The following is a 57534-nucleotide window of genomic DNA, read 5'->3' as shown; positions in this document are numbered from 1 at the left end:
CGGAACATCCGACCGGCAGTTGGGCCGTGGTTCGCGACGAACTCATGAACCGGCCATACTTGCGGTTTGACTTGCCCGAGGAAGACACCCGGGCGTTGGTGACGCGTTTGCGTCGCTCGCTCGACGGCTTGCGCAGCCAGTTGAACCTGTACTTTGCGTCGGGCATGGAAATCCAACTCGACCGGTTTTAATTTTTATTCCGAACTCTTAGCCTTGATTCGTTCGTGAGTACGTCCCCCGTTACCCCGCTGCCGGCTTCGGCGCTTCCCGATTCTTCCAAACACGGCTTGGTGGGGCCCGAGCAGTTTGTTTTTTTAGCAGACATGATTCCCCAGCTGGTCTGGATTACGGACCCCGAAGGCTTTCATACCTACTTCAATCAGCGCTGGATAAACTTTACCGGCTACGACCTGGCCGGTAGCGTGGGGCCGGACATGTGGAACAACTTGCTCCACCCGGACGACCGCCAACGGGCCCGCGACATCTGGGGCCACTCGCTGGCCACCGGCGACGACTACAGCATCGAGTACCGCTTCAAAGCCAAAGACGGCTCTTACCGGTGGTTTTTGGGCCAGGCCCTGCCCCGGCGCGGCGACGACGGCAGCATCATTGCCTGGTTCGGTACGTGCACCGACATCCAGGAGCAGCGCCAAATGCGCGAGCAATTGGAAGTGGCTTACTCGGATTTGGAAGCGAAGGTGATGTTTCGCACGCTGGATTTGGAGCGGGAAGTAAGCGACCTCAAGCGAAAGCTGGGAGCCAACTAGTGAGGCTTGCACAGGGTGAGAACAGATAAAAACGGCTCTTCGGAGCCGTTTTTCGTTAGCAGCCACACAACCCTCCCGTTAGCTGACCTGTGCTCATGAATGCCATCATTATCGAAAAACCCGGCGGGGCCGAAGTGCTGCAACTGCGCACCCGACCCAAGTCAGTCCCGGCGCCGCACGAAGTCCTCATCCGCGTGAGTGCCGCCGGCGTCAATCGGCCCGATGTGTTGATGCGACAAGGGAAATACGCGGGCAGCGGCGACGTGAGCGGCCAAGTTCCGGGCCTTGAACTGGCCGGCGTGGTGGAGGCAGCAGGCGCGAGCGTCCGGCGCTGGCAAGTGGGCGATGCCGTGTGCGCCCTGGTGGCGGCCGGTGGCTACGCCGAGTACGCAGTAGCCGATGCCCGGCACTGCCTGCCGGTGCCCGCGGGCCTGACCATGGTACAAGCCGCCGCATTGCCCGAAACCGTGTTCACCGTGTGGCACAACGTGTTTCAGCGGGGCGCGCTGCAGCCCGGCGAAACGCTGCTGGTACACGGCGGCAGCAGCGGCATTGGCACCACCGCCATTCAACTGGCCAAGGGCCTTGGCAGCCGGGTGGCCATTACGGCAGGAAGCCCGGCCAAGTGCGAGGCCTGTCGGGAGCTGGGAGCCGATTGGGCCATTGATTACCGAGCCGAAGATTTCGAAGAAGTGCTGAAACTGGAAGGCGTGGACGTGATTCTGGACATGATAGGAGGGGCGTACACCGCCAAAAACCTGCGCTTGCTGAAAGATGACGGGCGCTTGGTTTTCATCAACGCCATGCAAGGAGGCCAGGGCGAATTCAACGCGCTGGAGGTGATGCGCCGCCGCTTGCACATCACGGGCAGCACCCTGCGGCCGCGTTCGGCTGACTTTAAGGCGGCGCTGGCCGCTGAAGTCGAAAAACACGTGTGGCCGTTGCTGGCCGCTGGCTCGTTTCGGCCGGTTATTCATCAAACCCTTCTGCTGGCTGAAGCTAGCGCGGCGCACACGCTTATGGAAAGCAGTGCGCACATCGGCAAAATTGTACTGGAAGTCCAGCAGTAATTTATGTGAACGCAAAAAGGCCCGTTCTGTCCTCAGAACGGGCCTTTTTGCTTAAGTAGTCGTGAAGGAATAAGCACAGGGTGGGCCGAGTCGCCGGTCCGACCGCCCTAGGCGGTCCGACCGGTCGTCGTTGCTCTGGTGTGGCCCCCTCCTCAACCGGTCGGACCGCCTAAGGCGGTCGGACCGGTAAATACGCTTACTTCTGCGTGACTGCTTAGTGGAGAGGTGGGCGTTACGCCCGCTTCCACTTGATGGTGCAGCCAATGGCTTTGGTGGAAGTGGTGCTCGGCGACTTGCCGGCCAGAATTTCCGTCATGGCGTTTTCCACGTATTTGGTTTTCACCAGCTTCGGGTCTTCGGAGTTGTCGTCGATGGCGCCGATGTAGGAAACCACGAAGTCGCTGCCCTTGCGGGTGAGCACGTAGAGGTGAGGCGTGCGGGTGGCGCCGTACATCTTGGCCACCTGCTACGACTCGTCCTGCAGGTAGGGGAAGGCGTATTTCTTGGTTTGCATGGCGGCGTAGGAGTCGCCAGGGGCCACGGCCGGGTCGTTGGGGTTGATGGCCACTACGGGGTAGCCTTTCGCCGCATACTTGCTGTTCAGCTCGATGATGCGGCTTTCGTAGGCCTTGGCGTAGGGGCAGGTGTTGCAGGTGAACACCACGATGTAGCCCTTGGCCGCTTTATTGTCGGCCAGCGACACCATTTTGCCATCAATGTTTTTGAGCTTGAAGTCGGCGGCTTTGTCGCCAACCTGGTACCCTTCGCTGCTGGGGCGCAGCACGAAGCTGCTCAGCAACAAGGCAAAGCAGAGGGTGAGAAAAGGCAGGAGCTTTTTCATGGCAAGTGTGATGATGGGTTAGGAATTGAAAAAAGGTGACAGGTGAAAACTCCGGGCCGTGAGGTGCCCTTTAAGTTACAAAAATTTCTGAAGTGCAGCGGTCAGTTCTGCAGGTGAAAGCTCCTTCTCAAACGTCGCGCGCTTTTTGGTATTGTTGTTCACTATCAGGGTGAACGGGATGGAGCCCGACCATTTGGGGTCAACCTTGTCGATGAAGGAATTCGGGTCGGATTCGTTCAACAAAACCACTTCGGATTTCAGCCCGCGTTGCTTCACGAAGGGCTTCACTTTCTTGTCGAGCTGAGAGGCATAGTCCATGCTCACCAGCAAGACCTTCACCTTCTTGTTGGCATTGGCGGTGCGCAGCTTCTCAAAGCTGGGCAGCTCTTTGATGCAGGGGCCACACCAAGTAGCCCAGAAGTTCACCACGTAGGTGGTGTCGTTGGGCGTAGCAAGCCGCTTTTGCAACTCCGGAAACTTGATAACGGCCACGTTTTGGGCAAAGCTGGGAGCGGCAAACAGCAGGCCAGCGCCTAGCAGTAAGGCTTTTAATTGAGGCATAAGAGCGGTAAATCGAACACAAGTTAACCCGGCAGCAGCCCGCAACTGTGTGCATCGCCTGCTGCTGAGTTTCGACAAAGACAGCGAATGCCCGTCAGAAGTTGCGGAAGCGAAAACGGGAGCGCACCCCGCCCCGCTTTACCTTTGTGGCACGGCGCAACTTTCGCCTTCCGACCATAGTTTTTGGGATATGAACAAAACGTATTGCCCCAGCCTGACCGAATACAAGCGCCGCGTGGCCCGCGTGGTGAACATTGGCGACATTCCGCTGGGCGGCAATCACCCCATTCGGGTGCAGAGCATGACCACCGTGGACACCATGGACACGCTGGGCTCGGTGGAGCAGACGCTGCGCATGGTGGAGGCCGGCTGCGAGTACGTGCGCATCACGGCACCCAGCATGAAGGAGGCCCAAAACCTGTTGGAAATCAAAAAGGAGTTGCGCAAGCGCGGCTGCAACGTGCCGCTCATTGCCGACATCCACTTCACGCCGAACGCCGCCGAGCTGGCCGCCCGCATCGTAGAAAAAGTGCGCGTGAACCCCGGCAACTACGCCGACAAGAAGAAGTTCGAAGAAATTGACTACACCGACGCCACCTATGCGGCCGAGGTGGAGCGCATCCGGGAGCGGTTTCGGCCGCTGGTGAAAATCTGCAAGCAGTACGGCACGGCCATGCGCATCGGCACCAACCACGGCTCGCTGAGTGACCGCATTCTGAGCCGCTACGGCGACACGCCGCTCGGCATGGTAGAGTCGGCGCTGGAGTTCCTGCGCCTGTGCGAGGAAGAAAACTACTACGACGTGGTATTGAGCATGAAAGCCAGCAACACCCAGGTGATGGTGCAAGCCTACCGCTTGCTGGTGCAGAAGCTGGACGAAGAAGGCCTGCAGCCCTACCCGCTGCACCTAGGCGTGACCGAAGCCGGCGAGGCCGAGGACGGCCGCATCAAGTCGGCCGTGGGCATTGGCACGCTGCTCGAAGACGGGCTGGGCGACACCGTGCGCGTGTCGCTCACCGAAGCCCCCGAAGCCGAGGCGCCGGTCGCCCAAATGCTCATTGACCGGTACGCCAACCGCGCCGCCCAGGCCCAGCCCATCGCGCCGCTGGTGGGGGAGGAGCCCATCAATCCGTTCCAGTACTTCCGCCGCGTGACGCGCGAAGTGGAGAACATTGGCGGCGCCAACGTGCCCCGCGTGGTGGCCGACATGTCGCGCCTGCAAAACCTGGAGTATGCCGACCTGCGCGCCGCTGGCCAGCTGTATTCGCCGTTTCTCGACAAGTTTCAGATGTCGGATTTGGGCGCCGACTACATCTATACGGGCCAGGTGCCCTCGCCCTTCATGCTGCCCAATGGCCTGAAGGAAATCGTGGACTATAGCGCCTGGCGCGACGGCGGCCACCGCCCCGAACACTACCCCGTGTTCACGCAGGCCGAGTACGCCGTGGCCTCGGCCAAGCACCCGGCGCTGAATTTCGTGTTTCACAACCTGGCCTCGCTCACGGCGCCGGCCCTCGACCAGCTGCGCGAGGACGGCACCGCAGTGGTGCTGCTCTACTCCGACAATGCCCACGCCATGCCGGAAATCCGGCGCGCTTTTTTCGAGCTGATGAACGCGGGCGTGACGTGCCCGGTCATCGTCAACCGGCAGTTTCCGGCCCTGAAAGACGAGCAGACGCAGCTTTACGCCGCCACCGACGTGGGCGGCCTGCTGCTCGACGGCCTCGGCGATGGCATCGTGTTGAGCACCGAACTACTGCCGGAGCGCCCCAAGCCAGAATGGCTGACCACTATCGACGGCCTCAACCAGCTCTCATTCGGCATTCTGCAGGCGGCCCGCACCCGCATGAGCAAAACCGAATACATCAGCTGCCCCAGCTGCGGCCGGACGCTGTTCGACTTGCAGGAAACCACGGCCATGATTCGCAAGCGCACCGACCACCTCAAGGGCATCAAAATCGGCATCATGGGCTGCATCGTGAACGGCCCCGGCGAAATGGCCGACGCCGACTACGGCTACGTGGGCGTGGGCAAAGGCAAAATCTCGCTCTACCGCGGCCAGGAAGTCATCAAGAAATCGGTGCCCGAAGAAGCAGCCGTGGACGAGCTAATTGAGTTGATGCGCGAGGATGGCCGGTGGATTGAAAAGGAAGTGGTTGAGGAGCCGGTGGGGGCATAGTCTCGTTCTAGTCAAAGCAGGTGCTGCCGTTTATGTCAAATCACAAGCGTCCGCTGTCCCTCCCCGAACTAGCCCTGTTGCTGTTTATGCTGCGTGGAGCGCCCAACATGGAACACCTGCTTGCAGGGTTGCCAACAATGGAAGTGGAGGAAATAGACGATGGCGGAATGGGCAGCTTGCTTTTCGTTAGCAGCAAACCAAATAGAATGTTCGGTGAAGATTTGGTCGAAATATAGTTTTGTGACGAAGACAATGTCACAGTATTTGCCACCATCAACCTTGACGAAGATGGGGAGTTGTTTGAGCTAGACCTGTGGAAAGTGGACTTCTCGCCGTTAAAAAAGTTGCCTATTTTCTAGAGTTTCACTTGCACTGATTTTTCGCCCCCCGTGTCGATAGCATGTGTGATTATTTAACTCCAAGCAAAATTAGCGCCCCAAGAAGAAGGTCCGGAACAATTCCAACTCTTCCAGTTCTCGTTGCACATAAGCCATAAAAAAGGACTCACCTACTTGACGCTTTAATACGGAAATCCCAACATCAATTAGGCGCAGGCCCTGCTGGGTAAGGAGGATGTTATCGTAGCGGTCGCCAGGCCGGTTGGAAGGGCGAAGCAGGTTGCGGTGCACAAACCCGGCTGCATGTAATGCCCGCAATTCATCCGTAAAAACGTCAAACCAAATCTCCCGCATTTCCACTTCATAGGCGCGAAAATCAAGTGGATAAATACGCTCCATTACGAGCATATCGGCATTTAGTGACTCGTTAGTTTCCAGCCGAACAAATCGGGCAACTAGCCCATTTACTTCGTTCGCAAAGCCCATTTTCTCCGCTTCGGAGCCGATGTCGGAGCGGGTATCCTCGCCAAATAACTTGCCCACCTCCGTCTCGGAAAGAGCAACGGCTGCGTTATTAGCACCGCGCGAAAGCTGACGTGGGTAACGCTTGGGCTCCATTAATAGACCGGCTGGGTTGGTCAAAAATACGTTCAGCTACTTGCACTTCTCTTTGCGCCGGGTATCGATGATGTGCGCTATTTTCCAGCCGTCGGCCAGCTTCACCAGTTGAAACGAATTGTAGCCGCAGTGACTATAGGTGTCGCCGAAGTAAAACTCGTAAGGCGTCCAGACGCTGGCGAGGTTGGCGTCGATAAGGATTTTGTCGAAGGTGATGCGCTCGTCCCACACTTTGTCGTGGGGCGTACCCACGGCTTTCAGGAAGTCTGCGGGATTTTCGGGACTCAGCTTGACGACCCCGGCGCGGTTGCCAATGGTATGAAATACGGCCCCGGGCGCAATGGTGCGATGCACGGCGGTGCTGTCGCCTTTGCGCATGCCGTCGAAAAACGCCGTGATGGTTTTTTTAACCTCGGCGGTTTCGGCGGAGGTGGTTTGGGCGTGCAGGGCGGTAGCGGGCAGCAGAAGCAGCAGGAGGGGCGTAAGCAGTTTCTTCATGAGGAAAGAATGATAGCCGCTAAAGGTAGCAACCCAGGCAAAACGTTGCGGCCGCAGGCGGAGAACGTGCGCTCCTTAGCTTTGCCAGCGTATGCAAACCGCCACACGCTCCGCAGCCCGTGCCGACCAGTTTCAAACCGACGGGTTTGCGATTGTGCCGAGGCTTTACCAGGATTCGGAAGTAGCCGCCATGCTGCAGTGCCTGGAAGCAGCAACCACGAATGGGGCTAACTTTCGGCGCAGCCAGGACCTGTTTGCCATCCGGGATTTGCTGGGGGAGGTGCCCGCTTTGTGGCCGCTGCTCCATACGCCTGCGTTGCGCTCGCTGCTGGGCGGGCTCTTTCCCGGCGGTTGCCACGTAGTCAAGGCCATTTATTTCGACAAGCCGGCGGGGTCGAACTGGTTGGTGCCCTGGCACCAAGACCTGATGATAAACGTGGACCGCAAAGCAACTGGCTTGCCCGGTTTCGGCCCGTGGACCCGCAAGCCCGAAGGCGTTTCGGTGCAGCCGCCGGTGGGTGTGCTGGAGAACATCTGCACCGTGCGCATTCACCTCGACGACTGCGACGCTAATAACGGCGAGTTGCGCGTGGTGCCCGCTTCACACCGAGGCGGGGTGGTGCTGGCCGCGGGCCAGCCTGAGCTTACGCCCGCCGCCGTGGGGTGCCCGGTGCCGGCCGGCGGGGCCATGCTCATGCGGCCGTTGCTGCTGCACGCGTCGAGCCGCAGCACCAGCGACCGGCCGCGGCGGGTGGTGCACCTTGAGTTTTCTTCCTTCGAATTGCCGGTTGAGCTGCAATGGCGTGAGCGGCATTTCTTTGTCAATTAACCCCGGAGCTTGGGGTAAGACACGGACTTTTTCTGACTGAAAACAGGCGAAAATCTCTGATTTTGACAATCTTTCTGCCCTGGGCTTTGTTACCATAACGAACCAAAACACCCCCTGCCATGAACGGTAAGAACCTCTTTAACTTCGGTCCGGTCCTCGGTTACTACTTCCGCGGCAAAGACCCCAGCCGGAAGACCAACTTCAACATGAAGACCATGCACTTCATCAATAAGCTCAGCTTGGCGATGTTCCTGGTGTGCTTGGTGGTGATGTTGTTTCGCTACGTGCTCTAAGCCTTCGCTTGCCTGATGAACATTGAAGACTTCCGCGATTACTGCCTGCTCAAAGCGGGCGTGACCGAGGAAACTCCGTTTGGTCCGGAAACGCTGGTGTTCAAGGTCGGCGGCAAAGTATTTGCCCTCACCGACATTGACACTTTCGGCAGCATCAACCTGAAGTGCGACCCCGAACGCGCCGTGGAGCTGCGCGAGGCCCACGACTACGTGCTGCCCGGCTACCACATGAATAAAAAACACTGGAACACGGTGCTCATCGGCACCGGTGCCCCGGAAGGTCAGCTACGCGAGTTGATTGACCATTCCTACGACCTGGTGCGCCACTCGCTGCCCAAATCCGTGAAAGCGCAACTCGTGCTGTAGAGACGTATTCTTGCGTCTCGGCGTCTGCACTACTCAAACATCGTTTAGCACCAAGGCGCAAGTAGGCGTCCCTACAAAAAAGCCCCGTTGGGAATCCAGCGGGGCTTTTTTATTTAGGCAACTCTTACTGCCCTACCAGGAACACGGCGTTGCCGAAGAGCAATTTACCGCCCTGCCAGAAGGCCCGGAACAAGGGGTTGTCGCCCAGGAATACCACTTGGCCGCGCCCCAATTCCTGCGTGCCCACCACGAAGGTGTCGGTGAGTTCCCGGCGCGCTTTGGCGCCGATGAAACCGGCCGAGTAGCTGTCCTTTTTGATGACGCCCACGTTCCAACCGCCCTTGCCCATGAAACGGTAGTTCAGTGGGTTGCGAACGAGGGCAAAGTAGGTGTTGCCGTAGCCAAAGGCCAGCGGGTGGGTGTTGTCGAGCTGCACGCGGTACACGCTGCCCTGCACCACTTCTTCGGCTTCTTCGCGCTCGGAGTCGCCGTAGCGGCGCAAGAGCTTGTAGGGGTTGGCGCGCTCGTCTTTGCGAATGGCCACGGAGTCGACGGCTTTGGTTTTGAGCAGGAAGTCTTTCTTGTTGGCGAGGAACTTGGCCGCGCCTTCCAGGGCGATGAGCTTGCCGCCGTCGCGCACCCAGGCTTTGAGGCCTTCTAAGTTGCGGTCGGAGTAAATGTCGGCGTAGCTGCCGTTGGGCAGAATCAGGACGTCGTATTTCTGAAGCGACACGCGGCTGACGTAGTCGCTGCCCAGCACCGTGATGGGGTAGCCCAGCTGCTGTTCAAAGAAGTGCCACACCTCGCCAAAGGCGGTGGCGTCCACGCCGGGGCCGGCCACTACCGCCACGTTGGGCTGCTTCACGAAGTGCACGGTGCTGGAGCCCAGGTCGCGCCCAGAGGTTGAAAAGCCGGACTTGACCGCCGTTACCACGGTGCCAGCCGAGTCGGCCTGGGCCCGCACCAACTGGTCGAACCGGGCGCCCATGCCCTCGTTGCCCGTGCGGGTGATGACCAGGGTGCCGGGGGCGTATTTCTGGCCCTCCGCCTCAAACTCTTTCTCGGCGTAGCGAACCTTCACCTTTTGCTGCAGCAAGCGGCTCAGGAAGCGCATGTCCTGCAGGCTGTTCCAGCGAGCGAGGTAGGCGTAGGGGCGCTCGGCGGGCGCGGCGGCACTGCCGCGCACTATGGCCGGGCTAGGTTTCGGGCCCGAAGCGCTGAGGCGGCCGGGCAGGGCGTAGGCCCTCACGCCGAAAGCATAGGGCAGGGCCCAGGAAGTAATGTCGTAGGTGAGCGAGTCTTCCAGCTGCGGGCGGGGCTCAAACAGCACCTTCACCAGCGTGGACTTGGGCTGGTACATGCTCACGACCAGGTCGCGCGGCTCTACTTGCACCGTTTCGGTCTTGCCGGAGGTGTAGTTGAAGCCCTTGGTCTTGGTCTTCTTGTCGGCGTAGCCGTAGCTGATTTGGTTGCGGTCGAGGTACTGCGTAAAAGCGCGCAATTGGCCGGGGTCGTTGCCGGAGGCCGTGAGCACGTAGGTTTTGTATTCGCCCTGGGGCTTGGTCCGGGCGGTGGTAAAGTAGGATTGGAATTCGCGCAGCAGGTCATCGTGCCGCTCGGCGGTGGCCTGAATGGTGGCGCGGCTGGCCGCGTGGTGGTGGGCAATGCGCTGGCTCAGGGTAAGAGTGTCGCCGTCGTTGCGGGCAAAGGCTACCCCGGCGGGGCCGCCGCCGCCCTGCTCGTAAGTCATGCCGATGGCGCCGTTGAAGGTGGGCCAGGTGTCGCCGTAGGTCGGGGCATACAGGTCGTAGACTTCGCGGGTGAAGTAGAGCCAGTTGTTCTTATCGAAGGCCACCTTGTTGTAGTCGCCCAAGATGTTCTGGAACTTGCGCTGCCAGGGCGTAATGTCGGCGTGAAAGGGCTTGGCCGCCGGCGAGAAATAGTAGGTGTTGTTGGGGCCCATCTCGTGGAAGTCGGCGTGCACGGCGGGCAGCCACTGGTTGTAGAGGGCAATGCGCTGCTTGGATTCCTGCTGGGTTTGCCAGGCCCAGTCGCGGTTCAGGTCGAAGTAGTAGTGGTTGTAGCGGCCGCCGGGCCAGGGCTCGTGGTGCTCCCAGGAGTCCGGCTCGGCGTTGGTCGACTGGCTGCGCACGCGGTTGTACCAGTTGGCGTATCGGTCGCGGCCGTCGGGGTTCACGCAGGGGTCCACGATGACGACGGTGTTTTTGAGCCAGTCCTGCATCTGCTGGTCTTGGGGGTTGGCCAGGTCGTAGAGCACCTGCATCACCGCTTCCGACGACACGGCTTCGTTGCCGTGCACGTTGTAGCTCAGCCAGCACACGGCCGGCTGCTGGCGCTGGCCGGTGCCACTTTCCAGGCCCGCCAGCTTGAGGTTGTTGTGCCGCACGTCTTCGAGACGCGCGAAGTTTTGGGCGCTGGCAATTTGCACCACCTCCAGCGGGCGCCGCTCGTAGGTGCTACCGTAGCGCATCAGCTTCATGCGGCCCGACGAGTGTTCCACAATGTGGTCCACGTAGCGCAGGATTTCGGCGTGGGTCGTGAATTGTGTGCCCAGATTGTAGCCGAGGAACTGAGCAGGAGTTTGCAGGGGGCTGGCGGTGGGAGCGTTTTGAGCTTGGCTGACGAGCGGCAACAGCACCGCGAGCAAGCTAAGTACCCAACTTCTTGTAAAAACTTGCTTGGTACTTAAAAAAGAAGGTGTCATCAAATTGAAATGGATTTATCCTGGCAGGAAATGCCTCTCACACAAAGATGCATCCGTTAGCACTGCTCTGGGACCCAGAAAACGAAAAAGCCCGCTGCAGAAGCAGCGGGCTTTTTAAATTACATGGCCTCGCCAAGGCTACACCACCACGTTCACCATGCGGCCGGGTACCACAATCACCTTCTTGGCCGACTTGCCTTCGCCGAAGCGCGCTAGGAAATCCGACGCCAATACCGCAGTTTCAATCTCCGTGCCGGTGGCCGCGGCGGCAAACTGCATTTGCTCGCGCACCTTGCCATTGATGGCGATGGGGTACACCACGTTGGCCTCCACCAAATATTCCTCGCGGAACTCCGGGTAGCGGGCGCTGCTGATGCTGCCGGCCTCGTGGCCTAGTTCCAACCACAGCTCCTCGGCCAAGTGAGGCGCGTAGGGGGAAAGCAGAATAACCAACGGCTCCAAAATGGCGCGCTTGTGGCAGTTGAGGGCCGTCAGCTCGTTCACGGTTATCATGAACATGCTGACCGAGGTGTTGAAGCTGAATTTCTCAATGTCTTCCTGCACCTTCTGAATAGCCCGGTGCAGGGCTTTCAGCTCGGCCGGCGTGGCGGGCTCGTCGGTCACGGCCAGCGCACCATCTTCGGGATGGAAAAGGCGCCAGAATTTCTTAATAAAGCCACCCACGCCACTAATGCCATTGGTGTTCCAGGGCTTGTACTGCTCCAGCGGGCCGAGGAACATTTCGTAGAGACGCAGGGCATCAGCGCCGTATTTGCCAATCAGCACGTCGGGATTAACGACGTTGTATTTGGACTTCGACATTTTCTCGATTTCGACACCGCAGATATAATTGCCTTCCTTATTAAGGATAAGAATTGCGTCGCTTAAGTCGTCCCGCCATTTACGAAACGCTATTTGGTCTAGAATGTCATTTTCAACAATATTGACATCTACATGCCAAGGATGAAATGGGTCGAATTTAACAGCCGATATTGCTATACCAATTTCTGGGTTTGCTAAATTGATTTCATCAACGGCTTTGTTAAACTGGCTGAAAACAAAATCTTCAATAACAGTTTTTTCTTGTTTAGAAGCAGACTTATATTGTAGTACCAAGTCATGGGAGATAAACACTTGTGGGAAAGTGAAATCTACGCCATGAGTTTTGTGCCAAGTGAAGTCAAGGCGGTACACGAAATTCGACCGCCCCAAAATCATCCCCTGGTTAATCAGTTTCTGGAACGGCTCAGTGGCGCTGACGAAGCCCAAGTCTTTCAGGAACAGATACCAGAAGCGGGCGTAGAGCAAGTGGCCAGTGGCGTGCTCGGCGCCGCCCATGTAGAGGTCCACCGTGCCCCAGTATTTTTCGGCCTCCTCCGATACGAAGCGGGCTTCGTTGGTGGGGTCCATGTAGCGCAGGTAGTACCACGACGAGCCCGCCCAGCCGGGCATGGTGCTCAACTCATAAGGGTACTGGCCGCGGTAGAGCCAGTTTTGGGCGCGGCCGAGGGGCGGCTCACCGGTTTCGGTGGGCTTGTACTCATCAATTTCGGGCAGCACCAGCGGCAAGTCGCTTTCGGCGATGCCGTAGGCCGTTCCATCCTTGTAGTAAATCGGAATGGGCTCGCCCCAGTAGCGCTGACGGCCAAAAATGGCGTCGCGCAGGCGGTAGGTAACTTTAGCTTCGCCAGTACCCGTTGCATCAAGGGTTCCTAATAGTTGTTCGGTGGCCTCTTTGTAGGTCAAACCGTTGATGTCACCTGAGTTGACATAGTGTCCCTCTTTCGTAGGGTCGGCTTGCTTGTCAAGGTCTTTCTGCGCGTCGGAAATTTGCACAATGGGCAACCCAAAGTGCGTAGCAAAAAGCCAGTCTCGCTGGTCACCACTTGGTACGGCCATCACGGCACCGGTACCGTAGCCAGCCAGCACATAGTCAGCCGTCCAAACCGGAATGTCTTTTTCCGTGAACGGGTTGCGGGCGTAAAAGCCGGTGAAAGCACCCGTTATGGTTTTGGCATCGGCCTGTCGGTCGCGTTCCGAACGGTTTTTGGCTTGCTCAACGTAGCTCTGAAGGTTGCGCCAAGTGGTTTCTCCCTCCGGATTGGCTGTGTTGATTTCGTAGGCACGCTGGCCCAACTGCAGGGTAAGCGGGTGCTCGGGGGCCAATACCAGAAAAGTCGCACCGTAAATGGTGTCGACGCGGGTAGTAAAAACCTCGATGTGTTCGGGCTGCTGGTGCCGAACCACGAAAGACGCGCTTTCCTCATCCAAGAAAACTGGAAACCGCACGCTAGCTCCAACGGAACGGCCAATCCAGTTACGCTGCATTTCCTTCACCGCGTCGGGCCAGTCCAGGTTGTCCAGGCCCTGCAACAGGCGGTCGGCGTAGGCCGTGATGCGTAGGTTCCACTGGGGCATGAGGCGGCGCTCGACGGGGAAGCCGCCGCGCTCCGAAAGGCCGTCCTTTACTTCGTCGTTCGAGAGCACCGTGCCTAGGCCAGCGCACCAGTTCACGTACGTGTCTTGCTGGTAGGCCAAGCGGTAGGGGTGGACCGCCGCCAGTTTTTGCTGCTCGGTAAATAGCTGCCATTGGCCGGCGGTAAACACCTGGCGCTCGTCGGCGTCGCCGGCGGCGTTGATGCCTTCGCTGCCGCGCTCGGCAAAATGGGCCGTAAGGGCGGTCAGCGGCTCGGCGCGGTTGGTGTCGAGGTTGTACCAGGAGTTAAACAGCTTGAGGAAAATCCACTGCGTCCACTTGTAGTAGCTGGCGTCGGAAGTACGGATTTCCCGCTCCCAGTCGTAGCTGAACCCCAAGCTGCTGAGCTGCTTGATGTAGGTGTCGATGTTTTTCTCCGTGGTCAGGGCCGGGTGCTGGCCCGTCTGGATGGCGTACTGCTCGGCGGGCAGGCCGAAGGAGTCGAAACCCATGGGATGCAGCACGTTAAACCCTTGCAGGCGCTTGTAGCGCGACACGATATCGGAGGCGATGTAGCCCAGCGGATGCCCCACGTGCAAGCCCGCCCCGGAGGGGTAGGGGAACATGTCAAGCACGTAGTACTTAGGCTTTTCGGAGTTGTTCTGGGCTCGGAAGGTGCTGTGCTCTTTCCAGTGGGCCTGCCACTTCTTTTCGATTTCTTCGGGGCGGTATGCGGGCATCTTGCGCGGAGTTTATTCCAGACAAAGGTAAGGGCCGGCATTTTGGCTGTTTTCCCAAATTGCATGGGCCCGATTCGCAAGTAGCTTTGCTCCACTGTGCGGTTGTCTCCCGCCACCACGGCGTTCATTTCGGCTTCGGCAGAAACGAACGAAGCCCGTGGTTGGCAGACCACGGGCTTCAAGTGGGTGATTTGTTCATCCTCAAACCTTGAAAACCATGAGGAACAAACCAAACAGCGGCGATGATTACGTGGTAATCGTCGTCAGGCTCCCGGTGAGGCTGCTTGCGCAGCTTGGCCGGTGGCTGGTGTTGGCCGCCGCCACATACGTGGTGCTGCAACACTAACCGTAGCCAGCAGGAGGGACGCAAGTCCTTCCTGCCTTGGGCTGTAACTGTGCTCAGCCGCCGGAAGTTGCGCAAAGATGCGAAGTTTTCGAGAAAGTAGGGTGCCGTAGCGCGAACTTTGTAGTTCGCGTCCCCGCGCCGTTCGGTTGTCGTTCGGGCATCCGCCGGGGACGCGAACTACAACCGCAGGTCAGCGCAGCTAAAGTTCGCGCTACTGTCGTGCGGCTTTCCGTATTGTTGCTATGGCCCGCATTCCCAAAGAGTTAGTTGACCACATCATCCAGACCGCCGACATCGTAGAAGTCGTCGGCGACTTTGTGCAACTCAAGCGCAAGGGGCAAAATCTGTGGGCGCCCTGCCCGTTTCACAACGAAAAGTCCCCGTCGTTTTCGGTAAACCCGGCCAAGTCGCTCTACAAGTGCTTCGGCTGTGGCAAGGCCGGCGGCGTGGTGCAGTTCGTGATGGACGTGGAGGGCACCAGCTACGTCGAGGCCTTGAAATACCTGGCCAAGAAGTACGCCATCGAGATTCAGGAGGAGGAAAAGACGCCCCAGCAGCAGCTGGAGCAGAACGAGCGGGACTCGCAGTTCATCGTTTCCGACTTCGCCAAAAGCCACTACCACCGCCTGCTGCTAAACTCGGAAGAGGGCATGAGCATCGGCTACGGCTACCTCAAGGAGCGCGGCCTGAACCTGAGCACCATCCAAACCTTCGAGCTGGGTTACTCGCTCGACAGCTGGGACGACCTGATGAAGACCGCCGAAACGGCCGGCTACCAAAAGAAGTACCTGGAAAAAACCGGCCTCATCGTCACCAAAACCGACGACCAAGGGCACGACACGGGCCGGCGCTACGACCGGTTCCGGGGCCGGGTGATGTTCCCGATTCACAACATCAGCGGCCGGGTGGTGGGCTTCGGGGCGCGCACCCTGAAGCGCGACGACAAGATGGCGAAGTACCTCAACTCGCCCGAGTCGGACATTTATCACAAGTCCGACGTGCTGTACGGGCTGTTTCAGGCCCGCCAGGCCATCCGCACGCAGGAGGTTTGCTACCTGGTGGAAGGCTACCTCGACGTGCTGAGCCTGTACCAGGGCGGCATCAAAAATGTGGTGGCCTCGTCGGGCACCTCGCTCACGGAGGGCCAAATCCGCCTCATCAAACGGTATTCTGACAACGTGACGGTGCTGTACGACGGCGACGCGGCCGGCATCAAGGCCTCGCTGCGCGGCACGGATTTGCTGCTCGAAGGCGGCCTGAACGTGCGCGTGGTGCTGTTTCCGGACGGCGACGACCCGGACTCCTACATCCGCAAAGTGGGCGACCAACGCTTCACCGAGTACATCGAAACCAAAAGCCAGGACTTCATCTCCTTCAAAACCACGCTGGTGGCCCGCGAGGCCAGCAACGACCCCGTGAAAAAGGCCGAGGCCATTCGCGACGTGCTACACAGCATCGCCAAAGTGCCCGACGCCATCAAGCGCCAGGTGTTTTTGCAGCAAACTTCGGGCACGTTTGGCATCGACGAGCAGGTGCTCATCACCGAATACAACAAGTTGGTGAAGTCGCCGGCCAAGGCGGCCGGCGGGGGCAACGCGGGCAACTACGGCAGCGGTGCTGGCAGCGCCAACACGGGCTTTCCGCCCAGCAACCGCAGCACTCCTCCCGCAGTCGCGCGCCCATTGTCCGACGAGGAAGAGGCCGAAATGCTGATGTACGGCGGCGCTGAAGCGGCTGCCGAAATCCAAGCGGGCAATGCGTTTTCGGGTGCTGTCGCCAAATCGAATGCCGAAGAGGAAGAAGAGACGCCCGACATGCTCAAGGTGTGCGAGCGGGAAGTGCTGCGCCTGCTGGTGCTCTACGCCGGCCGGGAGGTAGACCCTGAAATCAGCGTGGCCGCTTACCTGATTGGCCAGCTGGGCGAAAACCCGCTTCAAACGCCGCTTTACGCCGAAATGTGGGAAATCTGCCGCCAGGAGCTGCTGGCTGGTCGCTTCCCGGAAGCGCGGCTACTGGCCCAAAACGAGCGCGCCGACATTCGCAACCTGATTACGGACCTGGCCACCGAGCGCTACGAAATCAGCCCGAACTGGCGCACCAAGGAAATCTACGTTTTCAACGAAGTCGACCTGCCCAAGCTGGCCTGCGACAACGCCGTGCTGCGCCTCAACAAAGTGCACGTGCAGCGCGAGCTCGACCAGTGCCTTGAGCGCCTGCGCCACCCGCTGGAAGACGCCGAAATGTTTGAAATCCTGGGCGACATCAAACGCCTCAAAGAGCTGGACAACGAGCTGGGCGCGCTGCTTGGCACGGTGGTGGGGCGCAGCGCCTGATTGCATTTGATATGGAAGCTGTTTGGTATGTCTCTTGCCGGTCCGACGCCCTAAGCATCCGACGGGTTGTTGGTCACCGGCCGTCGGCGTATCGTGTGGGCGACAACCGGTCGGACGCCTAGGGCGTCGGACCGGGCGGTGCCGATTTGCTAAATACTACGGCAATGCTGAAGAAATTTGAGGCCGGGATACAGCAGAATGATAAATGTTAACTGTTAAATGACCTCATGCTCAAACACGCCAACTTCAACCGAATAATCCTGGCGGTTTTTCTGATTGTTCTAAGCTTGGTCATTGGCATGGTGGGCTTTACGACCATCGAAGGCTACGACCCCGGCGACGCGTTTTACATGACGGTCATCACCGTGTCCTCGGTGGGCTTTGGGGCCTTGCACCCGCTGTCGGAAGTCGGCCGCACATTCGTGTCTTATTTCATTCTTTTCAACCTGGTGGTGGTGGCCTACCTCGTGTCGATACTGTCCACCTTTATCTTTGACGGGGAGCTGCGTAAACTTTTCAAAATGTATCGGGTCGACCAAGAAATAAAGCGGTTTAGCGGACACGTTATTTTGTGCGGCTTTGGCCGCAACGGCCGCAAAGCCCACCACGACCTGGTGCAGAACGGGGCCCGCGTGGTGGTCATCGAGCAAGACGAGCAGCTGGTGAAGAACCTCAACGAAGGGCGTGCCGGTGAGGACGAGGGCGAAAACCCCCGCAATGGCCGCATCATCACCATCATCGGCGACGCGACCAACGACTCGGTGCTGCAGCAGGCTGGCGTCGCGCGCGCCTCGGCGCTCATCACGGCGCTTCCCAAAGACGCGGACAACGTTTTCGTGGCCCTGTCGGCCCGCGCCCTCAACCCCCACCTGAACATCATTGCGCGGGCGTCTTATAAAACGTCGGAAAGCAAGCTGATTTCGGCCGGGGCCAACTCGGTGGTCATGCCCGACGAAATTGGGGGCTCGCACATGGCCAACTTGGTGGTGCGCCCCGAGGTAATCCGCTTTCTGGACCTCATATCGGGCCTGAGTGCCGACAAGCTGCGGCTGGAGGAACTGTCGTACGGCCAAATGCGCCACGACCGGCAGAGGCAAAGCATCCGCGAACTGGACATTCGGTCTCGCACCGGGGCCACCATCATTGGCCTGCGCCAGCACGACGGCACGTTGCTGGTGAGCCCGTCGGCCGACTACGTGCCCGCCACGGGCGACGTGCTGCTCGTGTTGGGCAGCGAAGCCCAGATTGAAAGCTTCGAAGTGCAATACCGACAGCTGTAATACATTTAATCAGTAACAGTTATCAGTGAACACGCCTACGGCTTTCATGTAGCGCCACTTGCGCCAGCTGAAAGACTGTTAACTGTTAATTGATGAGTGTTAAATGACTCATGCACATCCTCCAACTCTGTCCGCGCGTCCCCTTTCCGCCCCACGACGGCGGGGCCATCGCCATGTACGACGTCGCGGCGGGACTCGTCCGGGCCGGCCACCGCGTGACGCTGCTGGCCATCAACACGCCCAAGCACCGCCAGCCCGCCGACGCCCTGGCCCATTTAGGCCCCAATCTGCAATTGGTGTTGGTGGAGGTGGACACCAACATCTCCGCGCCCAAAGCCCTGAAAAACTTCCTCTTCAGCCGCCAGCCCTACAACGTGGAGCGCTTCATTAGCCCGGTGGTGGAGGCAAAGCTGCTGGAAATTCTGCGAACCGAGCAAGTCGACATCGTGCAGATGGAAGGCACCTTCGTGGCCTGGTACGCCGAGGTGCTGGGCCGGCAGCATCGCTCCGATTTTCGGGTGCCGCCGCTGGTGCTGCGCGCCCACAACGTGGAGTACAGCATTTGGAAGATGTTAGCAGGGCGTGAAACCAACCTGTTGAAGAGACTTTTTCTTAAAACGATGGCCGAGCGGCTCGAAAATTTCGAGCGGCGCTACCTGCGCCAGTTCGACGCCGTGGCCGCCATCACCGAAGCCGACGCCGACCGCCTGCGCGCCCTGCACTGCCCCGAACCGGTGGTGTTCGTTCCGGCCGGGGTGGAGCTGGGCCGCGTGCAGCCGGACCCCGCCATCCAGGCCAAGCCGCGCACCCTGTTCATGATTGGCTCGCTCGACTGGCTGCCCAACCAGGAAGGAGTGGAGTGGCTGTTGGCCGAAGTATGGCCCGCTTTTCACGCCGAATTTCCGGAAGTGGAGTTGCACATTGCCGGCCGCAACGCGCCCGCCCACTTGCTGAACCTAAAAGCCGACAATGTATTCATGCACGGCTTCGTGGAGTCGGCCCCGGCCTTCATGCAGCACTACGAGCTGATGCTGGTGCCCCTGCTCAGCGGCGGCGGCATGCGGGTCAAAATCATCGAGGGCATGGCGTTGGGCAAAGCCATTCTCAGCACCCGTCTCGGGGCCGAAGGCATTGCCGCGCGTGACGGCCACGACATTCTGGTGCGCGATTCCGCAGCTGAGTGGGTGGCGCTGCTGCGAAGCTGGGCGCGCGGCGAGATTGCCGTGGCCGAAATAGGGGCGCAAGCGGCCCAGACCGCCATCGACGTGTACGATAACCACCGGGTGGTGCAGCGATTTGTGGGCTTGTATGAGCAGCTTCTCCTGCCGGCCCCGGCCGGAACCCCAGCCCACTCGCCGCCTGCATGAAGCTACTCGTGCTCCTTTCGCGTTTCCCGTACCCGCTCGACAAAGGCGACAAGCTGCGCGCGTACCACCAGCTGCGGTACTTGGCCGAGCGCCACGAAATCTGCCTGTTTGCGCTTTCCGACGAAGAAGTCTCGGCCGAAGGAACGGCGTTGGTAGCGCCCCTGTGCCGGGGCGGGCTCGTGGTGCACCGGCTGCACCGGCCCGGCATTGCGGTCAACATGGCCCGGGCGCTGGCCACGGGCCGTCCGTTGCAGGTGGGGTATTTTCACGATGTCCGGGCCCAGCAGCAGGTCGAGACGCTGCTGCGCAATTTCCAGCCCGACCACGTGTACTGCCAGCTCATCCGCATGGCCGAATACCTCCGGCCCCACGTGGGCCAATTGCCCATGACGCTGGACTACATGGACGTTTTCTCGGCTGGCATGGTGCGCCGGGCCACGCAGGCGCCCTTTTGGCAGCGGCCCGTGCTGGCGCTGGAAGCCCAGCGCTTGCTCAGCTACGAAGCCGAAGCCTTCGGCTGGTTCCGGCACCGCACCATCATCAGCGACCAGGACCGGCAGCTCATTCAGCACCCTCAGCGCGACCAGATTCACATTGTCCTCAACGGCATCGATACGGACTTTTTCCGGCCGCAGCCCACCGCGGTCAAGGAGTTTGATGTGTTGTTCTGCGGCAACATGAGCTACCATCCCAACGTGGACGCGGCGGCTTTTTTGGCCGAGGAGATTATGCCCCTGGTGCGCGAGCACCACCCCGCAGCCCGGCTGCTGGTGGCGGGTACCACGCCTTCGGCCCGGGTGCTGGCCTTGGCGTCGGCCCACGTGGTGGTAAGCGGCTGGGTGCCCGACATTCGTTCGGCGTATGCGGGTGCCCGGGTGTTTGTGGCGCCCATGCGCGTGGGCACGGGCCTGCAAAACAAGCTGCTCGAAGCCATGGCCATGCACTTGCCCTGCGTGACCACGCCGCTGGCCAACAACGCCCTGGGCGGCACGCACGGCGCCGAGTTGCTGGTAGCTGAAACGGCTGCGGCCCTGGCCGCAGCCATCACCGGGCTGCTGCATGATGCCGCACAAGCCCAAGCGTTAGCCGCCCGGGGGCATGAGTTTGTGAAAACTCGTTACAACTGGGCCGGCGCTACGGCCCGGCTGGAGGCGCTCTTCGGCTAGGGCCCGCACGGGGAGCTAACTTTGCGTCGGCCGTAGTTGTTATGGCTCGAAATACCCATCCCATGCTCGATACTATCGAATCCGCCATTGCCGATATCCGCGCTGGCAAGGTGGTCATCGTCGTCGACGACGAAGACCGTGAAAACGAAGGCGACTTCATTTGCGCCGCGCAGTGCGCCACGCCCGAAATCATCAACTTTATGGCCACCCACGGCCGCGGCCTGGTATGTGCGTCCTTGCCCGAGCAGCGTTGCGAAGAGCTGGGCCTCGACCTGATGGTGGGCCACAACACGGCCCTGCACGCCACGCCGTTTACCGTGTCGGTCGACTTGCTCAAGAACGGCGTGACCACCGGCATCTCGGCCTCCGACCGCAGCAAGACCATTCTGGCCCTCATCGACCCCGCCACCAAGCCCGAAGAACTGGGCAAGCCGGGGCACATCTTCCCCCTCAAAGCGCGCAAGGAAGGTGTGCTGCGGCGGGCCGGCCACACCGAAGCGGCCGTGGACCTGGCCCGGCTGGCCGGTTTCGAGCCGGCAGGGGTGCTGGTGGAAATCCTGAAGGAAGACGGCGAAATGGCCCGGCTGCCCGACCTGGAAATCGTGGCCCGCAAGTGGGGTTTGAAGCTCATCTCGGTGCAGGACCTCATCAAGTACCGCCTCGACCACGAAAGCCTCATTCACCGCGAAATCTCGGTGCGAATGCCCACCGAAGACGGCGACTTTGACTTGTACGCCTACACGCAGCGCTCCAACGGCGCCAAGCATTTGGCTTTGGTAAAGGGTGACATCAGCGGACCCGAGCCGGTGCTGGTGCGGGTGCACAGCTCCTGCGTGACCGGCGACATCTTCGGCTCGTGCCGCTGCGACTGCGGCCCCCAGTTGCGCCAGGCCATGCGGCAAATTGAGCGCGAAGGCCGCGGCGTGGTCGTGTACATGAACCAGGAGGGCCGCGGCATTGGCTTGCTCAATAAGCTCAAAGCCTACAAACTCCAGGAGCAGGGCCGCGACACCGTGCAAGCCAATGAAGAGCTGGGCTTCAAGAGCGACGAGCGCGACTACGGCGTAGGCGCCTCCATCCTGCGCGACCTGGGCATCACGGAAATGCGCCTGCTCACCAACAACCCTCGTAAGCGCACCGGCCTCGTGGCCTACGGCCTGACCATCGTGGACACCTTGCCCATTGAAATCACCTCCAACCCCCACAACGAAGTGTATTTGGCCACCAAGCGCGACAAGCTGGGCCACGAAATCATGCGCAAAGTGCCCAGCGACGCTCCAGAAGCGGCGTAAGCGTAAATAGTCATTGCGAGCGCAACGAAGTAATTCGTCCCGTTCTCAGCGACTAGTCCCAAGATGTAAAAAGCCCCGACTCAGAGTAGAGTCGGGGCTTTTTTGTGTTAAGTCATTATGTATAAGAGAGCTTTTCGCTGTGCGCGCAATAACAGCTGTTGGCCCAAATTTCTATGCCCGGGCCAATTGCTGGCCCTTCTGCAACGCGCTGCTCCTGGTTTCACGTTTTTGAAGCAGGCATTGAATAACGTGTCTTGTAATTCTTAGTCAAGTGAATCAAAGGCGTCGGGTCAATGCAGTATTCGAGGCATTGGGCGGGTCTAGTTGCGAAGTTCACGTAATCATCGCCAAAGGGTATTCCGTGAACTTTGTAAGGTGAACCGGTTTTTAAGCTTCGTATAAACCTTGCCCCAAGCTTACGGGGCATGCAAGCCCCATAAGTGGCGCTTACAGAAAAAAAGGAAAGCCTGATGTTCGCATTAGCTACTTCTCGGCAATTACCGGATGCTTTTTCGCGAAGGCCCGCAGCAGTGCTGGGAAATACGCCTCGAAATTGTTGTAGCCCGCCGCTTGCGTGTATTGGTGCTCGATTAGCGCGGCCAGCTCTCCCGAATAAATGTAGAAATCGTCGGGTGCCACTGCCTCCGCCCGCGTGAGGGTGCCGGCGCGGAGTTTCAAGACGTTCGTCACCGCTTGCGTGACGTTTTCGTTCAAGAAATTGCTCCAACTGCCGCGCGCCGCTGACCATTGCTTGGCCCGCGGGTCTTGCCGCGCGAGGTACGCCAAGCGGTTGATTTCCGGCTGGTGGCGCGCAAAGACGGGTGCCAAGTAGGTGTGGCCGAGTTCGTGCCACACCAGTTGCGCGGTTTGCGCGGTGGGGCGAAAACGAGGGGCTGTGGCGGGGTCATCTTGGCCCAACACCACTTGGCGGTAGCTAACCATCACGGTGTGTTGATTGGGCAGCGTTGTGTTGATGCCCCGCAGGTCGGACATTGCGTACGACCCGCAATTGAGCACCCCCAGCGTCAAGGCTACGGGCCGTTGGCGGGGAAGGCGGTAAAACCGGTCGAGGGTTTCCAACAGGCGTTGCTGCCGCAGGCCCGCCTCGAACTCCCGTACCCACGCCGCGTGCTGTGGCGCGTGGGCCTGGAAGAAGGCCACGAAGTGCGCGTCGCGGGCAAATTGTAAGCACTGGCGGAAATACGCTTGCACTTCCGCCAGGGGCATTTCCTGCTCGTACCCGTCCATGTGCTCGGGGCGCATGGTAGCGAGTTTCAGGTCGGGGAAACCGTAAAAGGCCCAACTCAGGCGTACCGGGTAGTCGCAACTGATGGCGCGCGACAAGCGCTGGGCGGCAAGCACGGCCGGGTGGCGCCGGTGCGGAGCGAAGAAACGAACGACTTCCGCGTTGTAAGTGGACTCAGCCACTTGCGCAGTGTCGGACAGCAGGTGAATGATTTGCAGCAATTCCGTGCCGGGATGCACCAGGACGCGCACCGCAGCCGTCGATTGCGCCCGGCTCGGCAGCCAGGCAAGGAAACAGAGGAGGAAGGGGGCGGCAAACCGACAGAAACGCATGAGTAGAGAGGAACGAGGTAGCAGCGAGGGAAACCGAGCGAGACGCTTTTATTTAAACGTTGGTTTAAGCACGTTCTGATGTGTTCTTGACCTTGCTGTACAACCGTCAATACACGCAACGCCACTTACCTGCCGGCTAGCTGCTGCCTAAGCATCGTGAGCAGCGACTGGGCGGCATACTCCACGTTTAGCGCCCGGCCGCGGTCCAGCACGTATTCGCGGCTGATGGTCTGGGTGGCGTCGGCGTAAGCCAAGCAGACGGTGCCCACTTTCTTGGCTTCGGTGGCGCCGCCGGGCCCGGCAATGCCGCTGGTGGCGATGGCAATGTCCACGCCCAGGCGTTGGCGGGCACCTTCGGCCATTTCACGCACGGTGGCCTCGCTCACGGCACCGTATTGGGCCAGGGTTTCAGCTTTTACGCTTAACTCGGCCTGCTTGATGTCGTTGTGATAAGCCACGATGCTGCCCCGGAAGTAGGCCGAGCTGCCCGGCACGCTGGTAAGGCGATGCGCCACCAGGCCGCCCGTGCAGCTTTCCGCGGTGCCAATGGTCTGGTTTTTGGCGGCCAGCAACTTGCCAATGGCAGCTTCTAGGGTGGTTTCTTCTTCCGCGAAAATGTATTCGCCGATGCGCTCCCGCAGGGCGGGCAGCAGGGCCAGCATGCGGCCGCGCAAATCGGGTTGGCCGTCGTCGGTGCCGGTGAGGCGCAGGCGAACGGCGCCGAAACTGGGCAAGTAAGCCAGCTTGACGTTGGCGGGCAAGGCATCTTCCCAATCGGCAATTTTTTCGGCCAGGAATGACTCGCCCAAGCCGGCCGTCATCACCACCACGTGTTCGATGGGCGAGAGGTGAAACTGGGTTTGCAGGCGGGGCAGCACGTGGTCGGTCATGAGCCGCTTCATTTCGAAGGGCACGCCGGGCATGCTCACGAACACCGTGCCCTGGTCGAGAAACCACATGCCCGGGGCCGTGCCCACGGCGTTGTGTAGCACTTCGCAATTGGCCGGCACCAGCGCTTGATGGCGGTTCACGTCGAGCATGGGCCGCTGGAAACGCTTGAAGATTTCTTCGACGTGGCGCAGCGTGGGTTCGTGCATCACCAGCTCGCTGCCGAAGTAGCGCGCCAGCACGTGTTTGGTCAGGTCGTCCTTGGTGGGGCCCAGCCCCCCGGTTATGAGCACCACCTGGGCGCGTTGCCGGGCTTGGTCCAGCGCCGCCACAATTTCGTCGGCGCGGTCCGACACCGACGAAATCTGGCGCACCCGCAGGCCGATTTTGCCAAGCTCCTGGCCCATGAAAGCTGAATTGGTGTCGATGACTTGCCCGTACAGCAGTTCGTCACCGATGGTCATGATTTCGACATCGGGCGGGGCAAGGGTGGCGGGGGTGGAAGCTGAAGCAGACGAAAGCGGGGCCGTGGCGGGCATAACGGAAAGGAAAAAATAGGTTTGGCCGCAAAATTGTCTTCAATTTGCGGAAGCGACGGTCCAAGGACAGCCACAGGGGCCATCCGGTTTTCCCGTTGTTTCATTTTCCACATGCTTATACGCATTGCCAGCTCTTTGCTGGTAGTTGGTCTTCTAGCCACGGCGGCACCCACCGCCCACGCCCAAACTACCGCCGCCCAAAAAGCCGCTGCCGCCAAGAAAGCGGCCGCTACCAAAGCCGCTGCCACCAAGGCCGCCGCGGCTAAAGCGGCCGCCGCCAAAACCGCTGCTGCCAACGCTGCTGCAGCCAAAGCAGCGGCCGACAAAGCCGCAGCGGCCACGCCCCCGCCCGCGCCGTTGACGGAAGCCCAAGCCAGCGCTGGCATCAAAGAAGCCCTCAATAAGGGCATTGTGAAGGCGGTAGAATTCGCCTCGGAGCCCGACGGCTTCAATACCAACGACGACATTCGCATTCCTTTTCCGGAGGATGCCATCCTGATGAAAACTACGCTGAGTAAGCTGCCGGGCATGAACACGCTCATCGGCACCTTCGAAACCCAGCTCAATCGCGCCGCCGAAGCCGCCGCGCCCAAAGCCAAAGACATTTTCCTGAACGCCTTGGCCAACATCAGCATCACCGACGCGCTGACGCTGGTAACCAGCGGCTCGACCGACGCAGCCACGCAGTTCCTGCGCAAGTCCACCGAAGCGCAACTCATCGCCGCGTTCCGCCCCGACATCAGCGCGGCCATCGACCAAGTGGGTGCCGGCAAAGCCTACGCTAAGATGACCAGCCAGTACAACCGCATTCCGCTGATGACGCCGGTGCAAACGGACCTGACCGCCTACACCACCCAGAAAGCCGTGGACGGCCTGTTTACCCTGCTGGCCAACGAGGAAAGTAAAATCCGGAAGAACCCCGCCGCGCGTACCACCGACATCCTGAAGCAGGTGTTTGGGCGTAAATAATTCGCTAGGCTAACCCCACAAAAAAGCCTCGCCGGAGTATTTTGGCGAGGCTTTTTTGTGGGGTTACTTGTTAGTTATTGGTTGTTAGTTGTCAGGGTTGATACAAGGGTCAAGGTTGCTAGACGAACAACGGACAACTAACAACCAATCTTCTTGGAGCAGTTCCTTAATAGTCGTCGCTAATAGTCGTCGCTGTCGAAGCTGCTGCCGCGGCGGCTGCCCCGGCCGCTGCTGTAGCCTTCGTCTTCCTCGTCGTCATCGTCGAGGCCCAGGTCATCTTCGTCATCGTCCAGGCTGGTGAAGCCGCCGCGGTCGGCGTTTTCGGCGCGCTCGGCTTCCACAAACTCTTCTTCTGTCATGTTGGCCAGGTCGAGGGCTTCGTCGTGCGACGAGCCCGTGTCCGTCCACATTAGGTAGTCAGCGTATTTGGCCGATAGGCGGTCCTCCGAGTTGCCCAGGGCAGCAGCGCCGCCCTGGGCAGCATAAGAGTCCAGGGTGTCATCGTCGTCTAAAAGGTCGTCGTCGAGCAAGTCGTCGTCCAGGTCGTTGGGGTCTTTCATGGCCGGGGCGGGGGTAAAGGTGAAGTGAAAAAAGCAGCTTTAGCTGGCCGCGAAGATACGCGGGTCACGCATTTTCGGTTGAGTTGAGGGCAGCGTTTGTGAAAGAAAAATGTAAGCTCAAGCGTCGCAATGCGGTTTTTGTGAATCCAAACGAGCCGGCTACAGCTTCGCTGGCCGGTAGCGAATCACAACGTTTTGTTGGGTGCTTCGCTTGTAAAGGCGCACTTGTTTTTGCTGCGCGCCCAGCAGGTATTGGTCCAGTGGAATTGCCTTTTCCCCGTGCCGCTGGTACTCGCGCTGGTCGTAGAGCTGGGCCAGGTACGGCTTTCCCCGTTGCGCCTGGGGAACAGCTGCAATCACCGGCACGCGCCCGTCGTAAGTGCCCAGCCAAGCCGGCCGGCCCTGCTGCATGGCCGTGGGCGGGTGCACCAGTTGCAGGTCTACGTAGCCCCGGTTGCTGCCCCAGGTCATTGGCTGGCGGCCATCGGAAGTGAGGGCAAGTGGCGCGGCACCGGGAACCCCCGCCGGACGGGCCAGCTCAAGGGTCTGGTCGACGGTGAACGGGTTCAGGCCGCCCAGTTCCCGCAGGTAGGTGGCCAGCCGCTTCACCCCGTCGCGCTCTTTCTCGAGCAGGTGGTCGTAGCCCACCAAGGCCACGATTTTAGCCGACGGGTTCTGCTTAAACGCAGCTAAAACGTTCACGGCCTGTACGGAGTCACGGTAATTTATCCGTTTCACCATGTCGGCAAATTCCTTTTCTTGGGCCGCTCGGATTTCGTGGCCGAATATGTGGTAGCCAGTGGCGCTAGCCAGGCGCAGCAACTGGCCCATATGTAGGCTCGCGCGTGTAAAAGCCCGACGCCGAGAGCGGGTAGCCGCGCGAGTAGATAGCCGTGTCGGTCGGTGCCAGGGCCTCTACCGCGAATTGCCGGTAGCCAAGCGGGGCAAGCCGTTGAAGCAAGCCGGCGCAGTAGGCGCGGTGCGCGGGGTGGTCGTGGGCTTCGTTGATGATAACGACGGACGTTGCCCGCGCGCCGGCCAAGAGCAGCGAGTCGGCGTTGGCCAACACATAAGCCGTGGTCGGGGGCGGAACGGGAGCATACGGGGCTCCTTGGCCGATGAACGAGTAATACGTTGAGAGCACCTGCTCGTAGGCGTCTGGGTCGAATGCGGCTTTATTGGCTAACAGGGCCTGCACCGGCGCCACGTAGTTTATGCGGCCCGCAGCGTCGGTAAAGTGTTGGTCCGTCAGCCGAAACGGACTCTGCCTCGGCGCCTGCGCGGTTCCACAGTAAGGCAGAGCCGCCAACACACCGGCCACAAGGCAACGCAATCGAGAAGAAGCAGGAAAAGGCATGAGCGCGACGTTAGCGTAATCAACGGCGCAAATAAAGCACGCCTAGCGCGACTGACCCGCCTGATAATCAGTTACGACCAGCTGCTCGTCGCAGAAGGCGTACTCCGCCGGCACGTTGGAGCTGAGCAGCAGGGTGCGGCCGGCGCGCGTGGCGGCTACGTGCTCCTGGTACCAGGCCACGCCGGTGGCGTCCAAATTGGTGGTGGGCTCGTCGAGCAGCAGCAAGGGGGCGTCGGCGTACAGGGCCAGGGCCAGTTTCAGGCGTTGTTTCATGCCCGAAGAAAACTCGCGCACCAGTTGGTGACGCGCTCGTTCCAGGTACATCACCTCAATTAGCTGGTCGAGGGAAGTGCCCGGCCGCAGCGGCTTGAACTGCGTGTGAAACCGCAGCATTTCCAGCAGGGTCAACTCTTCCAGCAGTTCCAGGTAGGGGGCCGCATACGCCAAATGCTGGGGAATAGCTTCCACCGACACTGCCCGGCCGGCCAGGGTATAAGTCAGGGTGCCTTCAGTGGGCAGCAGCTGGCCCGAGATGGTGTTCAGCAGGGTACTTTTGCCGGCGCCGTTGGGGCCCAGGATGGCCGTGGCGCTGCCGGGCCGGAAACCGTGGGTCAGGCCCCGGAAAATCCAGTCGCGTTGGAAGCGCTTGCCCAGGCCGGTGGCGTCAATCTGCAAGGTGCTTGCGGGTTACTCGGCTTCGGCTTCTTCGGCGCTGCGGTCGCGCTTGGGGCCCTTGATGATGCCGCGCGTGGCGGCGCGCACAAACTCCACGGCCTGGTCGCGCTCCACCGAGGGCACAATCTCGGCTTCGATGCGCGCGAGGGCGTCCTGGGTGTTCATGCCGCCCAAAAACAACAGGCGGTAGAGGTTGTGCAGGTTGGTCACCTGCTCTTCGCTGAAGCCGCGGCGCCGCAGGCCCACGGAGTTCACGCCGGCGTAGCTCAGCGGCTCGCGGGCGGCTTTCACGAACGGCGGCACGTCTTTGCGCACCAGCGAGCCGCCGCCCAAAAAGGCGTGCGCCCCGATGCTCACAAACTGATGGATGGCCGAAGTGCCCCCCAAAATGGCCCAGTCGCCCACCGTCACGTGGCCGGCAATCTGCACCGAGTTCGAAATCACGCAGTGGTGGCCAATGACGCAATCGTGGGCCACGTGCACGTAGGCTTGCAGCAGGCAGTGGCTGCCCACTACGGTGCGGCCCCGGTCCACGGTGCCGCGGTTCACGGTTACGCATTCGCGCAGCACCGTGTAGTCGCCGATTTCGGCCGTGGTGTGCTCGCCGGCAAACTTGAGGTCCTGCGGCACGGCGCTCACCACCGCGCCCGGAAACACCTGGCAATGCTGCCCGATGCGGGCCCCGTTCATGATGGTCACGTTGGGCCCAATCCAGCTGCCTTCCCCAATTTCCACATCGGCCGCGATGGTCGTAAACGGTTCAACGGTTACGCCCGGCGCAAGGCGAGCAGCAGGGTGAATATGAGCAAGGGGAGAAAGCATTCTTCTTTCAGAAAATTATGAATTATGAACTATAAATTATGAATTGAAAAGAGGCCTTGTTTGAATTGTTGAGGCCATTTATAATTCATAATTCATAATTTATAATTGGTCTTTAGGTGTCTTTGCGAACAATGGCGGCGCTCATTTCGGCGTCCATCACCACTTTGCCATTCACAAAGGCCTGGCCGCGCATTTTGGCGATGCCGCGCTTGATGGGGGCCAGCAGCTGGCAGTGGAACAAGATGGTGTCGCCGGGCAGCACCTTCTTGCGAAAACGACAATTTTCAATGCCCAGGAAGTACTGCCAGTAGTTTTCCGGGTCGGGCACGGTGTTCATCACCAGAATGCCGCCGGTTTGGGCCATGGCCTCTACCTGCAGCACGCCGGGCATCACCGGGTTGCCGGGAAAGTGGCCCTGGAAGAACGGCTCGTTCATGGTCACGTTCTTCACCGAGGTCACCATTTGGTCGTCGAGGTGAATGATTTTGTCAATCAGCAGGAAGGGGTAGCGGTGGGGCAGCACCTGCATGATGCGGTTGATGTCCATCACCGGCTCGCGGGTGGTGTCGTACACCGGCACGGGGTTGCTGCGCGCTTCGAGCATTTTCTTTTTGATGCGCTTGGCGAAGGCCACGTTGGCGGCGTGGCCGGGGCGGGCGGCCAGAATCTGGCCTTTCAGCGGGCGGCCCACCAGGGCCAGGTCGCCCACGAGGTCGAGCAGCTTGTGGCGGGCGGGCTCGTTTTTGTGGCGCAGGTCCACGTTGTTGAGGATGCCCTCTTTCTTGACAGACACGCGGGGCTTGCCCAGCATTTTGGCCAGGTCGTTGAGTTCGTCATCCGTCACCACGCGGTCAACCACTACGATGGCATTGCTCAGGTCGCCGCCGCGAATCAGGTTGTTTTTGTAGAGCATTTCCAGCTCGTGCAAAAAGCAAAAGGTGCGCGACGAGGCTATTTCCGCCCCAAATTGGCCAATGTCGGCCAGGGTGGCGTGCTGCGAGCCCAGCACCGGCGAGTTGTAGTCCACCATCACCGTGAGGCGGTAGTCGGTGAGGGGCAGGGCGGCAATTTCCACGCCGCGGGCGTTGTCGACGTAGCGGATGCTCTCCGGAATCTCGTAGTAGTTGCGCAGGGCGTTTTGCTCGGCCAAGCCCACGGTTTCCAGGGCCTTAATGAACTCGGCCGACGAGCCATCCATGATGGGCGGCTCCGGGCCGGAGAGCTGAATCAGCACGTTGTCGAGCTGCATGCCCACCAGAGCGGCCAGGGTGTGCTCCACGGTGTTCACGCGGGCCCCGTTTTGCTCGATGGTGGTGCCGCGGCTTAGGTCCACCACGTTGTCCACGTCGGCATCCACGATGGGCTGCCCGGGCAAATCCACCCGCTGGAACTTGTAGCCGTGGCCCACCGGGGCGGGGCAAAACGTCATGGTGGCTTCCACGCCGGTGTGCAGTCCGATGCCGCGCACCGTCACGGGTGCCTGTATGGTGTGTTGCTTGTCGTTCATCTTGTTGGTTGTCAGTTGCTAGTTGTCAGTTATCAGGACGAAAAGCTACCATGAGCTAACAACTGACAACTAGCAACTGACAACTAAGAGGCTGCAAAGCTAGGGCTTTTCCGTCGTGCTTTTCGCCTTCTCTAGCTGCTCGACGCGCTGCTCGAGTTCGGGAAGACGGCGAAATACGATTTGAGCGCGCTGGTTTTGCTTGAAGTCGAAGGCCGTGGAACCCTGTAGAATCAAGCCTTCTTGCTTCACGTTCTTGCCCACGCCCGACTGCGCCGTGACGGTCGTCCGGTTGGCCAGCGTGACGTGACCCGCCATGCCCACCTGGCCCGCCAGCACGCAGTGGTCGCCAATTTTGGCCGAGCCCGCAATGCCGGTTTGCGAGGCAATGACCGTGTGCTTGCCGATTTCCACGTTGTGGGCGAGCTGCACGAGGTTGTCAATCTTGCTACCGGTGCGGATGATGGTGGAACCCAGCGTGGCGCAGTCTACGGTGGCGTTGGCCCCGATGCTCACGTAGTCTTCCAGCACCACGTTCCCGATTTGCGGAATGGCTTTGTAGGTGCCGTCGGGCTGCGGAGCGAAGCCGAAGCCGTCGGACCCCACCACGGCGCCCGCTTTCACCACGCAAAACTGGCCAATCACGGTGTCGGGATAAATTTTGGCGCCGGCGTGGATGATGCTGCCCGCCCCGATGGTCACCCGGTCGCCGATGTAGGCGTACGGGAAAATCAGCACGTTTTCGCCCAGCTTGCAGTTCTCGCCGATGTAGGAAAAAGCCCCGCGGTAATGACCAGGCCCGATTTCGGAAGTTTCGCCCATGAACGACGGCTGCTCCACGCCGCGCTTGCCGGTGCGGGTGGCCTGGGCATAAAACTCGAGCAGCTGGCTGAACGCGGAGTAGGGATTCTCGACCCGGATGAGGGCCGGTTTGATGGCTTGGCGCAGCTCTTGGGAGCGGCCCACGATGACGGCCGACGCGCCGGTTTCGTACAAAAACGTTTCGTATTTATTGTTGGCCAGGAACGTAAGAGAGCCGGCCTGGGCTTCTTCAATTTTAGCCAAGCTGGAGATGCGCTGGTTCGCGTCGCCTTCCACGGTGCCGCCGAGAACCTCGGCAATTTGCTGAACGGTAAATTCCATAATGGGCAAAATTAGTTGTCAGTTGTTGGTTGTCAGTTGTCAGATAGCCGAGCAAAGGCACAAGCACATCCCTGACAACTGACAACCAACAACTGACAACTAAACTATTTCCTTGGGGTAGCAGATGTAAAATTTTTCGACCCGCTTGCTCAGGGCTCGGATGTTGGGCAGGTCGGAAGCTTCCATTACGTTCACCACGTCGCCTTTTTTGGTGAGAATTTCGATGGGCTCCTGGCTTTCGGCGTTGTAGGCGCTGTTGCTCAGGCGGCCCGAAATCATTAGCAAGGCAGCTTCTTCGGGCGGCAGGCCAAATTTCTCTTCAATCAACTCGCGGATGCCCAGGCGAAATTCTTCGTCGAAGGCCTCGGGGGCCAGCACGATTTTCAGCAGGTTGCGGTGCAGAATGCTCTTGGCGAGGTAGCTCAGCACCTTATCCGGGTGCCCAGCCCAGGCCTTGATGGCCGACCAAATGTCATAGTCGTCGAGTTCCACGAAGTGGTTGAGGATTTTCTCGTCCTTCTCAAACTCCTCCAGGCTCACGGCGCGGCCCAGGAAATAGCTCAGGCAGGTATTGGCCGGCACTTCCACGCCGCGCCGGGCCAGGTCGCGGGCGCGCTGCACCACCCGAATGACCATTTGCTCGGCGCTGGTCACGGTTTTGTGGAGGTACACCTGCCAGTACATCAGGCGGCGGCTCACGAGGAAGTTTTCGACCGAGTACACGGCTTTTTCTTCCAGCACCAGCCGCTCGTCGTGCACGCGCAGCATTTTGATGAGGCGGTCGGCGCCGGGGCGGCCTTCTTCCACGCCGGTGTAGAAGGAGTCGCGGTTGAGGTAGTCGAGGCGGTCCATGTCGAGCTGGCTGCTCACCAGCTGATGGAAAAACGGCCGGCCGTAGCTGCCGTCGAACATGGCAATGGCCAGGCTCAGCTTTCCGTGGAACTCCGCGTTCAGCCGCTGCATGAGGAACAGGGAGAGCTGCTCGTGGGGCACGTCCTGGAAAATGGCGGTTTCCAGGGCGTGGGAGAGGGGGCCGTGGCCCACGTCGTGCAGCAGAATGGCGGCCAGCGCGGCTTCGCCTTCGGCGGCCGAAATCTTCACGCCCTTGTCTTTGAGGGTGCGCAGGGCCAGGCTCATGAGGTGCATGGCGCCCAGCGCGTGGTGAAAGCGCGTGTGCAGCGCCCCCGGGTACACAAACCCCGTCAGGCCCAGCTGCTGGATGCGCCGCAGCCGCTGAAAGTAGCGGTGCTCGATGAGGTCAAACAGAAACTCGGTGGGGATGGTGACGAACCCGTAGACGGGGTCGTTGAAAATTTTCTTTTTATTCAAGGGACTTGGGGTCTTGGGGACTTAGGGTCTTGGTTGGTGCGGTGCTAACTTTTTGATGATACGCGGAAAGCATTCGCCGCAGTCGTTGAATATCGCCTAGTAACTGTTCGGCCGAAGCCGGTTCCAGAAAGTTCAAACCTTGCGCGACCAGCGTTTCGGATTCCAACTCGCTGGCTGAGCCCATGGCAATGACGATGAACCGCAATAGTCCTGGGCGAGAGTTTCGGCCGCAGCCCTCGGCAATGTTGTGCGGAACAGAGTTGGCGGCCCGTCGCATTTGGCTGGTTAGGCCAAATAATTCGTCGCGCGGAAAACTTCGGGTCAGCTGATAGACTTGAAGGGTAAGCGCGTAGCCTTCCTGCCAGATTCTTAGCTTCCGAAAATCAAACATGGCAGCGAAGGAGCACGGTAGGAACGGACGTCGGTAAAAACTAAAGGCAACATTTGTTGCTGCGACCCGTCAATGACTGAGCGCGAAGCTACGGCCTCTAATTAGGTTGAGCTCAACAATTCACTAAGGACTTTGGCCGTTATCCATAAACCAAGCCCCAAAGTCCCCAAGACCCTAAGCACCCACTATGCAACAAACCACGATTCTTTGGGCCGACGACGAAATCGACCTGCTCAAGCCGCACTTACTGTTTCTGAAGGAAAAAGGCTACGACGTAACGCCCGTAAACAGCGGCGCCGATGCCATCGAGGAAATTCAGGAAAAGAGCTACGACCTGGTGTTTCTCGACGAAAACATGCCCGGCCTCACCGGCCTGGAAACCCTTAGCGAAATCAAAGCCATTCGGCCCACTGTGCCCGTGGTAATGATTACGAAGAGCGAGGAGGAGCACATCATGGAGTCGGCCATCGGGGCCAAAATCGCCGACTACCTCATTAAGCCCGTCAACCCCAGCCAGATTCTGCTATCGGTAAAAAAGGTGCTGGACAACAAGCGCCTCATTAGCGAAGCCACCAACTCGGGCTACCAACGCGACTTCCGCCAGCTGGGCATGCAGCTTTCCGACCGCCTTTCGCCCGCTGAGTGGGCCGAGGTGTACAAGAAGCTGGTGTATTGGGAGCTGGAAATCAACGAGACCGAGGGCAAAAGCATGGCCGAAGTCTTCAACATGCAGAAGGACGAGGCGAATACCTACTTCGGCCGTTTCATCACGGAGAGCTACGAGGACTGGGTGAACGGCGACGATAAGGACGCGCCGCTTATGTCCCACCAGCTGTTCAAGGAGCGGGTGTTCCCCACGCTGAAGGCCACCGGCGACACGCCCGTGTACTTTGTGCTGATTGATAACCTGCGCTACGACCAGTGGAAGGTGCTGGAGCCCATCATCACCGAAATGTTCACCGTGGACAGCGAGGAGATGTATTACGCTATTCTGCCGACCACCACGGCTTACGCCCGCAACTCCATTTTCTCGGGCATGATGCCCGGCGACATTCAGAAGAAATACCCCAACCTGTGGGTGACCGACGACGACGACGAGGGTAAAAACCTGCACGAGGCCGAGTTCATGGAAATCAATTTCCAGAAGAACAACCAGAAGGTAAAGCACAGCTACCACAAGGTAACCAACCTGCAAGCCGGCAAGGACCTGTTGGGCAAGATGAGCAACCTGCACAACAACTACAAGTGCAACGTCATCGTGTACAACTTCGTGGACATGCTCTCGCACGCCCGCACCGACATGGCCATGATTCGCGAGCTGGCGGCCGATGAGTCGGCTTACCGCAGCATCACCCGCTCGTGGTTCCTGCACTCGCCGCTGTATGAGATGATGCAGCAGATTGCCGAGAAAAAAGGCAAGCTCATCATCACCACCGACCACGGCACCATCCGCTGCAAGCGCCCCTACAAGATTGTGGGCGACCGCAACACCAACACCAACCTGCGCTACAAGCACGGCAAAAACCTTGGCTTCGACGACTCGCGCGACGTGTACGTGGTGCGCAAACCGGAAAGCATTTTCCTGCCCCGCGAAAACGTGAGCACGGCGTATGTCTTCACCATCGGCGACTACTTCTTTGCCTACCCGAACAACTACAATTACTACGTGAACTACTACAAGGACACGTTCCAGCACGGCGGCATCTCGCTGGAGGAATGTATCATTCCGTATGTGACGCTTACGGCGAAGGGGTAATATTTGCTGATAACAAAAAGGCCCGCTCAATTGAGCGGGCCTTTTTGTTATCAGCTGAGGTTAATTACTTCTTTGTGATGATTACAACTCCATTTGTTGCTCCAGTTCCAAGCTTACGAAACTCCGAGCCGTACAGTCGCTTTAACATTCCTTGCTTTTCAAGCTCTTCGAACAAAAATAGCATTTCTCTAAAAGGGCTCACGAAATGGACTGCCAAATGCTGATATTTTTTAGTGGTTGCAAGAAATTTATAGAAAAAATAAGGGTCAAGATTTTCAAGAAAATTATCGTTCCCAAGCGAAACTTCAAGTTCTTGATTTGTGACTATGTTGACAAATAAACAATGTTCGCCATGTACGTCAAAATACCAGTTACCTGATAAAGCTGCTTCTCGGTTTAGAATTTCGCTGTTTTGAATGCAATCGTAATTTCCTGCTTCAATTTCTGCAAGTTCTGGCTGGCTAGTCTCTAATAATACTTTGTTGATGAGATGCCGCGCAAGAACTGCGCGCTCATCCATAGCAGTCAGAATGTCTGATATTACGCTTTGTGCAAACGACATGAAGCTTCATTATAAATAAAGAATAAAACAGGGCTTGACCAGTTGTTATTAGGTATGGATAGGCTTACTTCACCTTATCCAGCGCAGCTTTCAACCGCGGCAGCGCCGCTTGGATTGACTCCACCGTCTCGGCGCCTACTGAAGCGCGGAACCACGGCTCCGTAGCAGGCGTGCCGAAGGCGCTGAAAGGTACCAGGGCCAGCTTTGCCTCCGAAATGAGGTAGGAGGTGAGCTCGGCGGTGGTTTTTAGTAGGGTGCCGTCGGGGGTGCTGCGACCCAGCACGTCGATTTTGATGGTGAGGTAAATAGCGCCGGCCGGAGCTACGGCGTCCACGGGGTAGCCTTGGCTTTGCAGCTCTTTCAGGCCGTTGAAAAGGCCACCCAACGAACTATCAAGTCGCGTTTTCATGCTGGCCAGGAACTCGTCCACGGCCGCGGTTTCGGGCAGGAAATGGGCCGTGGCTACTTGCTCGGCCTTGGGGGCCCAGGCGCCCACGTGGCCCAGAATGGACTTCATCTTGTCGATGATGGCGGTGGGGCCGAAGCTGTAGCCCACGCGCACGCCGGTGGCGGCGAAGCATTTCGAAATGCCGTCGATGTAGATGACGTAGTCGCGCAGCTCGGGGCGCAGGGTCACCGGGTCGTGGTGCTCGGTGTTGCCGAAGGTGAGCAGCCAGTAAATCTGGTCGTAGAGCACGTACAGCGGCTTTTCGTCGGGGCCGCGGCGCTTGTTTTCGGCCAGCACCAGGTCGCAGATTTCCTCCAGGCCGGCTTTGGTAAACACCGTGCCGGTAGGGTTCAGCGGGGAGCACAGCGCCAGCAGGGTGGCGCCGGCCACGTGCGGCGCCAAATCAGCCGCCGTGGGCATGAAGTTATTTTCGGCGCTGGTGGGCACGGCCACGGGCGTGGCGCTGGTGAGGTGGCAGTAGTGGTTGTTATTCCACGATGGCAACGGAAAAATCACCCGGTCGCCCGGGTCAACAAGGGCACGGTAGGTGGCGTAGATGAGCGGACGCGAGCCGCCGGCAATGAGAATGTCGTTGGGGCCGTATTCCAGGCCTTGGCGAGTTTTCAGGAAGTTGTAAACGGCATCGCGCAACTCGCCCATGCCGGCTGCGGGCGGGTAGTTGGTCTGCCCAGCCTGGTAGGCCTGCGTGATGCCGGCGTTCAGCTCGGCGGGAATCGGGAAAATTTTGGGGTCGAAATCGCCAATGGTCAGGTTGCAGATGCTGGCGCCCTGGCGCACTTGCTCGCTTACTTGGTTGCCAATTCGAATGATTTCGGAGCCGCTCAGGCCGGCCGCCATCTGAGATACTTGCATGGGAAGAAACGGTGGTTGAATTGCCGTCACGGCCCGCGAAGTTATCCCAACGCTGCCAAACAACCCCCAGAATTATCCCGCGCGGCGCTTCTCGTCTTCCGCACCCCCGGAACGGCGGCGCGTGGGCGCCACTTTCTGGTTGCCGAAGCGGTAGGTGAAAGCCAGCGTGGCCACCCGCGAATCAAACCGCTGGTAGAACCGCTCCTGGTAGTTGTTGTAGGTCGACGTGGCGCGGGTTTTCTGGGTGTAGAGGATGTCGGTGAAGTTCAGTTTGAAATTGCCCTTCTTGTCCCACACGCTCTTGGAAATGCCGGCCGTGAGCTGGCCCTGGGGGCGCAGGTCGAAGAACCCATAAATCTGACGCGACTGGTAAGTGCCGGTCAAATCGGCCCCCCAGCCGTGGCCCAGGGTGAAGGTGCTGTTGGACGTGAGGTTGAAGGCGGGCGCGCCTTTGTCGAGGGCAGTGCCGGCCAGGTCGCCGATGAAGCGGGCGTAGTACGCCACGGCGTTGTTGTTGGTGCTCCACCACTTGGCGGGTTCCAGCTGGGCGCTCAGCGTGAGGGTGTAGGTGTCCTGGCGGGTCAGGTTCACGTCGCGGGCCACCACAAAATTGCCGGGGCCGGGGACGGGCTGCACCGCATTGATGATGGGGTTGTCGGTTATCGACCAGGCCAGCTCCGTGGTGTATTTCTGCTTGAACGTGTGGCTCAGCTCCAGGTTGTAGCTGGTTTGGGGAAGCAAGCTGGGGTTGCCGGAGCCGTAGGTGGTGGCGTCGATGTAGACGCGGAAGGGGTTGAGCTGGTTGTAGGTGGGCCGGTCGATGCGCCGGCTCAGCGACAGCGACACCTCGTGCTTGTCGGTGAGGGTGCGCTTGTAGGCGGCGCTGGGAAATAGCTGGAAGTAGTGGCGCGGCGGGAAGGGCTCGCCGCCCACTTCCTGGCGGCCGGTGGCGTTGGTTTGCTCCCCGCGCAGGCCCGCCGTAAACGAGCCCTTGGGCAGCGTTTGCGAGTAGGTGACGTAGCCGGCATTCACGTTTTCATTGTACTTGAAGCGGTTGCTTTGGTTCGCGTCGACGGTGGTCTGGTCGTTCTCGGTGAGCAAGAACAGGACGTTGTTATCGGAGCTCACCACGCTGGTCTTCAGGCCGGCTTCGAGTTTGGCGAGCTTGGAAAGAGGATGCACGTAGTCCGCCTTCAGCGACTGAATGGTGAGCTCGCCCCGCTGGTCGCCGTCGCGAATGTTTGTGCTCTGCGCCGGGAAATCAAACGTGGTGGTGAGGGTTTGCAGGCGGGTGCTGCTGTAGCGGGCGAAGTCGGCGTCGGCGGTCAGCTCGCGGGCGCCCAGCGAGTCCTCGAAGGTGTGCTTGAAGTTGAGGTTGGCGGCGAAGTTGGGGAAGCGCACGGCGCGCTTGTTGATGGCCCGGTAGCTGCGCAGGAGGGAGTTGTTGGCGTCGGCCTGGGAGGCCACGTTGGTGCCGTCTTGCGGCACGCGCACGCCCTGGCCGTTTACCGACGCCCCCAGCGTGCTGCGTTCCGTCAGGCTGTAATCGAGCCCTGCTTTATACGTGTGCGCAAAGCTGCGCGACTTAATAAAGTTGTCCTGGTCGCTGCGGCCCACCACGCGCCCGCCTTCCAAAAAGTCGCGGTGAATGGTCAGGGCCTGGAAATTTTCGCGGTCGGCGTAGCCATAGTTGCCGAACACGTTGGTTTTGCCCCGCCGATTGTTCAGCGTCAGGTTGGTGTTGTACTTGTTGTAGCGGCCCCGCCCGAAGCTGGCAAGCAGGCTGCCATTGGTGCCCTGGCGCTGGTCTTTCTTGAGGTTGATGGCGATGATGCCCGCGCCGCCCTGCGCGTCGTACTTGGCCGGCGGGTTGGTGATGAGTTCGATGCTCTTGAGCAGGTCGGCCGGCAGGTTGCGCAGGTAATCAGATAGTTCGGTGCCCGTCATGGCCACGCGCTTGCCGTCGATGACGACCAGCACCCCCGAGCGGCCCTTCAAGCTTAAGGCATCGCCCGAGCCCACGGTCACGCCGGGGGAGCGGGTCAGCACGTCCAGCGTGGTGGAGCCCGCCGAGAGGGGGCTGTCTTCCACGTTCACCACCGTGCGGTCGGCCTGGCGCTCAAACAGCGGCTTGCGCGCCGTCACGGTCACTTCTTTGAGCGCCGTGGCCTGGCTGGCCCGCAAGCAATGGCCGGCAACGCCAGCCCTTCGGCCAGCAGCTCAAACGGCGCACTCCAGTAGCGCTCGAAACCCACCTGGGCCGCCGAAACCCGGTAGCGGGCGCCCGCCGGGGCGTCCAGCTGGAAGTGCCCTTGCGCGTCGCTGAATTCCGACTTCACCACCGCCGAATCGGCGGCGCGATGCAAGGTGATGGTGGCAAACTCCACGGCCGCGCCGGCGGCCGTGGCCACTGTGCCGGTTACGCTGCTGCGCGATTGCGCTAGCGCCGGGCCAGCGCTGGCCAGCAGCAAAACGAGTAGGAATAAAGGAAAAGTAAAACAACGCAGAGAAAAGGTGCAGAGCATAAGTCAATGGGCTAATATGGCCCAAGGACTATGCTGTTTTTCTACGGTTGCACCCCAGCAGCTGACTTTTACTGCCCATTAGCGCGCCGCAGCTCGTCCTCGGCGCCAGCACTGCGTTTGCGGGCGGCAGCCACCTTGCTGTTGCCAAAGCGGTAGGTGAAGGCCACCGTGGCCACCCGCGTGTCCTGCCGGCGGTAGAAGGTTTCGGCGAAATTGTTGAAGGTGGTGGTGGAGGTAACGGGCGTGGTGTAGAAGATGTCCGACACGTTGAGCCGCAAGGTGCCCTGCTTGTTCCACAGGCTTTTTTGCAGGCCCACCGACACTTGCCCGCGCTGGCTGTTCGTTTCGAAAAAGTACCTCTCTCGCGATTCGTACACGCCATTCAGGTCGGCTCCCCAGCCGTGGGGCAGGGTGAAGCTGTTGTTCGCGGACAGGTTGAACGCCGCTTGGTCGCGGTCGAGCACCGTGCTAGCCAATTCCCCTTTAAAGCGAGAATAATAGAACACGCCGTTGGCGTAAAGCGTCCACCACTTGGCGAGTTCAAGGGGGGCAGTCAGGGTAAGGGAGTAGTTATGCTGGGTGCTGAGGTTCACGTCGCGGTTGACCACGAGCCGGCCGCCGTCAGGCGAAAGCTGCACCACCGTCACAATGGGCTTGTCGGTTTGAGCGTAGGCCAGCGACGTGCTGAATTTCTGGCGGAAGGTATGCGTCAGGTCAACATTGTAGCTGGTCTGCGCCACCAAGTCAGGGTTACCCGAGCGGTACGAAGTGGCGTCGAAGTAATTGCGTATGGGGTTTACCTGCACGTAGCTCGGCCGGTCTATTCGCCGCGCCACCGACAGGCCCAGCGTGTGCTGCGCACTCAGCGTGCGTTGCAGAATGAGGCTGGGAAACAACTGGGTGTAGTTGCGCTTGCGGGCATTTTCACCCAACGGCTGCGCCGAGGTATTCGTCTGCTCGGCCCGCAGGCCGGCCCGATAGGTAGTTTTAGGACTCGCGCCGCGCAGGCTGACGTAAGCGGCGTTTACGTTTTCGTTGTACTGAAAATTGGTGGAAATATTGGGCAAGGTGGTGGTAATGCCGTTCGCCGTGTTCACAAACAGCACGTTGTTGTCCGACGACACTCGGGTCATCTTAACGCCGGTCTCCAGGCGCGCCCGGTGGGGCAGAGGCTGGCTGAAATCCACCTTCACGGCTTGAATGGTCAGGTCGCTGCTCTGGTCGCCGCTAAACAAATTGGTGGGGGCGGAAGGCTCTGCGAAAAAGGTGTAGAGGTCCAGCAAGCGGGTGGTTTTGTAGCGCGCATAGTCGGCATCGGCCGTGAGGGTGCGGGCCGTGGCCGAATCAGCAAAAGCGTGGCGCAGGTTCACGTTGGCGCTCCCACTGGGCTGCGGCACGTCCTGGGTAATAACCGAGTTGAAGCGGGTGGTGAGCTCTCTGTTTGGCCCAAATAAGCGGGTCGTATTATCGGTATCGATGTAGGTCTGGCTGGTCAAGCCACTCACCGATACGCCCACCAAGGTGCGCTGCGAGAGCGTCACATCGAGCCCCAGCTTGCCAGTGTGCGACCGCAGGTCCGACACCCGGTCGGTGAAGAGCTCGCTACTGCCCGCGGGCAAGAGCGGCGAGGCCGCGTACTGCCGCTCAAAATCCAAGCGAAGGAAGTTCAATCGGTTGGTGTAAGCGTAGGTGCCGTACAAGTTGGTGCGTTTGTGGCGGTGGTTCAGCGAAGCGCCGGTCGTAAACTTGCCGTACTCCCCCCGGCCATAGCTGGCGTTGACACTGCCGTTAGTGCCTTGGCGCTCGTCTTTTTTGAGGTTGATGGCGATAACGCCCGCGCCGCCCTGGGCATCAAACTGCGCCGGCGGGTTGGTGATGAGCTCGATGCTTTGCAGCTGCTCGGCGGGCAGGGAGCGGAGGTAGTCGGCCAAGTCGGTGCCCGTGAGCGGGGTGCGTTTGCCGTCGATGACCACCAGCACCGCCGTCCGGCCTTTCAAGGCGATGTTATTGTTGGCATACACTATCACGCCCGGCGAGCGGGCCAGCACGTCCAGGGCCGTGGCACCGGCCGACAGCGAATTGTAGGCAACGTTCACCACCGTGCGGTCGGCTTGTCGTTCGAACAGGGGCTTGCGCGAAGTGACCGTCACTTCATTGAGAGCCGTGGCGCGGCTGGCCGCGAGCCTGATGGCCGGCAACGCCACATCCGAAGCCACCAGCTCAAATGGCGCGCTCCAGTAGTGCTCGAAGCCCACTTGCATCACCGAAACCACGTAGCGGGCCGGCGCGCCTTCCAGCCGAAAAGCCCCAGCCGCGTCGCTGAACTCCGACTTCACCACCACCGAGTCGGCGGCCCGGTGCAGCGTGACGGTGGCAAGCTCCACGGCGGTGCCGGTGGGGCTGCTCACGTTGCCGGTTGCCGCCGGGCGGCCTTGGCCCCAAACCAGCAGCGGGGAGGTTACCAAGCACAACAAGCGTAACGACGCAAAAAGCCAAGACACGATTCCTGACGTAACCGGGGTAGAGATGAGCATGTAGTAGAAGCAGGGTAGAAAGAAGGCGGCTCCTAAAAACTAAGCCGGCCGCGCAGACTACTGTGGCGCTAAAAAAAGGCCATTACCTCTCTTTAACTGACCACTTTAGACTTCGCGGCACCTGTAAAGGTGAGGGATTACCACCTATAATCCAAGAAAAGCCGTCTGCGTGTGCCCGCGCAGGGGTAATTTTGCCAGATGCAGCCACTCACCATCACTGTTTCTTCCCTCGAAGACTTGCCCGCGGCCGCCGCGCAAGTGCAGGCCGCCATTGCCGAAGCGGAGTGCTCGGTAGTGGCCTTTGAGGGCGAGATGGGCGCCGGCAAAACCACCCTGATTCGGACCCTTGCCGCGGGCCTGGGCGTGACCGACGACGTGAGCAGCCCGACTTTCGCGCTCGTGAACGAGTACCGCGACGGTCGCGACCGGCCCGTGTATCACTTTGATTTTTACCGCGTTGATTCCGTGGACGAAGCCGAGCGTATCGGAGCCTCGGAGTACCTCGATTCTGGGTATCTTTGTTTGGTGGAATGGCCCGCCCGCGTGGCTGCTTTATTGCCGGAGCCCCGGCTTGAAGTTCGCATCGAAGTGTTGGGTCTCGAAGTACGACAGATTCAATTAAAAATTATAAATTAAGAATTAAAAATTGTATTCCACGGATTGAGAAGTAGTGCCTTGTGCTCCTCTTGAATTCTCGATTTATAGTTTTTAATTACCATCCAATGGCCGAACAGCTACCCTCCGGTTTTGAGTCTCTGGCCACGAGCCGCGCCTACTTCACGCAGGAATCGATGCTGGCCGTGGAAACGCGCAAGCGCAAACTCTTCATCGGCCTGCCCCGCGAAACCTCATTGCAGGAAAACCGCATTGGCCTCACGCCGGAGGCCGTGCAGCACCTCGTCAACGAAGGCCACGAAGTGGTGATTGAGGCCGGCGCCGGCGAGCCCAGCAAATACGCCGACCACGCCTACTCCGAAGCCGGGGCCCAGATTGCCTATTCGGCGGAGGAAGTGTTCAAAGCCGACGTACTGCTGAAAGTGGCGCCGCCTACGCTGGACGAAATTGAGTTGCTGCACCCCAACCAGACCCTGATTTCGGCCCTGCAAATGGGCTCGATGACCCAGGACTATATCTCGGCGCTGGCCCGTAAGAAAATCAACGCCATCGGCTTCGAGCTGATGAAGGACCCCAGCGGCGCCCGCCCCGTGGTGCGCGCCATGAGCGAAATCGCGGGCTCCACCGTCATGTTGATTGCGGCCGAATACCTGGCCCGCTCCAACGAAGGCAAGGGCATCATTCTCGGGGGCATCACGGGCGTGCCGCCCTCGCAGGTCGTTATTCTGGGGGCCGGCACCGTGGCCGAATACACCGCCCGCGCCGCCACCGGCCTGGGCGCCGAGGTGAAGGTGTTCGACAACCACCTCTACAAGCTGCGCCGCCTGAAGCACAACCTGGGCATGCAGCTCTACACCAGCACCCTGGACACCTTCGCCCTCAGCCAGCAAATTCGGCGTGCCGACGTGGTTATCGGCGCCCTGTCAGTCGAAGACGGCCGCATTCCCTTCATGGTGCCCGAAGAAATGGTGGCGAGCATGTCGCCCGGCTCGGTTATCATCGACGTGAGCATCGACCAGGGCGGCTGCTTTGAAACCAGCGAAATGACCAGCCACAGCAAGCCCATCTTCCGCAAATACGACGTGGTGCACTACTGCGTGCCCAACATCGCCTCGCGCGTGCCCCGCACCGCCACCAACGCGCTGAGTAACATTTTCACGCCCATCCTCCAAGAAATCAGCCAGCACGGCGGCATCAACGAAGTGCTGTTCACGAACGAGCATTTCCGCAGCGGCGTCTACATCTACCGCGGCTCGCTGACCAATGCGATGATTGCCAAGAAATTCAACCTGCGGTATAAGGAGCTGGGGTTGCTGATTGCCGTTCGGAATTAAGAAGTAAGCACCTGACAGAATATTTCACCAAGCTTTATAAACGCAAAACGCGGCTTCTCAATCGAGAAGCCGCGTTTTGCGTTTTGGCGGTGGTACTTCTACCGCGCCTTGCGTCGGTCCCGCAGCTTTTTCAAGCCGAAGGCCACGCCGCTGGCCAGCAGGAGGGAAGCACCCCCGTCGATGGGCACGGCCGTGGGGTCAACAGGCGGGTTGGTGGGGGTGGGGCCGCCGGTGCCGGGCTGTGCGAGGGCCGTGGCGGTGGTTATGAGCAGGAACACGGCGGTTCCAAAGAAAGCGCTTAGGAAAGTATGTTTTTTCATCTGAATGAGGCTTAAGGAAAGTTTGACGGGCAAGGAGCGGTTGTAACCCCGGCCGAAACGCTTCGGCCGGGGTTGGTAACCTGGTTGCGTTACTCCACCACTACGCGCTTCACGACCTGAGACTTGCCCGAGCCCAAGCGCAGAGAGTAGATGCCCAGAGCCAAGTTCGATACGTCGAACTGAGCCGTGGCACCGGCGGCGGTGATGGCCAGCGTGCGCTGCGACACCACTTGGCCGAGCTGGTTGTACAGCGTGGCCGTTACCGAGCGGCCCATTTCGGCGGGCAGCAGCAGCGTGAAGCTGCCGTGGGCGGGATTCGGGAACAGCTGCACCTGCTTGGCCAGGGCGGCGTTGTTAGTGGCCAGCGGCCCAGCGGCCGGACCGAAGAACAGGCTGAAGCGACCCGTCATGGCCGTTGTAGCGGCCGTGAAGGTGTACATCGGCTGCTGCGCCAGGTTGATGCGCGCGCCGGTCTCGGTGTCGAGCAGCAACACCTGGGTGTTGGCGTCGAAGTTGACGAGGCTAGCGGCGTTCAACGTGTAGGAGCCCGTGGCTGGCACGTGCAGGTTGAGCGGCACGGTGGTGGACGTCGAGGCGGCCAGCGGCGTCAGGCCATTCACCGACAGCTCGTCGCCGGCAATGATGCTGCCCAGGCTGAGGCCCGAGGAACTCGGCAGCTTGTAGGCGTCGAAGCGCGCGTCGAAGGCGGCGGTGGCGCCTTGCTCGAAGTACACAAACGTCTCATCCGACAGCTTGCCGGTGTTGCCCTTCAGCTGCAGGTTCACCAGCGGCCGGGTTTCAGCCGTGCCCCGGTTGAAGCTGGGCGTGGTCGAGAACGTGGTGACGCGGGCGGCGTTGTTGAGCGCCAGGCTGCCGGTGGTCTGGCCGGCGCTAACGCGGGCAAAGAAGCCTTGCATCGACGCCACCAGCGGGTTGCCCACGCCGTTGACGTAGCTGCGGTACTGGCCCACGTACTGCCCGGTGCTCTGGTACACGTACACGGCGTCGTCGAGGTTGGTGCGCGTCACGCCAGCCGTCTGGCTGAAGTCAAGCGGCGAAGGGTAGGGGTTGCCCAGCAACTGCCAGCCGCTCTGGGGCTGCGCGCCGCGGGTGAGGCCGGAACGCGTCACCGTGCCGTTGTTCAGGGTGCCCATCACGTCCACGAGAGTGGCGGCGGGGAGGTTCACGGTGTAGCCGGTCAGCAGGCCCATGGGGTCCGAAGCCGAGGGCACAAAGAAGCCCTGGTCAAACGCCGCGTTCGAATTAGCTCCGAGCACCACACGGGTTTGGTCGTAGCCAAACACGTTCGGGAAGGGCGTGGTCGAGTTCGGGTCGGCCGCGGTGTTGTAGGTCTGGTTGTAAATCGCCGTGAAGCCCGTGGCTGTCGTCAGGTCGGAAAGCGGCGTGCTGGCCACCGGCGAGCTGTAGTGGCGGTAGCCCAGGCCCGAATTGAAAGCCGGGTCGATGGCGCGCTGCACGGTGGCTGGGCCTACTACGGCGCCGCCGGTATTCACCACGAGGGCGGTGCCGGCCGTGGGGGTCGAGAGCAGCGTCAGCATCTGGCCGGCGCTGGTGGTCAGGTTGCCGCTGGTGAGGGTCACGGTCTGGGCCACCCGTAGGCCGCCGTTGTTCACGGTGAGGCCGGCGGCGTTGTTCACCGTCAGGCTACGCACCTGGCTGGGCAGGGCCGCGCCGGTGGTTTGGGCTTCCAGGCCGTTGTACACGTAGTTGGCGTCGGCGGCATAGGTGCGGGCACCGGTGAGCTGGATGGCGCCGGTAGCGCCCGAAGCCGTAATGCCGTCGGGGTTGCAGATGCGCAGCGTCGAGCCGGGCTGCATCACGAAGCTACCAGGACCCGTGATGGGCAGGCAGCTGGTGGCCAACACGCCCTGGGTGCTCAGCGTGCCGCCCGTTTGCAGGGTCAGCGTGCCGTTCACCTGAATGGGGCCGTTGAACGAAGCCACCCCTGTGCTGGTGATGGTGATGTTGTTGTAGGTACCAGCATCCACGCCCATGGGCGTGCTCACGGTCAGGTCGGGGTTCACGATGACGTTGGTCGGGCCGCTGGCCGAACCAGTGCCGCTCCAAGGCGTCTGAATGTAGGGGAAGGCCGAACGGAACGTGGTGTCGTTGGCTTCTACGCCCGTGGTGAAGGTGACTTCAGCCAGCAGTTTCGGCGTGAGCGGGTTGGTGCTGCCGGCGGCAAAGTCGTCGAAGTACAGGCCCACGGCGGCCAGCACCAGGCCACCCACGGCTTTCAGCTCAATCTGGTCCACGGCGTCTTCCAGGCGGCGCCCGTTGGGGAAGCCGTCCATGTTCGGAATGTTCTCCAGAGCTGCGCTGCCATTAAAGCGCGGGTCGGTGATGCCGAGCACCGCCGCGGCCAGCAAGCCCTGGTTGCTGAAATCGGGGGAGTTGCGGGGCGTGGCGGGCACGGCCATGTTCAGGCGCAGCATGTCGCCACCGGGGTTGGTGCGGCCGCTGGCCGTCAAGGGCAGGAAGTTGTTGATGAACGGCTTGCCCGCCGACAGCGGATTCACGGCCGCGTTGCCAGCAGATAGCGGCGTTTTGCCAACTACCAGTTGGTAAGGCGGCAGGTTGGGCACGCCGGTGTGGAAAATGGGCTTGATGTCAGCCGAACGGGGCTTATCAGCCACCAGCAGGTAAGGGCCAAACAAGGCGGGGTCGAAGGCAGTACCGGTTACCAAGGGGCTGCCCACCAGAATCTGGAGGCCGTCGGCTTGGTTGCGGAAGTCGAAGCCCCCGGCCGGAATGCCCGGCTGGCCGTCCAGCGACTTGGTTTGCATGCGCAGGGCACCCAGGGCCGGCACGGCCTCTCCGAAGAAAGTCTGCCCAGCGGTTTTGGGAGCGGCCGGGGCTACCGGCGCATTATCCGCCGTGTACAGGCCCAGTTCGGGGTTCGAGAGGTAGTCGTCGGTGATGGCCGCCTCAGCGTAGGGCGTGGTCGCGTTCCAGGCGTCTTTGCTGCCGATGGGGTTAATCACCTCGTTGGTGAGGGGCATGCCCAGGCGCGATACCTGCACGTAGGTACCGCTGGCACCTTCGCCGGTGGCGGCATCAAACGTGCGCAGCTGCGGACGGCTGGCCGAAGCCCACACGCCAATCACGTAGTTGGGGTCCAGAATGTTGGCCGCCGCCGAAACCGGCTGGCCGCTCTTCTGCAGCGTGGAGATAGGAATGCTCAGTGCAATGGCGTGGCAGTTCTTGCGCGCCAAGCCGTCGGTGGCGTTGGCGGGACGCAGGCCGGCCAGGTCAAAAATGGCGCCGAGGTCGGCGAAGAACGGGTCGTCGGTCGGGCCGCAGAGAATGCGCTCGCCGCCCCCGCCCGAGGCGTTGGTAATGGCGTTCTGGCGCAGGGTTTCATACGGCGCGGGCTGGTTCAGGCCGGCCCCGCCGTTGATGGAGCGCGGCCCGATGTTGTTCGGCGGCACAATGCCCCCGGTCACGATGGGCGAGAAAGCACCACCGTTCACGCTTTTCTCGCAGGTGTAGGTGGTTTTCAGGTTCTGCTGGCCCAGCCGGATGTTGAAAAACGTGGTGGGGTCCTGGTTGGTGCGCGCGAAGGTGAAGCGGTAGGTGATGTTGTCGCCGGGCGTCGAGCCGTCGTTTTTCACGTGCACTTCGTAGCGGACGCCCTCGCCAAAAGTGGCGTAGTTGGGGCCGCCGTGGGGCAGCTCAAACGGAATGTAGTTGGCGATGACGACCACCCGCTCGGCGTCGTTGGGGTCGCGGAAGGCGTAGAGGTCGGTGTTGTCGGCCACGGGGTCGTCGGCGATGAGGGGGGCCTCGCGGTGGCTACTGGCTTCCAGCGGCGTGTGGCGGGTGCTGCTCCACAGCGAAAGCCCGAGGGCTACCGCTGCGGCGGCGGGCAGCATGACGTATTTAGTAGTCAGTTTAGAATTCATTTTCTTCGGACGAATCAATGTTGGGAAATGAGTTAGCGACGGTTGGCAAAGCCATCCCAGGGCGCGGCCACGTAGGGGAACGTGGCGCTAAAGGGCGCATCGTTGCCTTCCACCCCGGCCGAGAAATTCAGCACGCCCTTGAGCTTGGGCGTCACGGGTGAGGGGCTTGTGGGCGTATAGTCGTCGTACCACAGGCCAATGGCGGCCAGGGCGGCGCCGCTTACGGCCTGTAACTCAATTTTCACTACTTCGTCTTCGAGGCGGCGGCCGTTGGGAAAGCCATCCATGTTGGGAATCATTTGCAGGTTGGCGTTGCCATTGAAGCGCGGGTCGGTCAGGCCGAGTACGGCGGCGGCAAACAAGCCTTCGTTGCTAAAATCGGGCGAATTGCGGGGCGTTGCGGGCACGGCCATGTTCAGGCGCAGCATATCGCCGCCGGGGTTAGCACCGCTCAGGGGCAGGAAGTTGTTCACAAACGGCTTGCCGGCGGCCAGGGGGTTGCCGCCTTTGCCGGTGGCCAGTTGGTAGGGGCGCAGGTTGGGCACGCCGGTGTGGAAAATGGGCTTGATGTCGACCGAACGAGGCTTGCCCGACACCAACAGGTAGTTGCCAAAGGCGGCGTCGTCCAGGGCGGTGCCCGCCACAGCGGCGCTGCCTTTTAGCGGGAACAGGCCCGGGCGCGTGTTGCCGAAGTCAAAACCACCGGCGGGCAGGCCGGGGAAGCCCGCCAGGGAGCTGGTTTGAATGCGCAAGGCGCCCAGAGCCGGCACGGCTCCGCCAAACTGGCGGTCGTCCATGTACAGGCCCAGCTCGGGGTTCGAGAGGTAGTCATCGGTCGAAGCGGCCTCGGCGTAGGGCGTGGTGCGGTTCCAGGCGTCCTTGTTGCCGACGGGGATGATGGCTTCGTTGGTGAGGGGCATGCCCAGGCGCGACACCTGCACGTAGGTGGCGTTGTCGGTGGTGGGGCCGCCGGTGGGGCTCAAGGTGCGCACCGAGGGACGGCTGGCCGAGGCCCACACGCCAATCACATAGTTGGGGTCCAGGATATTGGCCGCGGCCGATACCGGCTGGCCGTTCTTCTGGAGCGTGGCAATGGGCACGCTGAGCGCAATGGAATGCACGTTGTACTTCGCCAAGCCGTCGCGGGCGCCTTGGTTTACGCGCAGGCCGGCCAAATCAAAAATGGCCCCCAGGTCGACGAAAAACGGGTCGTCGGAGGGTCCGCAGAATACTTGCTCGCCGCCGCCGCCGGTAGCATTGGTCACGGCGCTTTGGCGGATGCTGGCGTAAGAAGGCTGGTTGAGGCCCGCACCGCCATTGATGGAGCGCGGCCCGATGTTATTGACGGGCACTACCCCGCCGGTAACGATTGCAGAAAAAGCCCCACCGTTAACGCTTTTTTCGCAGGTATAAGTGGTTTTGAGGTTTTGCTGGCCCAGCCGAACATTGAAAAAGGTGCTGGGGTCCTGGTTGACGCGGGTGAACGTGAAGCGGTAGGTGATGTTGTCGCCGGCCGTGGTGCCGTCGTTTTTCACGTGAATCTCATACCGAATGTTCTCGCCGAAGGTGGCGTAGTTGGGGCCGCCCTGGGGCAGTTGAAACGGGATGTAGTCGGCAATGAGCACCACGCGGTTCGGGTCGTTGGGCGACACGAAGGCGTAGACGTCGGTATTGTCGGCCAGCGGGTCGTCGGCAATGAGCGGGGCTTCGCGGTGGCTACTGGCTTCCAGCGGCGTGTGGCGGGTGGCGCTCCAGACAGAAAGCGACGTGATGGCACACGCGCCGACCAGCCATTGGAGTGGTTTGGTAAAGCTCTTCATAGAAAAGAAGCAGGTGAAAAGTGAAACAAAAAACCTCGAACACAAAAGCACAATACATTGAAAATCAATATATTGAGTAGAAATTTAGGCACAATGAAGCCGGCACGAGAAATTCCGGGCTTCTAATCAGCAAAAACCAACACAAGGGCTACCGCAGAAAGGCAGCAAAGAGTAGCAACCAAAAACAGCTAAGTCGAAGCGGCTGAGCTGCCAGGCAAAAAGTGCAGAACGAATGCGAAAACCATTCACCAGCCCGAGGGCCGAGTGCTATCCTGAGAAAAGCGACGAAGCGGGCGTGGGCTTTGGGCTGCGTCCAGAAATACTACGGCGCTAGCTCGGCCTTTGGATTTAGTTCCACTGCGGAATTATAAAAATAATTTATAGTTGAATATTTGGAAACTATGCCCGGCCAGAGCTCAGCAATGCATCTTGTTGATTATTAGTGCGTATTGGAATTGACAAGCTGAACGAAAGCATACGCTCGGGATAAAAATATTTCGTGAAATTTCACAAATCATCCCGGCGGACTGCGGCACCCCTAAGGCTTCGAGCCTCCTTCAGTAAACGGACAAGAGCCAGGGTACAACGCGAGGTACTTTGCTCGCTTCGTCTGTCATGCTAGGCTTGCGAAGCATCCTTTTATAGTCTACGCGAGCCGTCTTCTTACGTGAGAAGATGCCTCGCAAGCTCAGCATGACAGACGATTGGGTTACTACTGCACGCGAGGCGTCCCACGACCGCGCGGCCGCCAGATGAATTGGACCGGTCAGGCAAGGGCCAGTTCAACTAGGCTTTCACACTCTGCAGGCGGCTATTCTGTCAAAAGCAGCGTCATCCAGGCCTCAAGCAGCCGCCCTTCGGCTAGGAACTGCTTGCTGAGCTGTACCAAGTGTTGCTTCCGGGCCGCGGCATCGTCGGCGTATTTGCTGAGGATGTAGGCGACCATTGGTTCGGTCCGGAAGTTGTTGAGGGCGGCGGCGGCGGGCAGGGCGTCGCGCTCAATGTTGGCGAGGCGGCCCAGCTCATTGCCGGTCAAGACGTCGCTGTTGCGAATGTGCGGGGGCAACTGGTCGATGCCGATGCCGATGTGCCGGTTGGGCTTGGGCACTTCGAAGAGACTGGCGCCGCTGGCGCGGCAGTACCAATCGCCGCCGAGGCGGGCCACGGCGTCCAGCTTAAACGGGTCGATGCCGGTGGCGTTGGGCAGGAGGACGTCGTGGCGAAAATGGGCGCGCACCACGCGGCAGATGATGAGGTTGCCGGCGCCATTATTCTCGCCCAGCTCGATGATTTGCTCCACCACGCACTCAAACGCGGCGGGGGCTTCGGCCACGCGGGGCGGGCGCACCCGTTCCGATGCCAGCTCGGTGAGCCCGGCTTTGGTGAATTCGTTGACGCCTTTCTCGTACTCCGTGCTGGCCAGCGACATTTGCTCAACCAAGGCATAATCGCAGATGTTGATGACGACTTCCGGCACCTCGCGCACGTTTTGCAGGGTGTGCTTTTGGGAGTTGTCGCGCACGCGGTTGGCGGGTGAAAACACCAGAATGGGCGGATTGGAGCTGAAAGCGTTGAAAAAACTGTACGGGCTGAGGTTCACGCGGCCTTCGGCGTCCACAGTGCTCGCGAAGGCCACGGGGCGGGGCGCCACGGCTCCCACCATGAACGGATGCCACTGCGCCGGGGTCAGGTCGGTGGGAGTGAGGGAGTGGAAGGCTGGGGCAGGAGTGGGCATGGTGGGAGTTAAGGCGCCGAACGCGGCTTGAGGGGCCAAAGCTAAGTAGCTTGCCTCCATGAAACTTGCGTGCTTGTGCTTGCTGCTTGCCTTCGTCAATGCGTCGGCGCGTTCCCTGGAGCCGTTTTGGAAGCGCTATAGGCTCCGGTCCGACGCCCTAGGCGTCCGACCGGTTGTCGGTCGCGCAATCTCCTCGAAAGCCCTCATGACAACCGGTCGGACGCCTAGGGCGTCGGACCGGAGCCTGTTCACCAATAACGAAACTTCCATTGCATCGCCGGCTGACACGGCCCGGCTTCGCCAGCATCTGGTGTACCTCACCACCACGCCGCAACCGCGCAACTACCAGCACGAGGCGGTGCTCAATTCGGTGGCGGCCTACATCCGCCGCGGCTTGCAGGCGGCGGGCGCGCGGGAGTTGGCCGAGCAGCCGTATGCCGTACGGGGGCAGGAGTTTCGCAACGTCATCGGTTCGTTTGGTCCGGCCGACGGGCCCCGCCTCATTATCGGGGCGCATTATGACGTGTGCGGCGACCAGCCCGGCGCCGACGACAACGGCACCGGCGTCGCGGCCCTGCTGGAGCTGGCGCGGCTGCTGGGGCAGCAGGCCAAGCTGCCCTACCGCGTCGACCTGGTAGCCTACACTCTGGAGGAGCCGCCGTTTTTCCGCACCAAGCAAATGGGCAGCTATGTGCACGCCGCCTCCCTCAAAGCCGCGGGGGTGCCGGTGCTGGGCATGGTGGCGCTCGAAATGCTGGGGTATTTCGACGACCGGCGCGGCTCCCAGCGCTACCCGGTGGCGCCGCTCAAATTCATTTATGGCAGCCGCGGCAACTACGTGACGGTGGCCCAGAAATTTGGCAACGGGCGCTTTGGGCGGCAGTTTGCCCGGCGCTACAAGGCGGCTGCCGCGCTACCGGTCAAGCGCTTCAAGGCCCCGGCCTGGTTGCCAGGAATTGATTTTTCGGACCACCTCAATTACTGGCACTTCGGCTACTCGGCCGTGCTGCTCACCGACACGGCTTTTTACCGCAACGGCAGCTACCATCAGACTTCCGACACCCTGGCCCGGCTTGATATGCGCCGGCTGGGCCTGGCCGTGGATGCGCTGCTGAACACCGTCTTGGCTGGGCCCAGGTAGCGGGCTAGGAGGCGTTTATTTGCTAAACTGATATATGTTTGCTTGATTTATATAGCTTTACCTCGTTAGCAACCTCAAATTCGACACATGCCTGCTTCAACTTGCCCCAAATGCGATTCAGTGGAAGCCACCAAAAGCGGCGTGGTGAACAATCGGCAGCGCTTTAAGTGCAAAAACTGCGGTTATCACTACACGGTGGCCAAAATGGGCCGGGAAGTCGACAGCTACTACGTAATCAAGGCGCTACAGCTGTACATTGAGGGCGTGAGCTACCGCGAAATTGAGCGGCTGCTGGGAGTGAGCCACGTGAGCGTGATGAACTGGGTGAAGAAGTACGGGGTGCACGCGCCCCGCCAAACCGACTACCACCCGACCTACAAAATCCTGAATTATACCGAGCTGGCTGCGTTTTTCCAGGTGCCCGGTAACCTGAAGGGCGCCGGCATGGTGGTGACGGAGCTGGGAGACAAATTCATGGTGATACGCTGGGAACGTTTCCGGGCGGAGTAAGCCGGGCAGGGGGGAGAGGAAGTAGCTATAGTGCTTAGCAAAACTATAGCCGGCCGGTAGCAAAACGCGCATGCGGGCTGCTACTTAGCCGACCAGAACTTGGGGGCAGGCCTGCGCTTGCTGTCAATCGGTTAACTCCCACCACTAACTCCTTTCTGCTTATGCGATTTCCTCGCTACGCTTTGGCTCTGAGCGGCTTGCTACTGGCCGGTGCCTCTCATGGGCAAGTAACGCCCACCACACCGCCGCCCACCACACCCCCCACCACCCCGCCAGCGGACCCATCCGCACCGGTGCCTGCCGGCACCAACCCGCTGCCTTCGGGCCAGCAAACGCCTTCGGCTCCGGTGGCGCCGCCGGCTGGGAGCGCGGCCACGCCCATGCCCACCGAGAGCGTGCCCTACGGGGCCGGCATGAAGATTAACATTTCGCCCGATGGCTCGAAATACCTCCGTTTTCTCACCTGGCACCAAGTGTGGACACGTTATACCGAAAACAACAGCGGCACATTCCGCGCGCCCGGCAAGCTCCAGTCCGACCAAGTTGACTTTGCGCTGCGCCGCTCCCGCTTTATCGTACTGGCCCAGCTCAACCCGCGCTTCCTAGTTTACACGCACATCGGCATCAACAACCAGACGGCGGTGAGCGGGGGTGTGACCCCAGCCCAGGACGGTAAGAAACCACAGCTGTTCGTGCACGAAGCCGTGGTGGAGTACAAGCTGAACAATTACGTGAGTTTGGGCGCCGGCATGCACTACCAGAACGGCCTCTCGCGTCTGACGCGCGCCAGCACGGTAAACTTCCTCACGATGGACGCCCCACTCACCAACTGGCCCACCATTGAAGCCATCGACCAGTTCGTGCGGGGCATTGGAGTGTACGCGAAGGGCCGGGTGAGCAAACTGGACTACGCTTTTTCGGTGAACGAGTCGTTCCTGACCAACCAAACGGGCGGGTTCAGCAATGCAGTTGGTCTGGGCGCCACCAACGTTGCTACGGGCATCAACACGGGACGCAACGTGGCTGAGTATAATCCGCAGGGCACCGACCATGTCTACCAAGGCTATTTGTCCTGGGGATTTCTGGAGCCGGAAGCCAACCTGTTGCCTTTCGCCGTGGGCACCTATTTGGGCACCAAACAGGTATTTAACCTGGGTGGCGGCTTCTTCTACAATGCCGACGGCATGGTTTCGCGGCCCGCGGGCAGCGTGCTGACCGCGGCGCAGGTGCAGGCCGCAACTTCGGCGGGCTTCTTGTCCTTCAACAACGCCGCAAACCAGGTGCAAACGCACGACATTGGGCTGTGGGCGCTTGACGCTTTCTTCGACACGCCCATCAACAAAGAGTCGGGGACGGCCTTCACGGCCTATGCCGTGTACTACAACTACGACATGGGCCCCAACCACGTGCGCTTCATCGGGGCCTCAAACCCTGGCTACGGCACTGATTTACGCCGGGGCAACGCCGTGCCGCATTCGGGCACGGGCCAGGCGGGCTACCTGCAAGCCGGCTATTTGCTGCCCAAAAACTTGCTCGGGCCCAAGCTGCGGGTGCAGCCTTACGCTGCGCACCTGCTGGCCTCTTACGAAGGCCTGCGCGACGCCAGCGGCGAAAAGAAAGGCGTGAACATCTTCGACGCCGGCGCCAACTTCTACATCGACGGGCACAACGCCAAGTTTACGCTGAACTACCGCGCCCGGCCCGACTACACCGTGCCCACCGGCCAAGCCGGCACGGCCCCCAACGACATCAAGTATCGCCCCGAAATCACGCTGCAAACCCAGGTTTTCTTGTAGGCCAGCCCACTGCTCAATCCTCCCTTCAGACACTATCAACCCCGCTTCAACCATGGAACAAAGCATCTCTCCAGGCTACGGCGCGCCAGCGGACACGGCCGTGGCGCACGACAACAACTCCACGCCGACCAGCAAAATCTGGCAGGTGATTACCGCGTCGTCGGTGGGCACGGTGATTGAATGGTACGACTTCTATATTTTTGGCTCGCTGGCCACCATCATTTCCACCCAGTTCTTCCCCAAAACCAACCCGCTGGCGGCCCTGCTGAGCACGCTGGCGGCGTTTGCCGTGGGCTTTGTGGTGCGGCCATTTGGCGCGGTGGTGTTCGGGCGCATCGGCGACATGGTGGGGCGGAAGTACACGTTTCTGCTCACGCTGATACTTATGGGCGGGTCAACGTTCGCCATTGGCTTGATTCCCAATTACGCCGCCATTGGGGTGGCAGCGCCCATTCTCATCTTTTTGCTGCGGGTGGTGCAGGGCTTGGCCTTGGGCGGGGAATACGGCGGCGCCACCACTTACGTGGCCGAACATGCCCCCGACAACCGGCGGGGCTACTACACAAGCTTCATCCAAACCACGGCCACCATCGGCCTATTCATCAGCATTGCCGTGATTGTGGGCACCAAGCTGGTGGTGGGTGCTGCTGAGTTTGCAGACTGGGGCTGGCGCATTCCGTTTCTGCTCTCATCGGTTCTGCTGGTGGCTTCGTACATCATTCGCCGGCGCCTGAACGAGTCGCCGCTGTTTGCCAAAGCCAAGCAGGAAGGCACCGTAAGCAAGTCCCCGCTGCGCGATTCGTTTGTGGAACCCGTAAACCGCCGCTTGGTGCTACTGGCGCTGTTTGGAGCCACCATGGGCCAGGGCGTTATCTGGTACACGGGGCAGTTCTACGCCTACTTCTACATGCAGACGGTGCTGAAGCTGGAGCAGATTCCGGCCAGCATCATTCTGTGCGTGGCCCTGCTGGCGGCCACCCCGTTCTTTATTTATTTCGGCAGCTTGTCGGACCGCATTGGCCGGAAGCGCATCATCATGACGGGCATGCTGTGCGGGGTGCTCTTCACGTTCCCCATTTTCTATGGCCTGACGCAGTTCGCGGGCAAAGCCGTGGAAAAAACCGCCGCCATCCCCGCCACGGTAGACGCCGCTGGCGCCGCGGTGGCGGCCGTGCCCGCCGTGATGGTGGCCAACGATTACCAGATGATACCCATGATTATCCTCACATTCTGCCTGGTGCTGTTCGTGACCATGGTGTACGGCCCCATTGCGGCCTACCTGGTGGAGTTGTTTCCGACCAAAGTGCGCTACACGTCGCTCTCCGTGCCCTACCACATTGGCAACGGCATTTTTGGGGGCTTGGTGCCATTGATTTCTACGTGGCTAGTGTCCATTGCCGCCGCGCAGCCGGAAGGCTTTTTGAAAGAAAACAGCATCTATTTTGGGTTGGTGTATCCGGTAGCCATCGCTACTATTTGCTTCCTGTATGGCTCGACGAAAATGAAGGACATTCGCAACGTGAAGCTCATGGACGAGCAACCCTCGGTCACGGCCTAAGGGCCACCTGCTTTAGCTGAAGAAAAGCCGCTGGTCCCTTGGGCTGGCGGCTTTTCCGTTAAATTGGAGGGCTGCCGCATTCAGGCGCGGCCCCTCCGCATGCCCACCGAAACCGACCCTCCTCCCATGCCGCCCCGCCCCGAGCAAGCCGCCTCCCGCCTCGGCCAGCGCCTGCTGTTTCTGGCGGTGCTGTTTGGGGCACTGCTCTCCTTCCCCTTGCTGGGGGTGTTCGACCACGACGGGCGGGTAGGAGGGGTGCCGGTGCTGTACTTGTACCTCTTGTCGGCCTGGGTGCTGCTGG

At 60.4% G+C, this 57534-nt stretch carries 48 protein-coding genes and 2 pseudogenes (1 of these 50 only partly in view); 23 read left to right on the top strand and 27 right to left on the bottom strand.

The annotated features are described in order from the left end of the window. The 3 genes from VF629_RS25685 to VF629_RS25675 form a co-directional block, all read left to right on the top strand. Positions 1 to 191, top strand: the 3' portion of a protein-coding gene (locus VF629_RS25685; RefSeq protein WP_331061381.1) for a hypothetical protein. 175 nt of this gene lie to the left of the window's left edge; only the last 191 of its 366 coding nucleotides appear in the window; the start codon falls outside the window, past its left edge; it ends in the stop codon at positions 189 to 191. 33 nt (positions 192 to 224) lie between these two features. After that, entirely contained in the window at positions 225 to 767 is a 543-nt protein-coding gene (locus VF629_RS25680; protein ID WP_331061380.1) for a PAS domain-containing protein, read from the top strand. Between the two features lie 95 nt (positions 768 to 862). Beyond that, the gene (locus tag VF629_RS25675) at positions 863 to 1837 is read left to right on the top strand and encodes an NAD(P)H-quinone oxidoreductase (protein ID WP_331061379.1); all 975 of its coding nucleotides are present in this window, start codon (positions 863 to 865) and stop codon (positions 1835 to 1837) included. A gap of 232 nt (positions 1838 to 2069) precedes the next feature. Here the strand turns inward: VF629_RS25675 and VF629_RS25670 are convergent, their stop codons facing one another. From VF629_RS25670 to VF629_RS25660, 3 genes are all read right to left on the bottom strand, one after another. Continuing rightward, the gene (locus VF629_RS25670; RefSeq protein WP_331061378.1) at positions 2070 to 2300 is read right to left on the bottom strand and encodes a hypothetical protein; all 231 of its coding nucleotides are present in this window, start codon (positions 2298 to 2300) and stop codon (positions 2070 to 2072) included. A gap of 3 nt (positions 2301 to 2303) precedes the next feature. Then, positions 2304 to 2678 carry a redoxin domain-containing protein gene (locus VF629_RS25665; protein WP_331061377.1) on the bottom strand — a complete coding sequence of 125 codons (375 nt, stop codon included), beginning with the start codon at positions 2676 to 2678 and terminating at the stop codon, positions 2304 to 2306. A 75-nt stretch (positions 2679 to 2753) separates the two neighbouring features. After that, complete coding sequence (locus VF629_RS25660; RefSeq protein ID WP_331061376.1) at positions 2754 to 3239, bottom strand: TlpA disulfide reductase family protein; 486 nt, start codon at positions 3237 to 3239, stop codon at positions 2754 to 2756. Positions 3240 to 3429: 190 nt separating this feature from the next. Between VF629_RS25660 and ispG the strand changes: the two genes are divergently transcribed. Together ispG and VF629_RS25875 are read left to right on the top strand one after the other, a co-directional pair. Beyond that, positions 3430 to 5418 (top strand): (E)-4-hydroxy-3-methylbut-2-enyl-diphosphate synthase, encoded by a 1989-nt coding sequence (ispG, locus tag VF629_RS25655; RefSeq protein ID WP_331061375.1) that lies wholly within the window; start codon positions 3430 to 3432, stop codon positions 5416 to 5418. Between the two features lie 32 nt (positions 5419 to 5450). Next, positions 5451 to 5777 (top strand): annotated as a pseudogene (locus VF629_RS25875) (DUF6984 family protein). Positions 5778 to 5846: 69 nt separating this feature from the next. Here VF629_RS25875 and VF629_RS25645 read toward each other — a convergent pair. Beyond that, positions 5847 to 6398 carry a hypothetical protein gene (locus VF629_RS25645; protein WP_331061373.1) on the bottom strand — a complete coding sequence of 184 codons (552 nt, stop codon included), beginning with the start codon at positions 6396 to 6398 and terminating at the stop codon, positions 5847 to 5849. A gap of 12 nt (positions 6399 to 6410) precedes the next feature. Continuing rightward, the gene (locus VF629_RS25640; RefSeq protein WP_331061372.1) at positions 6411 to 6872 is read right to left on the bottom strand and encodes a nuclear transport factor 2 family protein; all 462 of its coding nucleotides are present in this window, start codon (positions 6870 to 6872) and stop codon (positions 6411 to 6413) included. A 91-nt stretch (positions 6873 to 6963) separates the two neighbouring features. Here VF629_RS25640 and VF629_RS25635 point away from each other — a divergent pair, with 91 nt between their 5' ends. The 3 genes from VF629_RS25635 (at position 6964) to VF629_RS25625 (ending at position 8360) form a co-directional block, all read left to right on the top strand. Continuing rightward, complete coding sequence (locus tag VF629_RS25635; protein ID WP_331061371.1) at positions 6964 to 7701, top strand: phytanoyl-CoA dioxygenase family protein; 738 nt, start codon at positions 6964 to 6966, stop codon at positions 7699 to 7701. Positions 7702 to 7820: 119 nt separating this feature from the next. After that, positions 7821 to 7994 carry a DUF6728 family protein gene (locus VF629_RS25630; RefSeq protein WP_331061370.1) on the top strand — a complete coding sequence of 58 codons (174 nt, stop codon included), beginning with the start codon at positions 7821 to 7823 and terminating at the stop codon, positions 7992 to 7994. A 15-nt stretch (positions 7995 to 8009) separates the two neighbouring features. Continuing rightward, positions 8010 to 8360 (top strand): MmcQ/YjbR family DNA-binding protein, encoded by a 351-nt coding sequence (locus VF629_RS25625; protein WP_331061369.1) that lies wholly within the window; start codon positions 8010 to 8012, stop codon positions 8358 to 8360. A gap of 124 nt (positions 8361 to 8484) precedes the next feature. Here VF629_RS25625 and VF629_RS25620 read toward each other — a convergent pair whose 3' ends face one another. Beyond that, the gene (locus VF629_RS25620; RefSeq protein WP_331061368.1) at positions 8485 to 11019 is read right to left on the bottom strand and encodes a M14 family metallopeptidase; all 2535 of its coding nucleotides are present in this window, start codon (positions 11017 to 11019) and stop codon (positions 8485 to 8487) included. A gap of 204 nt (positions 11020 to 11223) precedes the next feature. Further along, positions 11224 to 14241 carry a leucine--tRNA ligase gene (locus VF629_RS25615; protein WP_331061367.1) on the bottom strand — a complete coding sequence of 1006 codons (3018 nt, stop codon included), beginning with the start codon at positions 14239 to 14241 and terminating at the stop codon, positions 11224 to 11226. A 217-nt stretch (positions 14242 to 14458) separates the two neighbouring features. On the opposite strand from VF629_RS25615, the gene VF629_RS25610 reads away from it, so the two are divergent. The 6 genes from VF629_RS25610 to VF629_RS25585 all read left to right on the top strand — a co-directional run bounded on the left by VF629_RS25610 (position 14459) and on the right by VF629_RS25585 (position 22025). Continuing rightward, entirely contained in the window at positions 14459 to 14587 is a 129-nt protein-coding gene (locus VF629_RS25610) for a hypothetical protein (RefSeq protein ID WP_331061366.1), read from the top strand. Positions 14588 to 14829: 242 nt separating this feature from the next. Next, entirely contained in the window at positions 14830 to 16920 is a 2091-nt protein-coding gene (dnaG, locus tag VF629_RS25605; RefSeq protein ID WP_331061365.1) for a DNA primase, read from the top strand. Positions 16921 to 17147: 227 nt separating this feature from the next. Continuing rightward, the gene (locus tag VF629_RS25600) at positions 17148 to 18200 is read left to right on the top strand and encodes a potassium channel family protein (protein ID WP_331061364.1); all 1053 of its coding nucleotides are present in this window, start codon (positions 17148 to 17150) and stop codon (positions 18198 to 18200) included. A gap of 110 nt (positions 18201 to 18310) precedes the next feature. After that, entirely contained in the window at positions 18311 to 19567 is a 1257-nt protein-coding gene (locus tag VF629_RS25595; protein WP_331061363.1) for a glycosyltransferase family 4 protein, read from the top strand. Then, positions 19564 to 20733 carry a glycosyltransferase gene (locus tag VF629_RS25590; protein WP_331061362.1) on the top strand — a complete coding sequence of 390 codons (1170 nt, stop codon included), beginning with the start codon at positions 19564 to 19566 and terminating at the stop codon, positions 20731 to 20733. The genes VF629_RS25595 and VF629_RS25590 overlap by 4 nt, the downstream gene beginning before the upstream one ends. A gap of 62 nt (positions 20734 to 20795) precedes the next feature. Beyond that, positions 20796 to 22025, top strand: a complete 1230-nt coding sequence (locus VF629_RS25585) for a bifunctional 3,4-dihydroxy-2-butanone-4-phosphate synthase/GTP cyclohydrolase II (RefSeq protein ID WP_331061361.1) — start codon at positions 20796 to 20798, stop codon at positions 22023 to 22025. A gap of 483 nt (positions 22026 to 22508) precedes the next feature. On the opposite strand, the gene VF629_RS25580 is transcribed toward VF629_RS25585, so the two are convergent. Next, complete coding sequence (locus VF629_RS25580; protein ID WP_331061360.1) at positions 22509 to 23603, bottom strand: DUF4932 domain-containing protein; 1095 nt, start codon at positions 23601 to 23603, stop codon at positions 22509 to 22511. A gap of 125 nt (positions 23604 to 23728) precedes the next feature. Next, positions 23729 to 25030, bottom strand: a complete 1302-nt coding sequence (locus tag VF629_RS25575) for a competence/damage-inducible protein A (RefSeq protein ID WP_331061359.1) — start codon at positions 25028 to 25030, stop codon at positions 23729 to 23731. A gap of 111 nt (positions 25031 to 25141) precedes the next feature. Here VF629_RS25575 and VF629_RS25570 point away from each other — a divergent pair, with 111 nt between their 5' ends. After that, positions 25142 to 25999, top strand: coding sequence for a DUF4197 domain-containing protein (locus VF629_RS25570; protein WP_331061358.1), 858 nt, complete (start codon positions 25142 to 25144; stop codon positions 25997 to 25999). A gap of 179 nt (positions 26000 to 26178) precedes the next feature. On the opposite strand, the gene VF629_RS25565 is transcribed toward VF629_RS25570, so the two are convergent. The 9 genes from VF629_RS25565 to VF629_RS25525 all read right to left on the bottom strand — a co-directional run bounded on the left by VF629_RS25565 (position 26179) and on the right by VF629_RS25525 (position 33780). Continuing rightward, a complete protein-coding gene (locus VF629_RS25565) occupies positions 26179 to 26559 on the bottom strand; it encodes a hypothetical protein (protein ID WP_331061357.1) in 381 nt (126 codons plus the stop codon). A gap of 159 nt (positions 26560 to 26718) precedes the next feature. Then, a complete protein-coding gene (locus VF629_RS25560) occupies positions 26719 to 27390 on the bottom strand; it encodes a hypothetical protein (protein WP_331061356.1) in 672 nt (223 codons plus the stop codon). Further along, positions 27365 to 27757 (bottom strand): hypothetical protein, encoded by a 393-nt coding sequence (locus VF629_RS25555; RefSeq protein WP_331061355.1) that lies wholly within the window; start codon positions 27755 to 27757, stop codon positions 27365 to 27367. Before VF629_RS25555 ends, VF629_RS25560 begins: the two co-directional genes overlap by 26 nt. Before the next feature lie 201 nt (positions 27758 to 27958). Beyond that, the gene (locus VF629_RS25550) at positions 27959 to 28591 is read right to left on the bottom strand and encodes an ABC transporter ATP-binding protein (protein ID WP_331061354.1); all 633 of its coding nucleotides are present in this window, start codon (positions 28589 to 28591) and stop codon (positions 27959 to 27961) included. Between the two features lie 12 nt (positions 28592 to 28603). Beyond that, complete coding sequence (lpxA, locus tag VF629_RS25545) at positions 28604 to 29413, bottom strand: acyl-ACP--UDP-N-acetylglucosamine O-acyltransferase (RefSeq protein ID WP_331061353.1); 810 nt, start codon at positions 29411 to 29413, stop codon at positions 28604 to 28606. A 112-nt stretch (positions 29414 to 29525) separates the two neighbouring features. Then, a complete protein-coding gene (locus tag VF629_RS25540) occupies positions 29526 to 30920 on the bottom strand; it encodes a bifunctional UDP-3-O-[3-hydroxymyristoyl] N-acetylglucosamine deacetylase/3-hydroxyacyl-ACP dehydratase (RefSeq protein WP_331061352.1) in 1395 nt (464 codons plus the stop codon). A 99-nt stretch (positions 30921 to 31019) separates the two neighbouring features. Continuing rightward, entirely contained in the window at positions 31020 to 32060 is a 1041-nt protein-coding gene (lpxD, locus tag VF629_RS25535) for a UDP-3-O-(3-hydroxymyristoyl)glucosamine N-acyltransferase (protein WP_331061351.1), read from the bottom strand. A 99-nt stretch (positions 32061 to 32159) separates the two neighbouring features. Then, positions 32160 to 33389 (bottom strand): HD domain-containing protein, encoded by a 1230-nt coding sequence (locus VF629_RS25530; protein WP_331061350.1) that lies wholly within the window; start codon positions 33387 to 33389, stop codon positions 32160 to 32162. Continuing rightward, a complete protein-coding gene (locus VF629_RS25525) occupies positions 33382 to 33780 on the bottom strand; it encodes a four helix bundle protein (RefSeq protein ID WP_331061349.1) in 399 nt (132 codons plus the stop codon). The genes VF629_RS25530 and VF629_RS25525 overlap by 8 nt, the downstream gene beginning before the upstream one ends. Positions 33781 to 33967: 187 nt before the next feature. On the opposite strand from VF629_RS25525, the gene VF629_RS25520 reads away from it, so the two are divergent. After that, entirely contained in the window at positions 33968 to 35536 is a 1569-nt protein-coding gene (locus VF629_RS25520) for a PglZ domain-containing protein (protein ID WP_331061348.1), read from the top strand. Between the two features lie 64 nt (positions 35537 to 35600). Here the strand turns inward: VF629_RS25520 and VF629_RS25515 are convergent, their stop codons facing one another. The 5 genes from VF629_RS25515 to VF629_RS25495 all read right to left on the bottom strand — a co-directional run bounded on the left by VF629_RS25515 (position 35601) and on the right by VF629_RS25495 (position 42478). After that, on the bottom strand, positions 35601 to 36098 hold the full coding sequence (locus VF629_RS25515) for a DUF6896 domain-containing protein (RefSeq protein WP_331061347.1): 498 nt from the start codon (positions 36096 to 36098) through the stop codon (positions 35601 to 35603). A gap of 64 nt (positions 36099 to 36162) precedes the next feature. Then, entirely contained in the window at positions 36163 to 37419 is a 1257-nt protein-coding gene (locus tag VF629_RS25510; protein ID WP_331061346.1) for a pyridoxal phosphate-dependent aminotransferase, read from the bottom strand. Between the two features lie 72 nt (positions 37420 to 37491). Further along, positions 37492 to 39603 (bottom strand): TonB-dependent receptor domain-containing protein, encoded by a 2112-nt coding sequence (locus VF629_RS25505; RefSeq protein WP_331061345.1) that lies wholly within the window; start codon positions 39601 to 39603, stop codon positions 37492 to 37494. Then, the gene (locus VF629_RS25500; RefSeq protein ID WP_331061344.1) at positions 39567 to 39890 is read right to left on the bottom strand and encodes a carboxypeptidase-like regulatory domain-containing protein; all 324 of its coding nucleotides are present in this window, start codon (positions 39888 to 39890) and stop codon (positions 39567 to 39569) included. Before VF629_RS25500 ends, VF629_RS25505 begins: the two co-directional genes overlap by 37 nt. 122 nt (positions 39891 to 40012) lie before the next feature. After that, positions 40013 to 42478, bottom strand: a complete 2466-nt coding sequence (locus VF629_RS25495; RefSeq protein ID WP_331061343.1) for an outer membrane beta-barrel protein — start codon at positions 42476 to 42478, stop codon at positions 40013 to 40015. Positions 42479 to 42676: 198 nt separating this feature from the next. Between VF629_RS25495 and tsaE the strand changes: the two genes are divergently transcribed. Further along, entirely contained in the window at positions 42677 to 43114 is a 438-nt protein-coding gene (gene tsaE / locus VF629_RS25490) for a tRNA (adenosine(37)-N6)-threonylcarbamoyltransferase complex ATPase subunit type 1 TsaE (RefSeq protein ID WP_331061342.1), read from the top strand. Positions 43115 to 43200: 86 nt separating this feature from the next. Further along, positions 43201 to 44427: an alanine dehydrogenase gene (locus VF629_RS25485; RefSeq protein ID WP_331061341.1), complete on the top strand. Its 1227-nt coding sequence runs from the start codon at positions 43201 to 43203 to the stop codon at positions 44425 to 44427. A 98-nt stretch (positions 44428 to 44525) separates the two neighbouring features. Here the strand turns inward: VF629_RS25485 and VF629_RS25480 are convergent, their stop codons facing one another. The 4 genes from VF629_RS25480 to VF629_RS25465 all read right to left on the bottom strand — a co-directional run bounded on the left by VF629_RS25480 (position 44526) and on the right by VF629_RS25465 (position 52228). Beyond that, complete coding sequence (locus VF629_RS25480) at positions 44526 to 44747, bottom strand: PID-CTERM protein-sorting domain-containing protein (protein WP_331061340.1); 222 nt, start codon at positions 44745 to 44747, stop codon at positions 44526 to 44528. Between the two features lie 89 nt (positions 44748 to 44836). Next, on the bottom strand, positions 44837 to 48673 hold the full coding sequence (locus VF629_RS25475; RefSeq protein ID WP_331061339.1) for a DUF4331 family protein: 3837 nt from the start codon (positions 48671 to 48673) through the stop codon (positions 44837 to 44839). Between the two features lie 32 nt (positions 48674 to 48705). Continuing rightward, positions 48706 to 50493, bottom strand: a complete 1788-nt coding sequence (locus VF629_RS25470) for a DUF4331 domain-containing protein (RefSeq protein WP_331061338.1) — start codon at positions 50491 to 50493, stop codon at positions 48706 to 48708. Positions 50494 to 51304: 811 nt separating this feature from the next. Beyond that, on the bottom strand, positions 51305 to 52228 hold the full coding sequence (locus VF629_RS25465) for a flavin reductase family protein (RefSeq protein WP_331061337.1): 924 nt from the start codon (positions 52226 to 52228) through the stop codon (positions 51305 to 51307). Between the two features lie 205 nt (positions 52229 to 52433). Here VF629_RS25465 and VF629_RS25460 point away from each other — a divergent pair, with 205 nt between their 5' ends. The 5 genes and pseudogenes from VF629_RS25460 to VF629_RS25440 all read left to right on the top strand — a co-directional run. After that, positions 52434 to 53369 carry a M28 family peptidase gene (locus VF629_RS25460; protein ID WP_331061336.1) on the top strand — a complete coding sequence of 312 codons (936 nt, stop codon included), beginning with the start codon at positions 52434 to 52436 and terminating at the stop codon, positions 53367 to 53369. An 87-nt stretch (positions 53370 to 53456) separates the two neighbouring features. Continuing rightward, entirely contained in the window at positions 53457 to 53879 is a 423-nt protein-coding gene (locus VF629_RS25455) for an IS1/IS1595 family N-terminal zinc-binding domain-containing protein (RefSeq protein WP_331061335.1), read from the top strand. 161 nt (positions 53880 to 54040) lie between these two features. Continuing rightward, positions 54041 to 55675 (top strand): hypothetical protein, encoded by a 1635-nt coding sequence (locus VF629_RS25450; protein WP_331061334.1) that lies wholly within the window; start codon positions 54041 to 54043, stop codon positions 55673 to 55675. Between the two features lie 52 nt (positions 55676 to 55727). Beyond that, positions 55728 to 57233 (top strand): MFS transporter, encoded by a 1506-nt coding sequence (locus VF629_RS25445; protein WP_331061333.1) that lies wholly within the window; start codon positions 55728 to 55730, stop codon positions 57231 to 57233. A gap of 99 nt (positions 57234 to 57332) precedes the next feature. Then, positions 57333 to 57534: pseudogene (locus tag VF629_RS25440) on the top strand (hypothetical protein); the annotation flags it as partial.

This window comes from Hymenobacter sp. (genome assembly GCF_036388155.1).
Taxonomy (GTDB): Bacteria; Bacteroidota; Bacteroidia; order Cytophagales; family Hymenobacteraceae; genus Hymenobacter.
The sequence above is the reverse complement of the archived record's forward strand: the minus strand, read 5'-3'. Positions and strand labels throughout refer to the sequence as shown.

What these genes read in the sequence shown, in the direction of transcription:
- VF629_RS25675 (WP_331061379.1), top strand. Translation starts at nt 863, where the DNA reads ATGAATGCCATCATTATCGAAAAACCCGGCGGGGCCGAAGTGCTGCAA.
- VF629_RS25665 (WP_331061377.1), bottom strand. Translation starts at nt 2,678, where the DNA reads ATGAAAAAGCTCCTGCCTTTTCTCACCCTCTGCTTTGCCTTGTTGCTG.
- VF629_RS25660 (WP_331061376.1), bottom strand. Translation starts at nt 3,239, where the DNA reads ATGCCTCAATTAAAAGCCTTACTGCTAGGCGCTGGCCTGCTGTTTGCC.
- ispG (WP_331061375.1), top strand. Translation starts at nt 3,430, where the DNA reads ATGAACAAAACGTATTGCCCCAGCCTGACCGAATACAAGCGCCGCGTG.
- VF629_RS25640 (WP_331061372.1), bottom strand. Translation starts at nt 6,872, where the DNA reads ATGAAGAAACTGCTTACGCCCCTCCTGCTGCTTCTGCTGCCCGCTACC.
- VF629_RS25635 (WP_331061371.1), top strand. Translation starts at nt 6,964, where the DNA reads ATGCAAACCGCCACACGCTCCGCAGCCCGTGCCGACCAGTTTCAAACC.
- VF629_RS25630 (WP_331061370.1), top strand. Translation starts at nt 7,821, where the DNA reads ATGAACGGTAAGAACCTCTTTAACTTCGGTCCGGTCCTCGGTTACTAC.
- VF629_RS25625 (WP_331061369.1), top strand. Translation starts at nt 8,010, where the DNA reads ATGAACATTGAAGACTTCCGCGATTACTGCCTGCTCAAAGCGGGCGTG.
- VF629_RS25615 (WP_331061367.1), bottom strand. Translation starts at nt 14,241, where the DNA reads ATGCCCGCATACCGCCCCGAAGAAATCGAAAAGAAGTGGCAGGCCCAC.
- VF629_RS25610 (WP_331061366.1), top strand. Translation starts at nt 14,459, where the DNA reads ATGAGGAACAAACCAAACAGCGGCGATGATTACGTGGTAATCGTCGTC.
- dnaG (WP_331061365.1), top strand. Translation starts at nt 14,830, where the DNA reads ATGGCCCGCATTCCCAAAGAGTTAGTTGACCACATCATCCAGACCGCC.
- VF629_RS25600 (WP_331061364.1), top strand. Translation starts at nt 17,148, where the DNA reads ATGCTCAAACACGCCAACTTCAACCGAATAATCCTGGCGGTTTTTCTG.
- VF629_RS25595 (WP_331061363.1), top strand. Translation starts at nt 18,311, where the DNA reads ATGCACATCCTCCAACTCTGTCCGCGCGTCCCCTTTCCGCCCCACGAC.
- VF629_RS25590 (WP_331061362.1), top strand. Translation starts at nt 19,564, where the DNA reads ATGAAGCTACTCGTGCTCCTTTCGCGTTTCCCGTACCCGCTCGACAAA.
- VF629_RS25585 (WP_331061361.1), top strand. Translation starts at nt 20,796, where the DNA reads ATGCTCGATACTATCGAATCCGCCATTGCCGATATCCGCGCTGGCAAG.
- VF629_RS25580 (WP_331061360.1), bottom strand. Translation starts at nt 23,603, where the DNA reads ATGCGTTTCTGTCGGTTTGCCGCCCCCTTCCTCCTCTGTTTCCTTGCC.
- VF629_RS25575 (WP_331061359.1), bottom strand. Translation starts at nt 25,030, where the DNA reads ATGCCCGCCACGGCCCCGCTTTCGTCTGCTTCAGCTTCCACCCCCGCC.
- VF629_RS25570 (WP_331061358.1), top strand. Translation starts at nt 25,142, where the DNA reads ATGCTTATACGCATTGCCAGCTCTTTGCTGGTAGTTGGTCTTCTAGCC.
- VF629_RS25565 (WP_331061357.1), bottom strand. Translation starts at nt 26,559, where the DNA reads ATGAAAGACCCCAACGACCTGGACGACGACTTGCTCGACGACGACCTT.
- VF629_RS25560 (WP_331061356.1), bottom strand. Translation starts at nt 27,390, where the DNA reads ATGGGCCAGTTGCTGCGCCTGGCTAGCGCCACTGGCTACCACATATTC.
- lpxA (WP_331061353.1), bottom strand. Translation starts at nt 29,413, where the DNA reads ATGCTTTCTCCCCTTGCTCATATTCACCCTGCTGCTCGCCTTGCGCCG.
- VF629_RS25540 (WP_331061352.1), bottom strand. Translation starts at nt 30,920, where the DNA reads ATGAACGACAAGCAACACACCATACAGGCACCCGTGACGGTGCGCGGC.
- lpxD (WP_331061351.1), bottom strand. Translation starts at nt 32,060, where the DNA reads ATGGAATTTACCGTTCAGCAAATTGCCGAGGTTCTCGGCGGCACCGTG.
- VF629_RS25525 (WP_331061349.1), bottom strand. Translation starts at nt 33,780, where the DNA reads ATGTTTGATTTTCGGAAGCTAAGAATCTGGCAGGAAGGCTACGCGCTT.
- VF629_RS25520 (WP_331061348.1), top strand. Translation starts at nt 33,968, where the DNA reads ATGCAACAAACCACGATTCTTTGGGCCGACGACGAAATCGACCTGCTC.
- VF629_RS25515 (WP_331061347.1), bottom strand. Translation starts at nt 36,098, where the DNA reads ATGTCGTTTGCACAAAGCGTAATATCAGACATTCTGACTGCTATGGAT.
- VF629_RS25510 (WP_331061346.1), bottom strand. Translation starts at nt 37,419, where the DNA reads ATGCAAGTATCTCAGATGGCGGCCGGCCTGAGCGGCTCCGAAATCATT.
- VF629_RS25495 (WP_331061343.1), bottom strand. Translation starts at nt 42,478, where the DNA reads ATGCTCATCTCTACCCCGGTTACGTCAGGAATCGTGTCTTGGCTTTTT.
- tsaE (WP_331061342.1), top strand. Translation starts at nt 42,677, where the DNA reads ATGCAGCCACTCACCATCACTGTTTCTTCCCTCGAAGACTTGCCCGCG.
- VF629_RS25485 (WP_331061341.1), top strand. Translation starts at nt 43,201, where the DNA reads ATGGCCGAACAGCTACCCTCCGGTTTTGAGTCTCTGGCCACGAGCCGC.
- VF629_RS25480 (WP_331061340.1), bottom strand. Translation starts at nt 44,747, where the DNA reads ATGAAAAAACATACTTTCCTAAGCGCTTTCTTTGGAACCGCCGTGTTC.
- VF629_RS25475 (WP_331061339.1), bottom strand. Translation starts at nt 48,673, where the DNA reads ATGAATTCTAAACTGACTACTAAATACGTCATGCTGCCCGCCGCCGCA.
- VF629_RS25470 (WP_331061338.1), bottom strand. Translation starts at nt 50,493, where the DNA reads ATGAAGAGCTTTACCAAACCACTCCAATGGCTGGTCGGCGCGTGTGCC.
- VF629_RS25465 (WP_331061337.1), bottom strand. Translation starts at nt 52,228, where the DNA reads ATGCCCACTCCTGCCCCAGCCTTCCACTCCCTCACTCCCACCGACCTG.
- VF629_RS25460 (WP_331061336.1), top strand. Translation starts at nt 52,434, where the DNA reads ATGACAACCGGTCGGACGCCTAGGGCGTCGGACCGGAGCCTGTTCACC.
- VF629_RS25455 (WP_331061335.1), top strand. Translation starts at nt 53,457, where the DNA reads ATGCCTGCTTCAACTTGCCCCAAATGCGATTCAGTGGAAGCCACCAAA.
- VF629_RS25450 (WP_331061334.1), top strand. Translation starts at nt 54,041, where the DNA reads ATGCGATTTCCTCGCTACGCTTTGGCTCTGAGCGGCTTGCTACTGGCC.
- VF629_RS25445 (WP_331061333.1), top strand. Translation starts at nt 55,728, where the DNA reads ATGGAACAAAGCATCTCTCCAGGCTACGGCGCGCCAGCGGACACGGCC.